We start from the raw sequence: 56,072 nt of genomic DNA, 5'->3' as shown, positions 1-56,072 counted from the left end.
GGCCCCGAGGGTTCGCCCGGCTCGGTGCGCATCGCGCCCCTGGACGGCGTGCCGTTGACCGTCCGCGCCTCGGCGATCGTCCAGGACCTGCATGTCGAGGGCCAGGACTCCGCCGCGCCCGCGCTCCTTGTCGAGGACGGCGCACCGGAGTTGACGGACCTCCGGATCGTCACCCGCTCCGCGTCCGGCATCGAGGTCCGCGGCGGCGCCCGCCCCACCGTGCGGCGGTGCACGGTCGACAACCCGGCCGGTATCGGGATCGCCGTACTCGACGGCGGTGGCGGGGTGTTCGAGGAGTGCGAGGTCGTCTCGGCCGGCCAGGCGGGCGTGGCGGTCCGCGGCGGCGGTCACCCGCGCCTCGAGCGTTGCCGTGTCCACCACGCCTCAGGTGTGGGTCTGTCCGCGACGGGCGAGAACTCCGCGCTGGAGGCGGTGGGTTGTGAGGTCTACGAGACGCGGGGCAGCGGCGTCCAGATCACCGGCCGGGCCACCGCGCACCTCACCGACTGCGATGTGCACCGTACGACCGCGGACGGCGTGACGCTCGACACGGACGCGGTGCTGACGCTGGCCGACTGCCGTATCCACGACATCCCGGAGAACGCGGTGGACCTGCGCTCCCGTTCGGTGCTCACGCTGACCCGGACGACGGTGCGCAAGTTCGGGCGCAACGGACTGTCGGTGTGGGACCCGGGCACGCGCGTGGACGCCAACCAGTGCGAGATCTTCGACAGCACCGGCGACTATCCGGCGGTGTGGGTCAGCGACGGCGCGACGGCGGTCCTGGACTCCTGCCGGGTGCACGACGTACCGGACGCGCTGTTCGTGCTCGACCGCGGCTCCCGCGCGGACGTCGTCGACAGCGACATCTCCCAAGTGCGCAACACGGCCGTGTCGGTGAGCGACGGCGCGACCGCCCAGCTCGACGACTGCCGTATCCGGGACGCGGCCACGGGCGCGTGGTTCCGCGACCACGGCAGCGGCGGCACGCTCAACAACTGCACCGTGGACGCCACCCAGACGGGCGTGATCGTCACCAAGGGCGCCGACCCCACCATCGAGCGCTGCACGGTCGACTCCCCCGCCGAGGCCGGCTTCTACGTCTCCGCTGGCGGCCGGGGCACCTTCCTCGGCTGTCGTGTGACGGGCAGCGGCGGCTACGGCTTCCATGTGATCGACGGTTGTCGTACGACGCTCAAGAAGTGCCGTACGGAGCGGTGCGCGCGCGGCGGTTACGAGTTCGCCGACGCCGGACCGGACGCGGCGCCCGGCACGGGACCAGTCGTCGAGGACTGCACCAGCGACGAGAGCGGTCTCAAGCCGCCCGCCGTCCATGAGACAGCGGTGGAGACGGCGAGCCAGTCGACCAGCGTGCTGGGCGCGATCCCCAGCCAGCGCACGGCCGAGCAGGACCCGCTGATCACCCCGCCGGAACCGGAGAAGGAGTCCCGCTCCTCCAAGGCCGTCCTCGGTGAACTCGACGCACTGGTCGGCCTGGACAGCGTCAAGCGCGAGGTGCGCGCCCTCACCGACATGATCGAGGTGGGCCGCCGCCGCCAGCAGGCCGGCCTCAAGGCGGCCTCGGTCAAACGGCACCTGGTCTTCACCGGCTCCCCCGGCACCGGCAAGACGACGGTCGCCCGGCTCTACGGCGAGATCCTCGCCTCGCTCGGTGTCCTGGAGAAGGGCCATCTCGTCGAGGTGTCCCGTGTCGACCTGGTCGGCGAGCACATCGGCTCCACCGCGATCCGCACCCAGGAGGCCTTCGACAAGGCACGCGGCGGGGTCCTGTTCATCGACGAGGCGTACGCCCTCTCTCCGGAGGACTCGGGACGCGACTTCGGTAAAGAAGCCATCGATACGCTCGTGAAGCTGATGGAGGACCACCGGGACGCGGTCGTGGTGATCGTCGCGGGGTACACCGCGGAGATGGAGCGGTTCCTGTCCGTCAACCCCGGTGTGGCGTCCCGTTTTTCGCGGACCATCACCTTCAGCGACTACAACCCCGGGGAACTGCTCAGAATCGTCGAGCAGCAGGCGGAGGAGCACGAGTACCGGCTCGCCGAGGGCGCGTCCGAGGCACTGAAGAAGTACTTCACGGCGATCCCCAAGGGTGCCGCGTTCGGCAACGGCCGTACCGCGCGGCAGACGTTCGAGGCGATGGTCGAGCGGCACGCGAGCCGGGTCGCCCAGTTCGAGGAGCCGAGCACGGACGACCTGACACTGCTCTACGCGGAGGATCTGCCCGAGCTGCCCTGAGGCGGCACCTCGGGCCGCAGCCGGGCCAGCAGCCGCTCGCGTTCCTCGGCGAACGCCGGGTCGGCCTGGTAGTCGGAGTGGCCGAGGATCGGCGCGGGCAGCGGGTGCTGTGCCGTACGGCCGTACTCCAGTGGGTCCTTGAGGGGTGGTTCGTGGTCCACCCCGGGGCCGCAGTCGCCGGACACGTGGACCGGGCCGCCGATGGGGTCGGTGAGCCGGTACAGATTGCGCCAGCAGTCGACCTCGCGGTGCAGCCGGGTCAGCGCGGCCGGTCCGAAGTGGGCGGGGAACCACCGGCCGTAGAGGCGCTCCAGGGGTGAGCCGTAGGTGAGCAGGGCGACGCGTCTGCGCTGGGCGGGCTTGAGTTGCCAGGCCGCTGCCGCGGCGAGGACGCTGCCCTGGGAGTGGCCCGAGATGACCAGGCGGCCGCCGGTGGCGCGGGTCCAGGTGGCCATGCGCCAGGTCAGGTCGGGGACCGCGCGCTCCGCGTAGCAGGGCGGGGCGAAGGGGTGGGCGGCGCGCGGCCAGAACGTGCCGACGTCCCAGAGGATGCCGATGGTGCGCCGCGCGGAGGCGTCCTTGTAGGCGCGCCTGCCCCAGGTGACGAACAGTATGAAGCCGAGCCCGATCAGCCAGGAGCCGAGCGCCTGCGAGGTCTGGGCCGTGCCGTGCACGAAGGCCTGTGCCTCCTCTCCGGCCCGTTCCGGTGTCCGGTCGGTGGTGAACGCGCCGACCAGCGCTCCGGCGCCCAGGAGCAGCGTCGCGGTGGACGTGACGGCGACCAGAAGGGGCCCGCGGTCGGTGAGCGAGGCCATGGCGCGCGTGCTCGCGATCCGCGCGGTGCGCGCCCGGTCCTTCCGCACGCCCGGGTAGTCCTGCGCCACTGCGGCCAGCTCGCCACGGCGCAGCCGCCAGGTGCGGTGGCCCAGCGCGGCGCACAGGATGAGGACGACGACGAGCAGCGGCGGGATCACCGAGGCCTGCCAGGTGAGCAGGACGGGCGGACCCGGGATGGATGTCCCGGTGCCGTCCAGCCAGTCGGAGACCCGCTGGGAGACCCCGCCGGACATCACGCCGCCGAGGGCGCAGGCCAGCATCGCGACGGCCGGTCCGCCGAGACCGCGCATCGCGGAGCGCGGGTCGGGGTGCGTGCGGTGCAGAAGGTGGGCGACGACGGCGAGGGCGATCACCAACAGGCCCTGCACCAGGGTGATGTAGCCGAAGGCCGTGTCGCCCGGCAGCCGCCCCGACGACTCCCATCCCGGGCGCGACCAGCCGCCGTAGAGGAGGGAGAGGGCGAGCAGGAGGAGGGCGCTGAGGGGGAGGCGGCGGACGAGTCGGCGGTCGAGGGCCTGGTCGAGGCGGTTCTCGCTGCGGCCCCGACGGCACACCACGTAGACGACGATGAACGCCACTCCGGCGAGGGCGGTCTCCAGGAGGGTGCCGAGCGTGGCCAGTGCCGGGGAGCCGTCCGGGCCGCGGTCGAAGCGGGCCGCGGCGACGGTGACGGCCGCGGCGACCGTCAGGAGCCCGGCGGCGGTGTGGGCGGCGCGCAGCCGGGCCACCAGGCGGCGGCCGTACCAGAAGCCGGGGCGGCCCAGGGAGCTGTGGCCGGTCTCGTCCTCGGGTTCGGGCCGGCGGTTCATCGGCTGCTGGGACTCGTAGGCACTCCAGGTGCGGCGGGAGAGGTACCAGAGGAGGACGGTGAGCGCCGTCGGCACCAGGGCGGCGAGTGCGAGGCGGCGGCCGGGGCGGCTCCACCAGCTGTCGTGCGACACGGTGGGTGACAGGAAGCCGAGCCAGGTGTGCCGGTCGGCGCACGCGCGCGTGCCGGCGCACTGCCAGGCCGCGAGGTCGAGGGCGACCTCGCAGGCCGCCGCGACGAGCAGCACCGTCAGGGTCAGTCCCGCGAGCCGCACGAGCAGGCCGTAGAAGCGCACCGTCCGTCTGCGGCCGCGGGCGGTGGGGCGCATCCAGTGGGCGAGGTTGACGACCATGAACGGCAGCAGCAGGAGCCACAGCGCGCGGGTGCCGTTGCCCGAGGTGAGGTTGCACCAGACGTAGGCCTCGCGGATCGGGCCGGTGCGCTGCTCGGCGGGGTGGGATTCGGCGTCGACGTCGGTGGCGCGGCGGAAGACGGCCGCCGTGTCGTCACCGGTGACCCGCACCGTGCGCGGATCGCCGAGCATCTCCTCGGGTGTGGTGCCGCCGACTCCGTGGACCAGGAGTTCGAGGGCGGGTTCGGTCTGATCGGGCCGTCCGGCAGGGCTGTCGGCCTCCGTGGTGACGGCATGTTCCTGTACACGCTCCACTGTTCGCACATCCCCCGTGACGCACTGTTCGCCTGTGTCCGTGTGCACATCAGGATCGTCCTTTCCGGCGCGTCGCACACGCCCCGTCACCGAATCTCCCCGATCCGGGTGACACAGGAGGGACGGGTGATGGCCGAATGACATGTGCGCGTCGGGACAGGCGGTGGCGCGGTGGGTGCGGGGGCGTGCGAGGATGGGACGTCCGCGCACCGCCGCCGCGAAGAACGACCTGGTCGGGGCGGGTGCGTCGGCAGGATGACGGGTTGCGGCGAAAGGACCGGAGCGTACGTGAGTGAGAATCAGAACCTCCTCGCGGAGCAGCGGCGCGCCCTGATCCTCGACGAGGTCCGACGCCGCGGTGGCGTCCGCGTCAACGAACTGACCCGCAAGCTCGGCGTGTCGGACATGACCGTCCGTCGCGATCTCGACGCGCTGGCCCGCCAGGGCGTCCTGGAGAAGGTGCACGGTGGAGCCGTCCCGGTGGTCGAGGCGAGCACCCACGAGCCCGGTTTCGAGGCGAAGTCGGGCCTGGAGCTGACCGCCAAGGAGGACATCGCCCGCGCCGCCGCGGAGTTGGTGGCGCCGGGCACGGCGATCGCACTCTCGGGCGGTACGACGACATACGCGCTCGCGCATCACCTGCTCGAAGTGCCCGACCTCACCGTGGTCACCAACTCGGTGCGCGTCGCCGACGTCTTCCACGCGGCGCAGCGCACGTCGGGGCAGCGGCAGGGTGCGGCGACGGTCGTGCTGACCGGCGGAGTGCGCACCCCCTCCGACTCGTTGGTGGGTCCGGTGGCCGACCAGGCCATCGCGGCGCTCCACTTCGACATGCTGTTCCTCGGTGTGCACGGGATATCGGCCGAGGCCGGCCTGTCGACACCGAACCTCGCCGAGGCCGAGACCAACCGCAGGCTCGTGCAGTCCGCTCGGCGGGTCGTGGTCGTCGCGGACCACACCAAGTGGGGGACGGTGGGCCTGAGTTCGTTCGCCTCCCTGGAACAGGTCGACACGCTGGTGACGGACGCCGGGCTGCCGGCGGAGACGCGGGCGGAGATCTCGGAACAGCTGCGGCTGGTGGTGGCGGGCGAAGTCGCCGACGGGGCAGACATCTGACGGGTCGCCAGCTATCGTGACGTCGCCCAACCCGGTCAACTTCCCCTAACCGTCAAGGGGGTTCGCGTCCATGGCCAACCAGCTGCGGCCCGTCGGGCTCGACTTCATCGATACCGCTCCGGTACGTCTGGTCTTCGCACAGGAGATGTCCGCGGCACCGGACGCGGTCTTCCACGCCCTCAACGACGATGTGCCCGGGTGGGCGGAATGGTTCTCGGCCGTCACCAGTGCGCGGTCCGTCGACGACGGGGCCGGGCGTGACATCCGGCTGACGGGTGGCGGGCACTTCCGGGAGACGGTGATCGCGGCGAAGCCGGCGGAGGTGTACGCGTACCGGGTTGACGTCACCAACGCGCCGGGCGCCCGCGCGATGGCCGAGGAGTGGCGGCTGAGTCCTGCCGGGTCCGGGACACGGGTTCAGTGGACCTTTGCCGTGGAGGGGACCGCGGTGTTCCGAGGGGTGGTGCGGATGGCTCGCCCTGGGTTGGGGCGGGCGTTCAGGGGTGCGGTGACGAAGCTGGACCGGCGGTTGGCCGACTAGGAGCCTGCGGACGCACGTCGACCGCGGGTGCGCGTCGACTGCGGCTGCGCTGTGGCGGGTCGCGCCCACGCGGCGGAGCCGCACGTCGGTGCAGCCCCGCGCCACTGAAAGGCGAGACACCACCGACGCTCATCAACTCAGCTGGGCCACACCCCCGTTGCCAATAGCGAGGTGATCGCCTTGCTGTACGGGGTGACGTCCAGGCCTTGTTCCGCGAGCCATGTGTCCGAGTAGTACTTGTCGAGGTAGCGGTCGCCCGGGTCGCACAACAGGGTTACCACGCTGCCCTGTTGGCCTGCCTCCACCATCTCGGCGATGATTTTGAGGGCGCTCCAGAGGCCGGTGCCGGTGGAGCCGCCCGCCTTGCGGCCGATGGCTTGTTCCAGGGCTCTCACGGCGGCGACGCTCGCCGCGTCCGGAACCTTCATCATGCGGTCGATCGCGCCGGGGACGAAGCTCGGCTCCATCCGGGGGCGGCCGATGCCCTCGATACGGGAACCGCAGTCGCATGTGACGTCCGGATCGCCGGTGGTCCAGCCCTCGAAGAAACAGGAGTTCTCCGGGTCGGCGACACAGACGCGGGTGTCGTGCTGCATGTAGTGGACGTAGCGCGCGAGGGTCGCCGACGTACCACCGGTGCCTGCGGTGGCGACGATCCACGCGGGCTCCGGAAAACGCTCCAACTCCAGCTGGCGGAAGATGGATTCGGCGATGTTGTTGTTCCCGCGCCAGTCCGTGGCCCGCTCCGCGTAGGTGAACTGGTCCATGTAGTGGCCGCCGGTCTCCACCGCGAGGGCTGCCGACTCCTCGTACATCGTGCGCGGGTCGTCCACGAAGTGGCACTGGCCGCCGTGGAATTGGATCAGGCGGATCTTCTCGGCGCTGGTCGTGCGCGGCATGACCGCGATGAAGGGGACGCCGATCAGCTTGGCGAAGTACGCCTCGGAGACGGCCGTGGAACCGCTCGACGCCTCGATCACCGGGCGGGCGGGCCGGATCCAGCCATTGCAGAGGCCGTAGAGGAAGAGGGAGCGGGCGAGGCGGTGTTTGAGGCTGCCGGTGGGGTGGGTCGACTCGTCCTTGAGGTACAGGTCGATGCCCCAGCTCTCCGGGAGGGGGAAGCGGAGGAGGTGCGTGTCCGCCGAGCGGTTGGCGTCGGCCTGGACCTTGCGGACGGCTTCTTTCAGCCAGCTCCGGTAGGCAGCGTCACTGCGGTCGACGTCGAGGGTCGCGCCGGTCAGGGCCTGGGGGGTGGTGCTCACGACGGGGCTCCTTACGCTTCGCGCCGACGGCGCCTCGCGCGGCCGACACCTCGATCATAAGCACCTTCCGCACGCTTCTCACCTGCATAAACACACCTTTGGGGAGGTCAAAGGCGGCCCTGGGGCAGAGCTTTGACGCCGACCCGCTGGTCTTTCGGCGGACCTCGGGCCGACGCCGGGGGCGCACTCGCGCGAGTGCTCCGGATACTCACCGTGACCGCGCCGTACGTACTGGTGCTCGACGCCCCGGGCGGGCAGACTGCATCGCAGCGGGACGAACGTCCACAACGGGGGCGCACACTGGATCACCAGATGTCCTGGAACAAGGGGGTGGGGAAGCATGGCGGAGCCGGAGTTCACGGCCACGGGCGTGCGGATCGGGAAGCGGCTGCGTTCGCTGACCCGGGCCGGACAGGTCCGGATCAATGACGGCAGGCTTGAGTTGCTCACCAGTTACGGCAGCGAGATCGACAGCGCGCCGGTACAGGCGGTGCGCGCGTCGAAGCCGTGGTTCGCACCCGAGGACCGGGCGCTCGCCGACCTCAACGGCAACAGGTACCTGCTGACCCTCGGCGAGCACGACCCCGCGCCGGGACAGCCGGGGCCACCCGCGGCCCGCCGGTTCATCGAGGCCGTGCGCAAGGCGGCGGGGCGGGGCGCGTGATCCGTGCGGGGGCGATGCCCGTGCGGTGCGAGCGGCGCGAGAAGTGCCGGTGCGGCGGGGGTCGCGGCGGTGCGCTGGCGCTGGGGACCGTGGCGGAGGCCGCGGTACGGGAGCCGCGTCGCGAAAACCCCTGTCACGGAAGTGACCCTCGCGAGGACGCCCCTCACGGAAGCAGGCGTCTCGGGAGCGGACTTCGCGGAAGCGGACTTCGCGGAAGCAGGCGTCGCGGGAGCGCCCCTCGCGGGAGCGACCCTCGCGCAAGCGGACCTCGCGGGAGCGGCAGCCTTGGGAGTCGCAGCCGTCGTGAGCCTGGCCGCCGTAGGAATCGCAGCCGTGGGAGTCGCCGATCCGTGCCGGGGAGCGGTTCGTGCGCGGCGTGGGGCGGATCGCCATCGCAGCGGAGCGGATCGACATCACGCCGGAGCGCATCGCCTTCACCGTGGAGCGGATCGACATCACGCTGGAGCGGGTCGACATCACCGTGGGGCGGATCGTCGGCACCCAGGAGCCGCTCGGCCTCGCCCTAGAGCGGGACTTCCGCGCCACGGAGCGGTTCATCCGCGCCATTGACGAGCAGTGGCCGGCCGCGAGTTGCGGGACAGCGGCCCCTGAGTCACTCTGGTCTCACGTCACTCTGGGTTTACCGGCGATAACGCTGCGAACCAGCCCGCCGGACATAACAGCAGGCGGCCTTTCCTTGACCTCCCTGCTGGATCCGAACTCCGTGTTCTTCCGGACCTCAGTCGGGGAGTCGCAGCCGTGATCAGTCACCCAAGCAGGCACTGCACGGTGGAGCTCCAAGCCCTGCCGTCGCGGATCGGCCAGGTCCGCAGAATCGTATCTGCGCAGTTGCGCTACTGGCATCTGGACCCTCTGATAGACCGGGCCGCGCTCGGTGTGACAGAGCTCCTCACCAACGTCCACCGGCACGCCCAGCCCGACAAGACGTGCGTCGTCGAGATCGAGCTGCTGCTGGACCAGCTCATGGTCTCCGTGCGCGACCACGATCCCCGGCTTCCGGTGGTGGGCGACATCGACGAGGTCTCCCCTACGGCCACCTGTGGGCGCGGGCTCGCGATGGTCGCCGCCGTCAGCGAGACCTGGGGCGTGCGGCCGGACGGGGAGTCGGGCAAGGTCGTGTGGTTCACGCTCACCGCGCCGACGCCCGCTGCCGCCACGCCGAGCCGTCCTCCGCGCCGTGCGGTCACGGAGAAACCCGCGCACCGGTTCGTCACCGAGGTCGAGCACCCGGTCGACGGTCATCGGCCTCAACACGCTCCCGCCCGGTCGGCCGTTGCCGGTTGATCGGGCGGTGATTCGTCGCGGGCTGGCTGTGGCGGGGCCGGCGTCCTGGGCGGCCGGACCGCCGGGCCGGTGCCCACGCCGGAGGGACAGGTGGGCCGGCATCCAAGACGGTGGACCAGGTGGGTCGCCTCGGACGACGACCCACCTGGTCCGTTCTTGAGATCTCACGGCACCGGACCGCATCGCAACGCCTCGCGCGCACACCTCTCTTTATTGGTCCGCTCGCCTACGGGGCGCCGGAAGCCGGTGTCCTGCTCACTCGGTGGCGATCGCCCGGAGTACGTCCAGCCGGGCCGCCCTGCGTGCCGGGCGCAGGCCCGCAAGTGCTCCCGCGGAGACGCCCACCAGGGCCACCACCATGAGTTGTACGGGTGGGATCGCGAAGGCGAAGGCGCTGTCGCTCGCGCCGTCCGAGGCCTTGACCAGCACCCAGCCCAGGAAGGCCCCCAGGGCGAGTCCGCCGAGGGTGCCGAAGGCGGCGACCAGGATCGACTCCCAGCGGACCATGGCCCGGAGTTGGGAACGGGTCTGGCCGACCGCCCTCAACAGGCCCAGTTCCCGGGTGCGTTCGTGGATCGCCAGGGTGAGGGTGTTGGCGATGCCCAGCAGGGCGATCAGGACCGCGAGGGCGAGGAGTGCGTAGACGAGGGTCAGCATCATGTCGATGCCGCCGGCCGAGGACTGGGCGTATTCGTGGCGGGTCTGGACCTGTGGGTTGCCGTATTGGGCCGCGACCTTCTCGACCGCCGTCTTGCCCTTGGCGGTGCTCACGCCGTTCTTGAAGGAGACGGCGACCAGGGTGTCCGAGTCCTGGGTGCGGTGCGGGGCCCAGGCGGCTCGGGTGATGACGTAGTCGCCGGCGAGTTCGGAGCGGCCGTAGACCGCCCGGACCGTGAAGGTCTCCTTCTTGCCGTCGGTGAAGGTGAGCCGGGTCCTGCTGCCGGTGGTGAGGTGGTGGCTGTCGGCCTCTGTTCTGGTGATGGCGATGCCGTCGGTGCCCAGAGCGCGGAGGGAGCCTTGGACCCTGCCCAGGTCGAAGGTGCGGGACAGGGCAGTGGGGTCGGTCACCGTCAACGCCCTTCCCCGGCCGTCGACTTCGGCCACTCCTCGGCCCAGGCCCACCGCCGTGTCCACCTCGGGCAACGTGGCGATGGCTCCGGCCAGTCGAGGGCTCATGCCGCTGCCGCCCGCGCCGAACGACGGGGTGCTGACCGCTACGTCACCGGCGAAGGAACGGGACACCGTCTGGTCCATCGTCGCTTTCAACGAGGCGCCGAACACGGTGAACAGGGACACCACGGCCACGCCGATCATCAGTGCGCTCGCGGTCGCGGCCGTTCGGCGGGGGCTGCGCAGGGCGTTGCGGCGGGCCAGGCCGCCGGTGACGCCACGCAGCCGGTCCAGGGGGCTGCCCAGGACACGTACCGCCGTGGAGGAGGCGACCGGGCCGAGGACCACGAAGGCCAGCAGGGCGAGGACGGCGCCAACTCCCGCCAGCAGCAGGGTCGGTGAGACCAGTACGCCGGTGAGGGTGGTCCCCAGTGCCAGGGCCGCCAGGGCCGTTCCGGTCAGCGCGCGGACGCGGGACGCGCCGGACTGGTCCACCGCCGTCTCGCGCAGGGCGGCCAGGGGCGCGGTGCGGCCCGCCCGGATGGCCGGCATGAGCGCGGAGCCCAGGCAGACGACGACGCCGACCGCGAGGGGGAGGGTCATGGAGAGCGGCCGGATCACCAAGTCGCCGCCCGGGAAGGGGAATCCGATCGCCGGGAAGAGGATCTTCAGGCCCGCGGCGATCCCGATGCCGCCCGCGAGTCCCGCGGCCGACGCCGCCAGGGCGACGATGCTCGCCTCGGTGACGGTCGCCGCGGTGACCTGGCGGCGGGATGCGCCGAGCGCTCGCAACAGGGCGTTCTCGCGGGTGCGTTGGGCGATGACGATCGCGAACGTGTTGTGGATGGAGAAGGTGGCGACCAGCAGGGCGATGCCGGAGAACACCAGCAGGAAGGTGGTGAAGACGGTCAGGAACTGGGAGGAGATCATGTCCGTGTCCTCCTGCGCCGACCGCTGACCCGTGATCGCCTCAACTCCCTTGGGGAGAATGGGAGTCAGGCGGTCGACCAAGGTCTGCTGGCTCACGCCGGGGCCCGCCCTCACCTGGATGGTCGACGCCTCCCCCGGCTTCGCGGTGAGGTACTTCTCGGCGTCGGACTGGGTCATGCCGGTGAAGGTCACCTGGGCCATGCCGTCCTCGCCGCCGAAGGTCGCGAGGCCTACGATCGTCACCTTGACGGGGTCCGGTGTGCGGAGGGTCGTCGTGTCGCCGATCTTCAGGTGACCCTTGTCGGCGGCACCCCGGTTGATGACAACCTCGCCCGGACCGGAGGGAGTTCGGCCCTCGGCGAGCCGGTACGGGTTGAGTTCCGGGTCGGTGATCCAGTTGCCGGCGAGCGTGGGCGGGCCCTTGCCGCCGATGGCCTTGCCGTCGGCGCCGACGAGTTGGCCCGCGCCCTGGATGTCCGGGACGGCTGCCGCCACGCCGGGGATTGCCTCGACGGTCCGGGCGAGGCTCGTGGGTACGGGTTGGCGGACTCCCTGGCTCTCGCCGGGTGTCGTGATGGCGTCGGCGCTGCGCACCACGGCGTCCGTGCCGCTGGTGGCGTCGCCGAACATGGTGTCGAAGTTGGCCCGCAGCGTGTCGCCCATGACAAGGGTCCCGGCGAGGAAGGCGACCCCGAGGAACACGGCGAGGAACGTACCGGCGAAGCGCCTTTTGTGGGATCGCAGGGAGGACATGCTCAGGCGCACGGACGCGTTCATGGCCTCACGTCCTCGAAGGCCTTCAGACGGTCCAGGACCTTCTCCGCCGTGGGTGATGCCATCCGGTCCACCAGGCTGCCGTCCGCGAGGAAGACGACCTCGTCCGCGTGGGCGGCGGCCACCGGGTCATGGGTCACCATCACGACCGTGCGATCGGTCTCTTCCACGGCGCGGCGGAGCAGGGCGAGGACCTCGCCGCCGGAGCGGGAGTCGAGGTTGCCGGTCGGCTCGTCGGCGAAGACCACCTCGGGCCGGCCCGCGAACGCCCTTGCCACGGCGACGCGTTGCTGCTGCCCGCCGGAGAGTTCGGACGGGCGGTGGTGGAGTCGGTCGCGCAGGCCGACGACGTCGACGAGCGCGTCGATCCAGTCCTGGTCGCCGCTGGTTCCGGAGAGGTCCAGGGGCAGGGTGATGTTCTCCGCGACGGTCAGCGTCGGCACCAGGTTGAACGCCTGGAAGACGAAGCCGACCCGGTCGCGGCGGAGCAGGGTCAGGCGTCGGTCGTCGAGGGAGCCGAGTTCCGTGTCACCGATGTAGGCGGAGCCGGAGGTGAGGGTGTCGAGACCTGCCGCGCAGTGCATCAGGGTGGACTTGCCGGAGCCCGAGGGGCCCATGATCGCGGTGAAGCGGCCGGCCGGGAAGTCGACGCTCACCCCGTCCAGGGCGCGTACGGCGGTGTCGCCGACGCCGTGGACCTTGACGGCGTCGACGACCCGGGCGGCCGTGCGGGTGGTGGTCACGGTGGTCATACGGGGCCGCCACCCTTGCCCGCGGCGCGGCCGAACTGCTCGTCCAGGACGGACAGCCGGCGCCAGTACTCGTCCTCGTCGATCTCGCCGGAGGCGAAGCGGCGGCCGAGGACGGCGAGCGGGGAGTCGCCGGTGGGGCGGGGGTCGGCCATCGCGCGCCACGGACCGCCGCGGCCGATTCCCCGACCGCGCCAGACGGTGCGGCGCAGGACGGTGACCACGCCGACCACTACGGCCGCCCAGATCAGCGGGAACAACAGGATCCACGGGCCGGGCCCGCCGCCGTGCCAGTTCGCCAGAGTCTGCATGTCGATACATCTCCAAGTAGTCCCGAGCCCCTGGAGGGGCTTCTGTTGACGTAGCCGTCGGCGGGAAGGGCTTCCGTCCGGTGTAGCCCTCGACGGGCTTCCCGCGATGTATCGAGACTCGCTCCGGGGAGGGGTCCAGGTCGTCGTACGGGCAGCGGCAGTGTGCGTACCTCCCGGGGAGTACGCACGTGCATCCCGGTTACTCCGTAGGGCCTCGACTTCTGTACCTACTAGTATGTACAGTCCACTCGTGAGCACCCCGGAGCGACTGATCGAGTCCACGCGCGAGCTGCTGTGGGAGCGCGGCTACGTCGGCACCAGCCCCAAGGCGATCCTGGAGCGGTCCGGCGCCGGGCAGGGCAGCATGTACCACCACTTCAAAGGTGGAAAGCCGGATCTGGCGCTGGCCGCGATCCGGCGGACCGCCGCTGAGCTGCGGGCGACCGCCGAGGCCGTCCTCGACGGTCCCGGCACGCCGTACGACCGGATCGAGGCGTATCTGCGGCGCGAGCGCGATGTGTTGCGCGGGTGTCCGGTCGGGCGGCTGACGATGGACCCGGACGTGATCGCCAGCGCCGAGCTGCGGGCGCCGGTCGACGAGACGCTCGACGCGATCCGTGAGCGGCTCGCCGGGATCGTCGAAGAGGGCAAGGAACAGGGGCAGTTCGGGCCGGAGCTGGACGGCGAGGAGATCGCCGCGACGATCCTCGCGACCGTGCAGGGCGGCTATGTGCTGGCCCGCGCCTCCGGCTCGCCGGCCGCCTTCGACACCGGTGTCCGGGGACTGCTCTCCCTTCTCTCGCCCCGATAGGAGCCCCGGTTCATGCACATCACCAGGCAGCGCCCCGACACCCGGCAGGGCCCGGCGGAGAACTTCACCGGCACGGTGTGGCTCGACGAACTCGCCGCGCCCGAACCGCCGTCCCGGCTACGGATGTTCAGCGTGCACTTCGCGCCGGGCGCGCACACCGCGTGGCACACCCATCCGCACGGGCAGGTGCTGCACGTCCTGGAGGGCGAGGGGCTCGTGCAGCGCAAGGGCGGTGCCGTGGAGGCGATCCGCGCGGGCGACACCGTGTGGATCGAGCCGGACGAGTGGCACTGGCACGGCGCCGCACCGCGCACCTTCATGACGCACATCGCGCTCGTCGAGGCGGCGGAGGACGGCACGACCGTCCACTGGCACGAGCACGTCGAGCCGGCGAACTACCCTGCCTGAGGGGGCACTTGATGCACGCGACGCAGTACGAACTGACCCTGCCCGCCGACTACGACATGGGCGTCATCCGGGGCCGGGTCGCACGGGTCGGGCATCTGCTCGACGACTGGGACGGGCTCGGCTTCAAGACGTATCTCCTGCGTGAGCGCGGAGTGCACGGTTCGCCGGTCAACCAGTACGCGCCGTTCTACCTGTGGAACACGGTCGAGGGCATGAACCGCTTCCTCTGGGGCGGCGCCTTCCAGGGGCTCGTCGACGACTTCGGGCGGCCCGAGGTGCTGGGGTGGTCGGGGCTCGCGTACGAGGAGGGTGGCGCGGCGGGTTCCCCGGCGGTCGTTGCCGTGCGGCGGCGTCAACCGATCGCGGAGGGTGGGGAGTTGGCCACCGTCATGGAGGACGCGGTGGGTGAGACACGGCGGTTGGCCGGTGAGGACGGCGCGGTGCTCGCGGCGGCTGCCGTCGACCCGCACCGCTGGGAGCTGGTCCACTTCTCGCTCTGGGAACACGACACGCCGAAGGCGGAGGGCGATGTGTTCCAGGTGCTGCATCTCTCGGCGCCGGGACGGGGCGTTCTTCCGCGAGGCCGGCAGTGGTAAGCACCGTCGTCCGTACGGTACTTGGAGATGTGGACCCCGGGCTGCTGGGCGTGTGCGACGCGCACGACCACCTCTTCCTCAGGAGCCCGCTCCTCCCCGGCCAGGAACTGGGCGACGCCACGGCCGCGCGGGCCGAGCTGGCCGCGTTCCGAGCCGCCGGCGGAGGTGCCGTCGTGCAGTGGACGCCGTACGGGATGGGGCGGCGGGTCGCCGATCTGCCGCTGCTGTCGCGGGAGACCGGAGTGCAGGTGGTCTGCGCGACCGGGCTGCACCAAGCGGCGCACTACAGCCCGGAGTTGCTGGAGAGCCTGCGCGGCAGGCTGGCCGAGGTCTTCGTCGGCGAACTGACCGAGGGCATCGGGCCGTCGGGCGTTCGCGCCGGACTCATCAAGGTCGCGGGCGGCTTCCACGGCCTCGACGCGCACGCCCGCTGGACGATGACCGCGGCCGCCGAGGCCCACCGGGCGACGGACGCGCCGATCGCCGTCCACCTGGAGGCGGGCACAGGCGCGCTCGACGTACTCGACCTGCTCTGCGACGAGTCGGGGGTCGCACCGCACCGGGTGATCCTCGGCCATCTCAACCGCTCCCCCGATCTCACGGTCCAGCGGCAGGCCGCCGCATCGGGTGCCTACCTGGCCTTCGACGGGCCGTCCCGCGCCCATCACGCCACGGACTGGCGGATGCCGGACGCGGTGCGGGCGCTGGCGGACGCCGGGTTCGGGGACCGGCTGCTGCTCGGCGGGGACACGGTGGTCGCCGGGGCACGGTCGGTGGACGGCGGTCCGGGGATGCCGTATCTGCTGCGGCGGGTGGGGCCTCGGCTCGCGGTGGAGGTGGGCGAGGAGCTGGTGGGGCGCATCCTCACGGAGAACCCCGCGCGGGCGTTCGCCCTGCACCACCCCTGAGAGACGTGATGTCCGCCGTGAACGACTGGTCGCTCGGGCAGGGGCTCGCGCAGTACGCGCTCTCTCCGGAGCCGGTCGTCGAGGGCTGACGCGGGACCGCTATGTTCGACGCGAACATCGAACATGTGGAGCCCGTGTGCAGACGACAGTGGAGCCGCCGAGCACGGCGGAGGCGGACGTCGCGACGACCGGCTGGCCCCGGTCCTGGCCGCTCATGCTGCTCGGCGCGGCCGTCGTCCCCGGGCTGCTGCTGTTCGCCGTCGGGCGGTGGCTGGACTCACCGGCCGTGCAGGCCTGGCGGACCGTGTGTCTCGCCATCACCACACAGGCGTTGCCCTTCCTGTTGCTCGGTACGGCGCTGTCAGGGGCGATCAACGCGTTCGTGCCGGCACGGGTGTTCACGAAGGTGCTGCCCAAGCGGGCCGGGTTCGCCGTGCCGGTCGCCGGGATGGCGGGGGTCGTGCTGCCGGGCTGCGAGTGCGCGTCGGTGCCGGTCGCGAACAGCCTGATCGGGCGCGGGGTCACCCCGGCCGCCGCGTTCGCGTTCCTGCTCTCCGCGCCCGCGATCAACCCGGTGGTGCTCACGGCCACCGCGATCGCCTTCCCGGCCAGCCCGGTCATGGTGCTGGCCCGGCTGCTCGCCTCGCTCGCGACCGCCGTGGTGATGGGCTGGCTGTGGCTCTGGCTGGGGCGCGATGAGTGGCTGCGGCCGGTCGCGCGGCACACCGGGCACCGGCCGGGACACAGCCGTTTCACGGAGTTCCGGACCGGTTTCCAGCACGACTTCCTGCACGCGGGCGGCTTCCTGGTCGTCGGCGCGATGGCGGCGGCGACCTTCAACGTGGCCGTACCGCGCTCCGTCCTGGACACCTTCGCCGGTTCGCCCTGGCTGTCGGTGCTGTTCCTGGCGGCGCTGGCGATCATCCTCGCGGTCTGCTCCGAGGCCGACGCGTTCGTGGCGTCCTCCCTCACGGGCTTCTCCCCCACGGCCCGGCTCGCCTTCATGGTCGTGGGCCCCATGGTCGACCTGAAGCTGATCGCCCTCCAGGCGGGCACGTTCGGCCGGGCGTTCGCGGTCCGCTTCTCCACCGCCACGACGGTCGTCGCGGTGCTGTCCAGCGCGCTGATCGGAGGCGTACTGCTGTGAGACGCCCACTCCAGGTGACCCTGCTCGTCCTCAGCGGCCTGGGCCTGCTCCACGCCTCCCTCTTCACCGACCTGTGCCTGCGCTACGTCAAGCCGAGCATGCGCCCGATGCTCGTCGCCTCGGGATTCCTGCTGATCCTGCTGGGCATCGCGGAGGCGTGGTCACGGGCACGGCAGCACCCGGGCGTGGATGACCACCCCATAGGCCAACACCACACCGAACACCCCGAAGAGCACGTGGGCCACAACCACTCCAAGGTCCCCCGCGTCGCCTGGCTGCTCTTCCTCCCCGCCCTCAGCCTCCTCTTCTACGCCCCACCCGCCCTCGGCGCCTACACCGCCTCCCGCGCCGCCACCAAGGCCGTCCCCGTGCGGGACGCCTTCGACCCGCTGCCCGCGACCTCGCCGCTGCCGATGACGCTCACGGACTTCACGACCCGCGTGCAGCAGGACCGCAAGCGGGCCATCAAGGGCCGGACCGTCCAGATGACCGGGTTCGTCACGCCCGACAAGGGGTCCGAGTACTGGGACCTGACCCGGATCATGATCTCGTGCTGTGCGGCGGACGCCCAGTCCATCAAGGTGCGGGTCTACGGCATCCCGGCCCTGTCCGCCAACACCTGGGTGACGATCACCGGGACCTGGCACGCGAGCGGAACCCTGGGGACGAGTTCCGCCGCCGCCGCGCTGAACGGCGTCACCGTCCAGAAGGTCGCCAAGCCGGTCAACGCCTACCAGGACGCCCTGCCGTTCGGGACCCCGCGCTGAACCGGACCACTGAGCCGGGCGACTCGGGAAGGCGGTTGAGCTAGGCCACCGAGATGTCCACGGAGGGGCGCAGTTTCGCCGCCGAGGCCAGCGCCTCGTGCAGGGGGTGAGTGTCGAAGGCCGACAACAGGGCCTCGTCCGCCGGGAGTTCGGACCCCGGGTAGGCGATCTGCTCGTAGGCCGCCTGGAAGCGCGGGCCCCAACGACGGGCTCCCAGGCGGGCCGTACGGGAGCAGTTGTCGACCATGTGGGCCACGTCCCGGGCGTGCATGTACGGCAGCAGGGAGTCGACCGCCTCGATGACGGACTCGTTGACGATCTCCGACCAGGGGTGGCCGCGCTCGGCGAACTCGTCGACCTGGGCGGTCATCGTCGCGACGAACACCCCGGCGGTGAACGGCTCGACGGGCAGGGCGCGTTCGGCCCGGCGCGCCCGCACCTCCGCCCCCGCCGCCCACATCGGTGAGCCGCCGATCCCGCTCATCTCCCGTGCGCCGAGCCGCCGTTCGGCCAGGACGACACTGCGCAGCTCGGTGCCGTCGGCGACCTCGTCGTAGATCTCGGCGACGATCTCGCGGGCGGGGCCGTAGGTCGCGCAGTAGGCGCGGTCGAAGACCTCGCGTCCGGCCGGGGTCAACTCCTCGCGGACGGCGCGGAGTCCCGCGCGGGAGATGGTGCGGGCGATGGGCCCGGTGACGTTCTCGCAGGACCGCTCGTACGCGGTCACCGCGTCGTCGCCGGTCAGACGGTAGCGCGTGAAGAGGCTCTCGACGATGCCGTGGACGGCGCCGAGGAGGATGGCGCGTTCGCCGACGATGTCGGAGCGGTACTCGCTCTCCAGGGTGGTGCGGAAGGTGTACGGCGAGCCGAGTGCGACCGACCAGCCGAGCGCGCGGTCGGTGGCCCTGCCGTCGGGGTCGGCGTGGACGGCGTAACTGCTGTTGATTCCGGCGCCGTTGATCTCGGCGCCCTGTTCGTAGAGCCTCCGTACGGAGTCGCCCATGCCCTTGGGGCAGACGGCGATGACTCCGTGTCCTGACGGGAACTCCCCGCCCGTTTCCCGGAGATGACCGAGCAGGAACCCGTGCGAGAGGCCGATGGTGGCCCCGGGCCCGAGGGCCGCGAAGATCTCCTCGTGGTGGGCGGCTAGGGCCGCGTCCGCGATGAGCAGGATCACCAGGTCGCTGTCGGCGGTGACGGCGAGCCAGTCGCCGAGCGAGCCGTCCTCCTCGGTGAAGCCGTGCGCGCGGGCGTCGGCCGCTGATGCCGAGCCGGGACGCAGGCCGACGCTCACCCGGATGTCCGTGCCGGCGAGGGAGTCGCGCAGGTTGCGGGCCTGGGCCCGGCCCTGCGGACCCCAGCCGATGACGCCGATGCGGCGGACGCCGGCGAAGGCCCGCGGGAGCAGCGGGAAGAGGTGCCGGCCACCGCGCAGGATGGTCTCCGTGCCGCCGGGCACGTCCATCGTTTCGAGGGCGAACACGGCGGAGGTGTACGTGGTCGAGGTCATGGTGGAGTTGTAGGCTCCGGGCGGGCGTTGCGGCAAGCGCAACCTGCGCAGCGGCCTGTTGCGCCAACTGAAAGGGCCAGGTCACGGCATGCGGGACAACCATCGGGAGCTTCGGCTTTTTCTGCATCTGGCGCAGACGCTGAACTTCGGGCGGACGAGTCTCGACTGCCATGTCAGCCCGGCGACGCTGACCCGGACCGTGCAGCGGCTGGAGGCGGACCTTGGACACCGGCTGTTCGACCGGGGCGCGCGCGGGGTCTCCCTGACCGCCGAGGGCCACCGCTTCCGTGAATACGCCGTCCGGTCACTGGAGTTGTGGCGTGCCTATCGCGAGGAGCATCCCGACCCGGCCGAACTCACCGGCGGACTGGCCCTGTTCGCCACGGTGACCGCCTGCCAGGCCCTGCTGCCCGACCTGTTGGCACCCTTCCGGTCCGCGCACCCTTAGGTACGGCTCGACCTGCGCACCGGCGACGCGGCGGCCGCGCTGGCGCGCCTCGACGAGGGCGAGGTCGACGTGGCGGTCGCGGGCATCCCGGCCCGGCTCCCGGAATCACTGGTGAGCCGCACGGTCGCCGTGACCGAACTCGTCCTGGTCACCGCCCTCGACCGTCCCGACCCGGAGCTGACGGGCCCGTTCGTGCTTCCCCACCGCGGTCTGGTCCGCGAGGCCGCCGACCGCTGGTTCCGCAGCCGGGGCACCGTCCCTGACGTGGCCTGCGAACCGGACGGCCACGAAGGCCTGTTGACCCTGGTCGCCCTCGGCTGCGGAACGGGCGTGGTACCCCGCCTGGTCCTGGACCACAGCGCCGTACGGGAACGGCTGGAGGTGATCACGGCGAGCCCGCCCCCGGAGCCGTTCCCGATCGGCCTGTGCGTACGAAGAACAGACCTACGCCGCCCCTTGGTGGCAGCTCTGTGGAGCCTGACGGGGCCGTAGAGCAACGCCCTCTGCTGAAGCGCCCCGAAAGGGGCGCGGGGAACTGCGCGCCCAGCCACGACGGGGCCGCACCGAACCACGACGCACACGGCCCCGAGACCCCCGCGGAGCGCCGCCGCTCAGTCCAGGTCAACCGGCCCGTCGTTCTTCTTCTCGTCCTTCTTGGACTGCAACTGGAGCAGGTTCTTGACCTCGTCACCGGGCCGACGCCCGTCCGGGTCCGCCCCACTCAGATTCCCCCGCACCGAGTCGAGGATCGTCAGCCCCTGCGAGACCAGGCCCGCGGCGATCTCGCCCAGCCCGTCCGCCCCGTTGAGGACATTGACGTTGGCCCCCGCGAGGCCCCCCGCCGCTTCCTTCACGATCTGCGGAAGCTGGTCGATGAGCATCCGGTCCAGCGCGACGCGGTCGTACGACGCCGCCGCCTCCGCCTGGATCTTCATCCGGTCCGCCTCGGCGATGGCAAGCAGCTTGATCCGCTGAGCCTCCGCCTCGGCCGGCTTCACGATCTCGGCGACAAGCTGCTGCTGGCGCAACTCGGCCTGGCGCTGGGCCAGTTCGGTCTGCGCGGCCAGCACCTCCTGCTGGGCGTGGGCCTGCGCGAGCGGCCCGGCCTGCGCGGCCTGCGCCTGCGCGCGGTCGACCTCGGCCGAGTACTCGGCCTTGACGACCGCGGTCTGCCGCGCGTACTCCGCCTGGTTGCGGGCCGCGACCTGCTCCGCCTCGACCGACGCCTGGGTGGCCTGCGCCTGGGCGATCTGGGCCTGCCGCTGGATGGCCGCCTTGTGCGGTGCGGACATGGCCTCGATGTAGCCGACCTCGCCGTCGTCGATCGACTGGATCTGGAGCGAGTCGACGATCAGGCCGATCTTGGCCATCTCGACCTTCGATGTGTCCAGCACCTCGGCGGCGAGCTTCTGCCGCTCCGTGACGATCTCCTCGACCGTCATCGAGCCGATGATGGACCGCAGGTGACCCGCGAAGATACGGCCGGTCAGCACCGACATCTGGTCCTGGTCGGAGAGGAAGCGCTGGCCCGCGTTGATGATGCTCTCGGTGTCGTTGCCGACCTTGAACGCGATCACGGCGCGGACGTGCAGCGCGATGCCCTGCCGGGTCACACAGGTCTCGGTGACCTCGGCCTCGCACATCGACAGCGTGAGGAAGCGGGTCTTGCGGAACACCGGCAGCACGAACTTTCCGTGCCCCGTCACCACTCGGAACGGCGCGCCCCCCAGTCCCCGCCTGCCACCCGAGATCAGCATCGCCTCATCGGGGGCGGGGACGCGGTAACCGAACATGTCTTGCTCCTCACTCTGCGCGGACGGGGTCGCCGTCCAGCGCGTCCAATGGATCCGCCCACTCGATGACGTGCACGGCACGCCGTCCACGGGACTCGATCACGAGCACCTTGGCCCCCGTGGGCAGGGGATCATCCGACCAGGCCAGGAAGGTTTCGGAACCGCCCCGGACCCGCACGAGGATCTCGCCGGGGCCCGCACTCCCCCGGGTCTCGATGATCACCTCTCCCGTGCATCCGATCACGGCCTCGTCCTGCGGCATCACCGGCCGCCTCCATCCTCTGGCCTTAGGTTTCCGACGATAGACCCACTCGGGTCACGGACCCAACGGGCCCGCCACACACCTTTTCCACGGCGTCCGCCGGGCGGCTCCGCGCCCGGTCAGGACAGTGCGCCCAGCGGGTCGTCGAGGACCGGCTGCCACGCCAACTCGGCTGCTCCGACCAGGCTGTTGTGGTCCAGGGTGCAGGCGAGGATCGGCACGCCGCCGCTCTGCCCCCACAGGCTCCGGTCGGCGACGACCGCGCGCAGCCGGTCCGGGTCGGCGTCCAGGAGGGTGCGGTGCAGTCCGCCGAGGATGATCCGGTCCGGGTTGAGGATGTTGACCAGCCCGGCCAGGCCCTGTCCGAGCCGGTCGATCAGTGCCTCGGCGGCCTCCCGGACGGACGGGTCGTCGTAGTGGTGGCGGATCAGTTCGTTCGACTCCTGGAGCAGGGACACCTCGGGCCCCGGCTCACGACCCGCGGCGGTGAGGAAGGCGAGCGGGTCGGCCTCGACGTCGAGACAGCCCCGGCTGCCGCAGTAGCAGGGGCGCCCCTCAGGGTTCACGGTGAGGTGCCCGACCTCGAGCGCGAGGCCCGAACTCCCGGTGTGCAGACGCCCGTCGAGCACCAGCGCGCCGCCGACACCCCGGTGTCCGGTCGCCACGCACAGCAGGTCACGGGCGCCCCGGCCCGCGCCGTGCCGGTGCTCGGCGAGCGCGGCGAGGTTGACGTCGTTGCCCGCGAACGCGGGTCCGGTGAGACCGGCCGCGCGCACGCACTCGGCGAAGATCCGCCGCACGGGCGCGCCCGCGGGCCAGGCCAGGTGCAGGGGGTTCAGTGCCAGCCCGTCGGGCTCGGCGACGGCGGACGGTACGGCGAGTCCGGCGCCCACGCAGCGCCGGCCGGTCTCGCGCAGCAGATCGGCGCCGGCCTGGACGACCGAGCCGAGCACCTTCGCCGGGTCGGCGTCCACGGCCTCGCAGCCGGGTGCGGTCGCCACGATCCGGCCGCCGAGCCCTACGAGCGCGGCGCGGAAGCCGTCGGCGTGCACCTGGGCGGCGAGGACGACGGGGCCGTCCTCCGCCAGCGCGAGCCGGTGCGAGGGGCGGCCCTGCGAACCGGCCGCGGCGCCGGGGCGGGCGTCGACCCTGATCAGGCCCAGCGCCTCCAGTTCGGCGGCCACCGCGCCTGCCGTCGCCCTGGTCACGCCGAGTTCGGCGGTGAGGACGGCGCGGGTGGGGGCGCGGCCGGTGTGCACGAGCTCCAGCGCGGGGCCGAGGGCTCCGCGGCCCCGGTCCAGTCGCGCTCTTGAGGTGGTCCCATTCCCCGCCGGCCGGGGGTCCGCCTTGCCGCTCATGAGGGCGAGTCTCCCATGATCCGCGGAGGGGGTGACCCTGAGTGCCACACGGTCCGCTCGGGTCGTGTGCACGGTGCCGGCCGGTGGGGCCGATCGCGCCCACGCGGCGGAGCCGCCTGCCGATACAGCCCCGCGCCCCTAGAACCCGCTCACCCTGAGCGTGACATTCAGCCGGCCCTTCAGTCCCAACTCCCCTGGCGCCGTGCCTTCGTAGACCCTCGGCACGCCGTGGTACGCCAGCCGTGACGCCCCGCCGAACACGAACAGGTCGCCGCTCCTCAACTCGACGTCCGTGTACGGCTTGGTGCGGGTCTCGGGGTTGCCGAAGCGGAAGACGCAGGTGTCGCCGAGGCTGAGGGAGACGACGGGGGCGTCGGAACGTTCGTCGGCGTCACGGTGCATGCCCATGCGGGCGTCGCCGTCGTAGAAATTGATCAGGGCGATGTCGTACGGCGCTGTCGGCGCCCCCAGTGCGTCGGTGACCGCTCGCTGCGCGAGGTCGTCGAGCCAGGCCGGGAAGGGTTTCACCGGGGTGCCGTCGCCGTCGGTCACCGTGCGGGCGTAGGCGTACGGGTACCAGTGCCAGCCGAGGCAGACCTGGCGGGCGGTCATCGTGCCGCCGCCGGGGGTGCGGACCGTGCGCAGGCCCGCCGGGGGTCTGGCCCACTCCCGGCAGGCGGTCAGGAGGTCGCGCTGCCGGTCCGGGTCCAGCCAGTCCGGGACGTGCACCGCGCCCGGCGCGATCTCCGTGCGGGCCCTCGGAAAAAGCTCGGCGTCCATGGCTCCATCCTGCCCCGACCGGCCGTGAGCTGGGACTCGGTTAGCCTTGGCGCACGATGGACGACCATATCGACCGAATGACGACTCCGTGGGGCGACCGCGCCCTGTCCCGCTTTCCCGAGGACCCCCGCGACCGGCTGCGCGCCTGGGACGCCTCCGACGAATACCTTCTGCGGCAGCTCGCGGAACAGGACACCCCGCTGTCCGGGACGGTCGTGATCGTCGGCGACCGCTGGGGCGCCCTGGCCACGGCGCTCGCGGAGCACCGTCCGGTGCAGATCACCGACTCGTTCCTCACCCAGGAGGCGACGAGGGCGAACCTCGCCCGCAACGACGTCGACGCGGATTCCGTACGGCTGCTCACCACCCAGGATCCGCCGCCCGAGCGCGTGGACGTGCTGCTGGTGCGGGTGCCGAAGAGCCTCGCGCTGCTGGAGGACCAGTTGCTGCGGCTGGGGCCCGCGGTGCACGCGGACACGGTGGTCATGGGCACCGGCATGGTGAAGGAGATTCACACCTCGACGCTGAAGCTGTTCGAGCGGATTCTCGGCCCGACCCGGACCTCGCTGGCCGAGAAGAAGGCCCGGCTGATCCACTGCACGCCCCGGTCGTCGGCGTCCCGTGCCGCCAACCCCTGGCCGCACAGCTACGCCCTGCCGGACGGCATCGGCACGGTCTCGGGGCGGACCGTGGTCAACCACGCGGGGGTGTTCTGTGCCGAACGCCTCGACATCGGCACCCGTTTCTTCCTCCAGCACCTGCCCGAGGGCCGCGGTCCGTGCCGGGTGGTGGACCTCGGGTGCGGCAACGGAGTCGTCGGTACGGCGGTGTCGCTGGCCGACCCGGAGGCCGAAGTCCTGTTCGTGGACGAGTCGTTCCAGGCCGTGGCCTCGGCGGAGGCGACGTACAAGGCCAACGGGGTGCCGGGGCAGGCCGAGTTCAGGGTCGGGGACGGCATGGTCGGGGTGGCGGCCGACAGTGTGGACCTGGTGCTGAACAATCCGCCGTTCCACTCCCATCAGGCGACGACGGACGCGACGGCCTGGCGGATGTTCTCCGGGGCGCGGCGCGCGCTGCGGCCCGGCGGTGAGCTGTGGGTGGTCGGCAACCGGCATCTCGCCTACCACGTGAAGCTGAAGCGGCTGTTCGGCAACAGTCAACTCGTGGCCAGCGACGCCAAGTTCGTGGTCCTGAAGGCCGTGAAGAGGTAACGGCCTCAGCTGAGCACCGCGATGATCCGGGTCACCGCCCCGGCCATCGCCTCCCGGCCCACGCTCAGGTACTTACGGGAGTCGACCGCCTCGGGGTGCGCCGCGAGAAAGGTGCGGATGGCGCCGGTCATCGCCTGGTTGAGGGCGGTGCCCACGTTGACCTTGGTGATGCCGCCGGCGACGGCCGCGGTCAGTTCGTCGTCGGGGACTCCTGAGGAGCCGTGCAGGACGAGCGGGACCTCCAGGCCGGCGGCGAGCCGCTTGAGGAGGTCGTGGTCGAGGGTGGCCGTGCGGGTGGTCATGGCGTGCGAGCTGCCGATGGCCACGGCGAGCGCGTCCACACCGGAGTCGGCGACGAAGGCGCGGGCCTGGGCGGGGTCGGTGCGGGCGCCGGGTGCGTGGGCGTCGAGGGGCGGTTCGCCGTTCTTGCCGCCGACCTCTCCCAACTCGGCCTCGATCCACAGCCCTTGGGCGTGTGCCCAGTCGGCGGCGGCACGGGTCGCGGCGAGGTTGTCGGCGTAGGGCAGGCGGGCCGCGTCGTACATGACGGAGCTGAATCCGGCTCCGGGTGCCTGGCGCAGCAGGTCGTCGCTCTGGACGTGGTCGAGGTGCAACGCGACGGGCACGGCGGCCCGTTCGGCGGCGGCGACGGCCGCGCGGGCGAGCGGGAGGAGGCGGCCGTAGCGGAACTTGACGGCGTTCTCGCTGACTTGGAGGACGACGGGGGCCTCGGCGGACTCGGCGCCCGCGATGACGGCCTCGACGTGTTCCAGCGTGATGATGTTGAAGGCGGCGACGGCGGAGCGGGTGGTGGCGGCGCGGGTGACGAGTTCGCCGGTGGTGACGAGGGGCACGGCCTGTCCTTTCCTGTCCTGGAGTGCCGGGGGTTCGGGCGTCAGGGGGCGAGGATCACCGAGCGGGTGAGGTGGCGCGGGCGGTCGGGGTCGAGGTCGCGGTGGGCGGCGACGGCGACCGCGAGGCGCTGGGCGCGGACGAGTTCGGCGAGTGGGTCGAGGCCGCCGTCGATCCACAACCCGCCGGTGGCGCCCACCTGTTGGGCGAGTCCTTCGGGTGCCTCGCCGAACATCCAGGTGGCGGTGCCACGGGTGGTGATGCTGATCGGGCCGTGCCGGTACTCCATCGCCGGGTAGGCCTCGGTCCAGGACAGCGAGGCTTCGCGCATCTTCAGCCCGGCCTCGTGGGCGAGTCCGACGGTCCAGCCGCGGCCGAGGAAGGTGAACTGGGTGCAGGCGACGAGCTGTCGGGGCAGTTCGGCGGTGAGCGCGGTGCGGGCGTCGGCGACCACGGCATCGGTGTGCAGGCCGAGGTGGGCGCGGAGCAGGGTGACGGCGGTGGTCGCGAACCGGGTCTGCACGACGGACCGTTCGTCGGCGAAGTCGAGCACGACGACCTCGTCTGCGGACGCCATGACGGGTGTGTGCGGGTCGGCGGTGATCGCGGTGGTGCGGGTGCGCCCCCTCAACTGCCGCAGGAGGTCCAGGACTTCGGTGGTGGTGCCGGAGCGGGTGAGGGCGACGACGCGGTCGTACGTCCGCCCGTGCGGGAACTCCGAGGCGGCGAAGGCGTCAGTCTCGCCCTGGCCCGCGCCCTCACGCAGGGCGGCTATCGCCTGACCCATGAAGTACGAGGTGCCGCAGCCGACGATCGCGACCCGCTCCCCCGGCGCCGGCAGCACGTCCCGGAACTCCGGCGCCCGCGCCGCGGCGCGTATCCAGCACTCGGGCTGGCTGGTCAGCTCGTCCTCGACATACGTCATGGCGTACCCCTCCCCGTACATGCTTGTTCCTGCAAGATATAGCGAGCTTTCAAGCACAATCAAGCAATTGGACCGAGGGGTCGTGCGCTAGGGTCACGGTGGATCGAGGAACGGAGGGTGCGGATGTCGCGCGACGCCCGCTGGAAGGCGCTGCTGGACCTGCTCGTCGAGCGCGGCCGGCTCGACGTCGAGGAGGCCGCGGCCGACCTCGCGGTGTCGGCGGCGACGATCCGCCGCGACTTCGACCAGCTCGCCGAGCAGCAGATGCTGGTGCGCACCCGGGGCGGCGCCGTCGTGCACGGGGTGTCGTACGAACTGCCCCTGCGCTACAAGACCGCCCGGCACGCCTCGGAGAAGCAGCGGATCGCCAAGGCGGTCGCCGAACTCGTCGCGCCCGGCGAGGCGGTGGGCCTGACCGGCGGCACGACGACCACGGAGGTGGCCCGCGCCCTGGCCCTGCGCACCGACCTCGCCTCCGGCACCCCCGCGCTCACCGTCGTGACGAACGCGCTGAACATCGCCAACGAGCTCGCCGTACGGCCCCAGTTCAAGATCGTGCTGACCGGCGGGGTCGCGCGCCCGCAGTCGTACGAACTCGTCGGACCCCTCGCGGACGGGGTGCTCTCGCAGATCACCGTCGATGTGGCGGTGCTCGGTGTGGTCGCCTTCGACGTGACGCACGGCGCGGCCGCCCACGACGAGGCGGAGGCCGCGATCAACCGGCTGCTGTGCGAGCGGGCCGAGCGGGTCGTCGTCGCGGCGGACTCCAGCAAGCTCGGGCAGCGGGCGTTCGCCCGGATCTGCTCGGCGGAGTCGGTGAACACGCTGGTGACGGACACGGCGGTGGCGCCGGAGACGGTACGGCGGTTCGAGGACGCGGGGGTGCGGGTCGTCGCCGTGTGACGGCGGGGCCTCACCGGCGCCATCCCGGACACCTCGTCAGCGCCCGGCGAGGACCTCGAAGCGCAGGTGGGTGATGTCCGGCGACTCGCGCGACCAGAGCCGGCGGAGTTCGACGGGACCGCCGAGGTGGTCGAAGAGCCGCTTGCCCGCGCCCAGCAGCACCGGGACGAGCATGATGTGCACCTCGTCCAGCAGACCGGCGTTCAGGGCCTGTTGGGCGACGGTCGCACCATGGACCCCGATGTCTCCGCCGTTGCCGATCGCCTTGGCGCGGGCCACCGCGGACTCGATGCCGTCGGTGACGAAGGTGAACACGTCGGGGGCGACGACGTCCGCCGGATCGGGGGCGCGGTGGGTGAGCACGACACAGGGGACCTTCCCCACCGGCCCCCCGTCGCCCCAGCCGCCCTCGCCTTCGCAGACGTCGTAGGAGTGGCGGCCCATGAGGACGGCACCGACGCCGTCCGCCATCTCGGCGAGGACCTCGGCGTCGGTGTCGTGCATGTCCCGCACCCACTGGTGCAGGCGTTCGCCGCCGACGCCGAGGGGGTGGGCGCGGGTGTCGTCCGGGGCGGTGATGAAGCCGTCCAGGGACATGGACATTCCGGAGATCACTTTGTCGGTCATGCCAGGTAGACCGTCCGCGCCGCCGGAACTCATCGGCCGGCGCGGTCCCGGTCGTCATCCGACGGAGAGGTGCGGGACGCCGAGGGCCGGCGCCCCGCACCCGCTGGACCGTCAGCCGAAGACCTTCACGGCCTGGTAGTACGTCCATGCCGTGCTGGTGCAGGTGGTCGCGGTGGCACCGCTGTAGCCGGCGCAGACGCGCTTGAGGTCCTCGTAGAAGGCGCTGTCGAGCCGGGACTTGTTGGCGTCGAAGGCGTTCGCGGCCTTGTAGTTGCGGTAGCCGAAGTCGTGGCGGGCGCAGGAGGTGGCGAAGGGGAAGCCGAAGGGGTTGTCGGGCGAGTCGGAGCAGTAGTCGGTGGACCAGTCGAACCCGTAGGCGGACCAGGCGGTCTGGTTGGCGCGGGCCGCGGCCCAGAGGTTGTAGCTGGACGCGCTGGTCTGCGTCCAGCTGGAGAGGACCTGGGGCTTGTCGGCGGGAGCGGCACTGGCGGCGGTCGCGGTGGCGACGACGGCTGCCAGGGCCAGGGTCGAGGCGGCGAGACCGGTGGCGAGTCTGCGGTGCATCCAACACCTCCACGAGACCGCGATCCGCCCATCGGATCGCAGGTTCATGACAAGAGGATCGGCACGTGGACCCCCTCTTCACACCGCATGTGCCCGAATGACCCGTTAACTCTCGGGCGTGCCAGGCGATCGGGACGTGAACCCGGCGGGAGAGTCCGGCGCGGGGAGCGGAGTGCAGACCGGCAGCAGGGATGTTCAACTCCCCTGCTGCCGAACGAAGTTCACCTTCACACGATTGTCTCAGGACGGCGTCAGGGGCAGGTCGTCCGTGAAGGCGTTGACCGGTTGGGCGATGTTCCGGGTGGCGTGGACGTCGAGGGCCGCCGCCGCGGTTCGCGTGCCGAGCCCGCCGTGCGGGTGCCAGGTTCCGGTGACGGCCAGCCAGGTGTTGGCGGGCGGGGCCGGGGTGCCGTACATGTGGACTTTGACGGTCTGGGCGTCCGCCGCGCAGCAGGTGAAGATGATCCGGGTCAGGTCCCAGCCGCCGCCCTTGACCGGTGTCGCGAACCCGGTCATCTCGACGCTGCGGCCCTTGATGGCCAGCTCCTTGTCCTGCTGGACCCGGGTGGTGAAGTCCGTGAGGGTCATCGGCAGCGGCGAGGTCGCGGGCAGCGCGGCGAACCCCTTCTGCTTCTTGACGGTCTGGCTGCCCGCGTGGGAGGCCGTGTAGGCGCCGAGGGCGGGCGGCGCGTAGAAGAGGAGGCTGAGGGCGGGGAGGAAGAGCAGCCAGGCGATGCGGGGAGCGCTGGAGTGGTCGTGTCCGTGGCCGTGATCGTCCGTAGGGCCGTGATCGTGGCCGTGATCGTCCGCGTGGCCGTGGTCGTGGTTTTCCGTCTTCGCGGGTCCTCGGTCGAGCATCGCGTGTGCCAGGCCGAGGAGCAGGAGGAGGACGCCGGAGATGATCAGGAGCGGGCGGAGGCCCTCCTTGACGTAGCGCAGGTAGAGGTCCGTGAAGAGGGCGGTGTGCAGGAGGCCCAGGCCGGTCAGGATCAGGAGCGGTACTTGTGCGGTGCGCTTCACAGCAGGGCGCCTCCGATCAGGACACTGGCGGCCACGGCCACGACGGTGGTCGCGGTGGAGAAGCGCACCGCGAACGCCCTGCCGAAGGTGCCCGCCTGAAGGGCGATCAGCTTGAGGTCGACCATCGGGCCTACGACCATGAAGGCCAGCCGGGCGGTCGGCGAGAAGCCGGTGAGCGAGGCGGCGACGAACGCGTCGGCCTCGGAGCAGACCGCGAGGACGACGGCGAGACCGGCCAGGAACAGCACGGACAGCCAGGGCGAGCCGGAGAAGGTGTCGAGGACCGAGCGCGGGACGGTCACGTTGAAGGTGGCCGCGGCCATGGCGCCCAGCACGAGGAAGCCGCCGGCGTGCAGGAAGTCGTGCTGGAAGCCGAGCCGGAACTCCGTGAAACGGCTGTGGCCGGACTGGTGTCCGGTGTGCCGCACGACGGGCCGCAGCCACTCCTCGCGCCCCAGCCAGAGCCAGAGCCAGCCCATGACGGCGGCGGTGGCGAGCGAGGCGAGCAGCCGGGCCAGCACCATGGCGGGGCTGCCCGGGAAGGCGACGGCGGTGGCGGTCAGCACGATCGGGTTGATGGCGGGCGCCGACAGCAGGAACGCGAACGCGGCGGCCGGGGTGACACCCCGCCGGATCAGGCTGTTGGCGACCGGCACGGACGCGCATTCGCAGCCGGGCAGGACCGCTCCCGCGACCCCGGCGACCGGCACGGCGAGCGCGGGGTGCTTGGGCAGCACCTTGGTGAACAGGTCCGCCGGGACAAAGGCGTTGATGGCCCCGGACAGGGCGGTGCCCAGCAGCAGGAAGGGCAGTGCCTGCACGGTGATGGCCAGGCAGACGGTCCGCCAGGCCGCCACGGCGGGGTCCTTCAACCAGGGCGTTCCCGACAGCACGAGGACGGCCGCGGCCAGGGCGAGCGCGCTCACGACCGCCGCGGTCGGCGGGGGCCTGCGGAGAAGGCGGCGCCGTCGCTCGGGTGGGCGGACGGCGGCCGGGAGCACCGTCTCCGTCACATCAAGCAGCTCATCCGTTTTTGGCATTTTTGCTCCGAATGTCTGATGTTGTGACCGAACATAGCGAGGAGTACGGCCGCTGCCGCGCCCACACGCCGTCAGGACCGCAGGTCGGGCCGCGGGGTTCGGGAGAGTACGGTTCCGGTGTGATCAGCCGACTGCCCGTCACGCTCGTCCGCGCGTGTCTGCGGGATGGGCGGGGCGGGAGCCCGACGGCGGTACTGGACGAGACGCCGCTGAGCGACGACGAACGGCGCCGGGTGCCGGTCCTCGCCGGGACGTCGCACGCCGTCTTCGTCGCCGGGCACGGATCGGCCGTGTCCCTGCGCTTCTTCACCGCCGAGGGCGAACTGCCCGCGTGCGGCCACGGCACGGTCGCCGCGCTGGCCTTCCTCGCGGAGCGGGCCGGAGGTACGGAGTACCGGGGCACCCTGCGGGCGGCGGGGCGCGACTTCGCCGGGTGGGCCGTGCGGGAGGAAGCGGTCTTCCGGGCCGGCTTCGAGTCGGGGCCCGTCGCACTGCGCGAGCCGACTGCTGCCGAGTGCGGGCTCGTCCTGCCCGCGCTGGGCGTCACCCCGGACACGCTCGCTCCCGGTGCCCGGGTCGCCTCGGTCGGGCGGGCGCGGCTGCTGGTACCGGTGACGACGCGAGCCGCGCTCACCGCGCTCGACCCGGACTTCGGCCGACTCGGCGCGGCCTGCGACCGGTTGGGGTTCCTCGGCTGTTACGTCTACTCGGCGGAGGCGGGCTCGGGCCGGATCGCGGCACGCATGTTCGCGCCGTCCATCGGTGTCCCGGAGGACATCGCGAACGCCAACAGCACGGCCTGCCTCGCCGCCGACCTGGCCGACCGGGGCATCACCGCGATCACCGTCGACATGGGCGACTCGCTCGGCGCTCCCGCCACGATCAGCGCGTCGGCGCGGGGCGGTTCAGCGGTGCGGCTGGGCGGTGCCGCCGAGGTCGTGGGCGTGGACGTCATCCAGCTGTCGTAGGGGGTCATCCAGCTGTCGTAGGGGTCTCCGGCCCGGCCGTCTCTCCTTGATCGGCTGAGGGTACGGAGGGTGAGCGCGGCATGATGGGCCGTATGCGCATTCGTATCGACGCCGTCGAGCTGCCCGGCCGTACCTTTCCCGCTCCTGCCGACAAGCCCGTCGCGACGTACGACAACGTCCATGTCGCCGTGCAGCGCCGGGACCGGCCGGCCGAACTCCTCGCACCGCAGCCGGGGGACGCCGCGTCCGCGACCTGGACCCTGGAGTGCGCGGCGGAGGCCACGCCGGACGGCATCGTGGTCACAGGCCCCTATGTGCAGCACCGGATGGGCCTGCGGTTCGTGTACCTGTCGTGGGGGACGGTCGACACGGCCGGGGTCTTCACCATGTTCCGGCGCGCCAAGCTCATGCTCGACTCCGTGCCGGACGAGGTGCTGGCCGCCGCCGCGCCCGACGGGCTGCTGGTGGGGCGGCTCGGGCTGACCGACGCGCACGGCGGCCCGTTGTGCGCGCGGGTCGATCCCCCGCACATCACCTGGACCGCCGAGAGCGTCGTCAGGCCGTAGCCCTCTGTCAGGCGTCCGAGTCCTTCTTGTTCGTCGCCGCCCGGTACGCCTGGGTCGGGGTCATCGGCACGCCGTTGAGACTGACCGTCTTGTAACGGCTCACCTTGGCGCAGGACTTCGACTGGTCGGCGGTCGCGGCCTGGGCGTTGGACGTGGCCGCCTTGGTGTCGGCGGGCGCCGGGGACGAGCCGCCGCCGGGGTACGTCGTGCCGCTGGGCCAGTCCGTGCCGATCACCAGGGTCAGGCCGGTGCCGGTGCCCTGCTTGAGGTGCGAGGAGGCGAGGCCGATCGCCTTGGCCACCGTCTGTGCCTCGGCCTTCTGACCTGAGCCGTAGGTGAGCGTGGTCGAGGTGGCGCTGACGGATGCGTTGCCCGTGGTGGTGCCGGAGCTGAAGCCGCCGTCTATCAACGAGGTGGCGACCGTGGAGGCGCGCCCGCTGATGCTGGTGCCGTTCTCCACGGTCACGGCGATCTGCGCGGCGGGGACGGCCGCCGCCGTGGCGGTCGCGGTGGCCGCCGCCGACTTCTTGCCGTTCGAGCTGGTCAGCGACTGGTCGTTGGCGATCGTCGCGAACAGGCTCTTCGCCGCCGCCGCGGGCACCACACGGTCGGCGTTGCTCGGATCGGCGCCGGTCTGCATCGTGGTGAACGTCATGCGCTTGGTCGGGACCTTGTCGAGGTCCGCGGCGAGCCCGATCAGCTTCTTCACGGTGCCGAGGCCCGTATCCACGGTGAGCGCCTTGGTCGCCGCGTCGGCCAGGTTGTAGACCGCCGTGGGGTCGGTGAGCGTGCCCGCGCTCTTGAACTTGCGGATCATCGCGCTCAGGAACAGGTGCTGGGAGACGGTACGGCCGAGGTCGCTGCCGTCGCCGAAGCCGTGCCGGGAGCGGACGAACTCGAGCGCCGCCTGGCCCTTGAGGGTGTGGGTGCCCTTGGCGAGCTTCAGGTGCGAGTAGGTGTCGTAGACGTCGGCGTCGACGCACACGGAGACGCCGCCGACCGCGTCGGACATCTTCACCACGCCGGAGAAGTCCATCTGGACGAAGTGGTCGATGGTGATGCCGGTGAGCTGGTGGACGGTCTTGACCTGGCACTCCTGGCCGTACTGGAGCGCGCTGTTGATCTGGCCGTAGTAGCCGGCCGTCGACTGGCTGCTGTCCGGGTCCTTGCAGGCGGGGACCTGGGTCATGGTGTCGCGCGGGATGCTCATCACGGTGGCGTTCGAGCGGTCGGCGGAGATGTGGACCACCATCTCGACGTCCGCGTTGCCGTTGCCGGTCTGGACGCCGGTCGACGAGCAGCCGCCGCCGAGCTTGCAGTCGGTGGCGCTGCTGCGGGCGTCGCTGCCCATCACGAGGAGGTTGATCGGCGTGCGGCCGAAGGCGTCGGCCTTCTCCTTGCCGCCCGCGCCGTCGTCGATCGCGATGCTGTTGATGTTGCCGTTCAGGTGCTCGTAGAACCACCAGCCGCCGCCCGCGGTCGCCAGGATCAGCGCGGACAGGGATATCGCGCTGATCTTCAGCACCCGCTTGCCCCGCGGGGTCGGCTTGGCGCGGCGGCGCGTGTCGGTGCGTCCGCGTGCGCGGGACCCGCCGCGCGGGGCCTTGCGGGCCGCGGCGCGTGCGGCGGCCCGGCCGCCGGTGGGCAGGGGCTCGTCGGTGTCACCCGCACGCGGCCTGGGCACCCCTCGTGTGCGGCTGCGCGTGGCGTGTCCCACGGGGCCGTCCCCGAGGTCGGTCATCTGGCACTCCCACAAAACGGTCGGGCCGGTCGGGCCGTCGAAGCTGCGGCCTGGGGCTCGCGGCCGTGTCGGGTCGGGCGAGGCGGGGTTCCCGTCTCTCTTGCGTGGTTGCGCAATATAACAATCTCAGATGAGAACCCCGCAGGGCCTTTCTCATTTACGGGATATCCTTTTACGTCAAACTCGGTCAACTGAGCGGAATCCGTGCGGTGGTGATGGTCATCGGGGTACCGGTGACGGCGATGAGGTAGAAGTGCGGGTCCGGTCCTCCGGGCGCCCGCCGAAGACCGCCCGGTGGCCGTACGACGTAGGTCGCGGAGGCATGCGCGGCGAGGGTGTGCGGGCCGCCGGAGGCGGTCCACCAGTTGGAGGCGCCCTGACCGAATCGGCTGGCGAAGTGTGGGGTGAGCCGGGTGCCGGTGATGTTGACCACCCGGACCGCGAGGCGGGTGATGTCCCGGTGGCCGGCCCGCTCCACGAAGCTCGGTGTGACGTTCATCCGCAGCGGCGGCGCACTGGCCGCGGCGACCGTCGCGCACAGCACGGCGGGTGTGACGAGCGCCGCCGCGAGGACGGCCTTGGCGCGGTGCCCGGTCAGGTGCGGGATGCGGGGCCGCCAGGCCGAGGTGAGCGCGGAGGCGGGGACGGTGGCCGCCGCCGCGAGCCACAGCGGGGTCATCATCAGGAAGTAGCCGTCCTGGGACCGGGTGGCGAGGTAGAAGGGCAGCCAGGGCAGCACGGTGATCGCCGGGCCGAGCCGCCGCACGAAGAGCAGGGTGGCGGCGAGCAGGCCGAGCAGGAGCAGCAGGCTGGCGTAGGAGTAGTAGTCGAGGTGCCTGCTGCCCGCGGTGAAGTAGTACGAGATCCCCATGAGGCCCTGGCCGTGCAGGATCGCCTTCTGGGTGAGCGGGAGCAGCAGACCGTGCAGCCAGGTGGGGAAGTCCTGGGTGGCGAAGTAGGCGTTGACCGCGGCCCAGGTGAGGGCGGCGGTGCCGGTGTAGCGGGCGACCACGCCGAGGGCACTCCGGGGGCCGAGTTCGCCGCGGCGGACGGCGTGGAGGCCGACGAGGAGGAACGGCGTGAGGAACCAGGCGAGCTGCTGGCCGGCGCAGGCCGCGCCGAGGCAGAGGGCCTGGACCACTCCGGGCTGTCCGAGCCGGCCGCCGGCTCCGGTGTCGGTCCAGCGGACCACCACGGGGATCAGGAGGACCAGGGCGAGGACGGCCGGGTAGCCGGAGTAGGCGTAGCCGGGCAGGAGGCCGAAGCCGAGGCACACGGCGGTGGCACCTGACCGCCAGGGCGCGGGCAGCAGCCACCACAGCAGGACGGCACCCCCGAGCAGCGCGCCGGTGGTGACGAGGGTGGCGGCGGCCGTCGAGTGGACCACGGCGTACACGGGGGCGGCGAGCAGCGCGGCCAGGGGCGGATAGCCGTACGTGTAGTCGGCGCCTCCGGACATGGTCTTGGTGATGCCGACCGCGGATCTGTCGAAGAGCCACGGCCAGGGCTGGCCGTAGATCGGGTGTCCGCGCAGGATCTCGTGGGCGGCCTGCGCGGTGAGGACGCCCTCGTCGGTGCCCGCGTGGTTGAGCCAGTAGCCGCAGAGCACGAGGACGACGGCGAGCAGCAGGACGCCCGCGTCGACCCGGGTGAGGGCGCGCCGGGTGCGGGTGGTGAGGGCGAGGACGCCCGCGACCAGTATCCCGGCGTAGCAGACGGAGATGATCCCGGCGACGGGCGGATGGGAGGTCATCGCCTTCGTCCAGGCGTCGCGGGTGCCGATGAACAGACTGATCGCGGCGATCAGTGTCATCCCCCGGTGCAGCTGCTGCGGCGCGGCGGGGTCGGGTGCGAGCGGCCTGGCTCGCGGCGGACCGGCCGTGGCGGGCGCGTCGTGCGGCTTCAGCCGCAGACCACCGCCGGCACGGGGACCGTCATCCATGGTGTCCTTCTCCTCGTTCCGCCCCCGGCGATCGGCAGTTCACGCCGGGGTCACCTCCGCTACATGTCGTAGGAGAGGTGAAAGGGAGCGGCGAGGTTCATCGGAGGGAGGGAAGAGCCGGGCAAGAAAACGGTGGATCGGCGCGGGCGGTCGCGTGGACCGGCCAGGGGACGCGACGACGAGCCCTCAGCACCAACGGCTCGTGTCCGTCGGGCCGGTCGGCCCCGTCCGGGAGTGCGGGGAGTCCGCCTGTCGGGGCGGCGGGGCGGGCGTTCTCTCGGCGCGGCTCGGGCAGTTCGCCGTGCCGCACCAAGTGGAGACACGGCCGCGTCCGGGCCATCGACTCTCGTACGACGGGCCCGGGAACACCATGCTCGGCGGCCGTCGCGCGGAGCAGCGATGCGTCGATCGATGTCATGCCGGCGATCGTGCCACGGGGCACTGACACGCGGACGGGACCGTGCGACCGGGGGGCGCGGCGCGGTACCGGGCGCCTGAACCAGGGGAGTTGGTCAGGCGCCCGGTGTGGCAGACCCGGCCGGTCAGTTCTCGATGACGGACTTCACCCAGGTGATGAAGTTCGCCGTCGGGTCGCCGGTGCGCTCGGCCATCGTGTGCGCTTCGGCCCACACGGTGGCGAAGTCGACGTCACGGATGCCGTAGTTCCGCAGCGCCAACGCGAGGTTGATCTCGGTGGTGTTGGCCGTGTCGCCCTGCATGATGCCGGTGCGGATGCGCCAGTGCCGTGCCACCTGCGACTGCCGGTAGCCGTCGAAGGCGGGTGAGAGGAAGTACAGCGGGTTGTACGCCTCGCCCCGCCAGGCCATGTCCTTGCCGACGCTGTCCTTCTTGGCGAAGTCGCTGTCGTAGGCGGCGAAGCCGTAGTCGGCGTTCCAGTCGGAGTACGTGGCGTACGTCGTCTGGTTGGCCTTGATGACGTCGCGCGTGAGGGGTGCGAAGTGCGCAGGGAGGTTGAGCCCCATCGCGAAGACGCTGTTCTCGCCCTGTCCGCGGGAGTACCCGTCGAACGCGCCGACCGGCTTGTTGGCGGTCTTCTGGCTGTTGACGAAGCCTTCGAGGCCGGACACCGCGGCCGTGTTGGTGGTGGCGTCGTAAGTGACCCACGTATCGGCGGAGTTGAGGTACGCGATGTAGTCGTCAACCGTCTCGTACGTCGTCGAGGTCCCCGTCGAACCCGATCCGGGCGGGCCGCCCATCGTCGTGATGGTGTACGGGAACGTGTTGTCCGACAGGAAATTGTTCAGCGAGGTGGTGATCACCCCGATCAGGTGGTCGTAGTAGCTGCCGGCCAGGTAGGTGCCGCTGCTGGAGGGGGTCAGTTCCAGGCGCTTGCCGTACTCGTCGCGCAGGCCCAGGCGGTTGAGGTACGTGGGCCAGGCCTTCGCGAGGTCCGCCGAGTAGGCGCTGGTCCACGTGGTCGACGCGCGCGTGCCGGTCGAGGCGAACTGGCCCATGTTCCACTCGTAGGACAGGTTGGCCTCGTGCAGGTTGGTGATCGGGCACCAGGCCATGACGCCGGCGACCGCGTCGCTGAGGGGACGGCCGTCGGCGTCCTCCATCGCGGCGCCGATCGTGCGCAGGTAGGGGAAGTACAGGGGGCTGTCGCCCGACGTGCCCGCCACGGTGTCCTGGGCGCCGCCGCCGCTCATGCCGAACAGGACGATGTCGTCCGTGCTGCCGGGCAGGACGCTGCGGTTGTACCGGAGGAACCGGACGGCGGCCTTGAGGTCGGTCACGCCCCAGGGGGCCGCGTCGGAGCGGGTGCTGGTCGAGCTGTCCCGGCCGCGCAGACCCGGCCACACGTAGATGAGCCCGGCTTCCAGGTACTCCGACACGCTGGTGTAGCTGTACGACGTGGCCGGCGCCTGCTGGGCGTAGCCGGGGGTGTTCACCGGTATCACGATCGGCGCCGTGCGTCCCGAGTACGGACCGACCGTGCCCTTCGGGTTGGCCTTCGCGGTGTACGTCGTCCCGTCACTGTTCGCGGTGGCCGTCAGATAGGCGCCCGGGACGTAGATCGACAGGTTCTCGTAGTCCGTCGCGGCCGGGTTCGCGACGTACACCTTCCCGACCTGGTAGTAGACGTCGTTGGTCGCGTCGTACGACCACGCGGTGGGGTCGAACTCCAGCGAGTACGCCGCGGACGCGCTCGCGGAGCGGCTCGACGAACCGCCCGACGACGAGGGGGCGGCGTAGGCCGTGGCCGCCGTGCCCTCGGCGATTCCGAACGTGGCCAGGGCTGCGGCGCCCGTGACGCTCCGGATGACGGTTCTGCGGTTGATCTCCACCCGTGGACCTCCTTGTGGGGGCGAGTTGCTCGGTCACAGCCGTCCTTGGGCACCACCCCGGCGACTCCGCGGGCAAGTCGGGCTGCGCGGCTCGTACGAGTCCCAGACTGTAGGCCGGGATCATGAGCCACGCCGCAGGATTGTTAACAATTTCGATGATAATTTTGTTAGAAGAATTCCGGGACCGTCGGCCGGCTTTTATTCGGTTGTCGCTCCCGGCGTCCGGCCCCCACCATGGGCGGGACACCGGGAGCTGCCCGGTGCTCCAGAGAGGAGGCACGACTGTGACCACGACTGTCATCGGCCTGCCCGCAGCCCGCCTCCCTCTCACCCCATGGAGCACCTCCAGCGATGTCTCGCGACGATCTCCCGCAGTACCCCCAGCACTCCCAACACCCGGCGTTTCCTGACGACTTCGGCACCGAGCCGTACCTCGACGGCCCGCTGTCGGACGGCATGGGTGACATCGACGACCGGTTCGTCTTCGACTTCCGCGAGTACGACGACCTCGCCGACGGCCAGCGCTGGTCGACCTGGCTCAGCGTCGAACCCCTCAGCCGCGGCCCCGAGCCCCTCCCGGACTGGGTCGTGACCTCGCAGGGCGCGGTCGACACCGAGCTGGGCGTCCTCAAGACCGGCAAGGAGGCCGACGTCCACCTCGTCGAGCGCGCCGACCCGCTCGACCCCGACGCCGGCGTGGTGATGGCGGCCAAGCGGTACCGCTCCTCCGAGCACCGGACCTTCCACCGCGCCGCGTCCTACACCGAGGGCCGCTCCATGAAGCGCTCACGCGACGAGCGCGCGGTCAAGCGCAAGAGCACGTTCGGCCGCCAGGTCGCGGCCGGTGAGTGGGCGGTCTCCGAGTGGGCCGCGCTGGTGCGGTTCTGGAAGCTCGGGCTTCCGGTCCCCTACCCGGTCCAGATCGACGGCACCGAGATCCTCATGGAGTGGATCACCGTCGTCGACGAGGACGGCACCGTCCGGACCGCACCCCGGCTCGCCCAGACCCGCCCCTCACCCGAGCTGCTCGCGTCCTACTTCGCCCAACTCACCGACGCGCTCGCGACGATGGTGCAGAACGGCATCGTGCACGGCGACCTCTCGGCGTACAACATCCTCGCCGCGGGCGACCGGCTGGTCATCATCGACCTGCCCCAGATCGTCGACCTGGTCGGCAACCTGAACGGCATGGCCTTCCTCCAGCGCGACTGCGCCAACATCTGCGGCTGGTTCCGCTCCCGGGGCCTCGACGTCGACGAGGACGCCCTGTTCGGGGAGTTGATGGCCCACGCCTTCTGAACCACCGCGTGCCGCGCCACGGCGACGGGGAGGCCCGGTGCCCGCCCCGCCGCCGTGACCGGCCCGTCAGCCGATACGTGTGCCCGCACCCCCGACACGGACGCGCGCGTCACCGGCGCGCAGCGTCACGGTGAGTTCGCCGGGGCGGCCCAGGTCCTCACCCTGGTGCAGGGTGAGGACGGCGTCCTCCGGGACGAGGCCCAACTCCCTTGCGTACGCCCCGAACGCGGCGGCAGCGGCACCGGTCGCCGGGTCCTCGACGACGCCGCCGACGGGGAACGGGTCGCGGACGTGGAAGACGGTGGCCGACTCCCGCCACACCAACTGGACCGTGGTCAGGTCGAGTTGGTGCATCAGGGCTTCGAGGCGCGCGAAGTCGTAGGCCAGATCGGCGAGTCGGGCACGGGTCGCCGCGGCAAGGACGAGATGGCGCGCACCGGCGAAGGCGATGCGCGGCGGAAAGGCGGGGTCCAGGTCGGCTGCCGACCAGTCGAGCGCGGCGAGCGCCTCCGCGAGGTCGGCGTCGGCGATCTCCTCGACATGCGGCTCCACGCTGGTGAGCGTGGCCCGGAGCGTCCCGTCCTCGTCGACCACCTCGACCGGTACGACGCCCGCGCGCGTCGCGAACACCAGCTCCCCCGGCCCGACCCGCTCGGCGAGCGCGACGGCGGTCGCGACGGTGGCATGCCCGCAGAACGGCACCTCGGCCTTGGGACTGAAGTAACGGATGCCGTACGCCCGCCCCTCCTGACCCCCGAGCCCCTCCGGCGGCGCCGTCAGGAACGCGGACTCCGAGTACCCGAGGTCGGCGGCGACGGCCAACATGGCGCTGTCGTCAAGGGCGTTGGCGTCCAGGACGACCCCCGCGGGGTTGCCGCCGTCGGGGTCGCCGGAGAAGGCGGTGTATCGCAGCACCTCGGGCCGCGGCGCGTTCGTCGTCATACCCGCCGCAACGTGGGACGACTCGCGGCCATTCCCGGAGGTGAGTGGGGCTGACGTGAGCGAAGACGGCGGCCTCTTCCGCGACCTCGCCGCCTCGCCCCAACACCCGCCGCGAGGACCGGGGTTACGACATCCGGCCGGAACTCCACGCCTCCCGCGCGAGCACCGCCACCCCGCTCGGGGACACCCGCCGCTCCGCCCCGCAAGGCCCTCCGGCACTTTCCCCCCGGAAGACCCGCACAGCTTCTCCATCAACCGCCGCACGGACACCTCTCGCCCCGAAGCCGCCACAACCTCTCTCCGTGAGCACCACACCCTCCACATCGAGGAAGTGCGACGGTGACGTTCATCCATGGATCGCGCACAGCCGAAGCGGCTCTCCCGGCGGCGGAGGCCGTACCGAGGTCTCCCGCACCGCAGGCGCAGGGGCCACCCCCCTGCCCGGCAGCCACTTCACGCCGTACGCCCCTGCCCCCGAACCCACCCTCCCCCCTCCCCCTCCCCCCGCACACTCGAAAGGCGCCCGCCTTGAGCGCTCCTGTCCTTTGTGGAATCCCCGTACGTCGTCTCGCGACAGCCCTGACCGCCTCGGCGTCCGCGCTGGCCCTCACCGCGTGCGGCGTCGTCGACGGAGTCGGCGGAAGCGACAGCTCCGCGTCTCCGGAGAAGGGCGACGACATCACGGTGGGCCTGCTCCTGCCCGACAAGGACACCGCACGCTTCGAGAGCTTCGACCATCCCGTCATCAAGAAGGAGGTCGCCGCCCTCACCCACGGCAAGGGCAAGGTCGTCTACGCCAACGCCGAGGCGAGTCAGGACAAGCAGAGTCGCCAGTTCCGGCAGATGGTGGACCAGAAGGTCGACGTCATCCTCGTGGACGCGCTGGACGCGAAGGCCATCGCGCCGGACGTGCGGAAGGCGAAGGACGCCGGCATCCCCGTCATCGCCTACGACCGCCTCGCACAGGGTCCGATCACCGCGTACATCTCGCACGACAACGAACTCGTCGGCGAGATCCAGGCCCGCGCCATCATCACGGCGCTCGGCAGCAAGGCGGCGTCCAGCAAGATCGTCATGATGAACGGCGACCCCTCCGACACGAACTACGCGAAGTTCAAGGAGGGTGCCCTCGGCGAACTCAAGGACAGGGTCCGGATAGCCCAGCAGTACGACACCGCCAAGTGGTCACCCGCGGTCGCCGAGGCCAACATGAAGCAGGCGATCAAGACCATCGGCCTCGGCAACATCGCCGCCGTGTACGCCGCCAACGACGGCCTCGCGGGCGCCGTCATCAAGGCCCTGAAGGACGCCGGCGCGACGAAGATCCCACCGGTGACCGGCCAGGACGCGAACCTGGACGCGGTGCAGCGGATCGGCTCCGGCGATCAGTACATGACCGCGTACAAGCCGTTCATCGAGGAGGCCACCCGCGCCGCGGACATGGCGGTCTACAAGGTCCAGGGCCACGACATCCAGTTCGACGCGCTGACCCGGGACACGGTCGACAGCCCCACGGAGCGGAAGATCCCCACGATGCTGGTGCCGGTCGTCGCCCTCACGAAGGACAACATCAAAGACACGGTGATCACGGACGGCGTCTACTCCGCCAAGGACATCTGCACCCCGCAGTACGCGACGGCCTGCGCGGCGATCGGCCTGAAGTAGGGGACGCCGGGCGGCTGCGGGGGGCGCGGCCGACCGGGGGACGACGGACGGCGGACGGGGTCTGCGGTTCCCCGGGGGGCTCGGGGCGGTCCCAGGAACGGCGGACGGCGGACGGGGTCTGCGGATCTCCGAGGGCTCAGGGCGGTGCCGGGAACGGCGGGCGGTGGACGGGTCCGCAGATCTCCGAGGGCTCACGGCGGTCCCGGGAACCGCGGGCGGCAGACGGGTCTGCGGATCTCCGAGGGCTCAGGACGGTCCCCCCGGCAGCCCCGGGAACGCCGGAGCCGAGAACCCGCACGCCACGGGGACCGCCTCGGTCTCCGCGTCGGCATGCATGTCAGCCCCCCAATCCCACCCGCGCCCGACACCCCCACGCAGCCCACCCCTCGGCGCCCTTGTCCCCGCCCCCGCACCCGCCTAGCCTGAGTTTGTGCCGCAAATAAACAAACCCCGAACGCACAACGTCGTGCCGGGCCCCCTCACCGACCTCACCCGACTCCGGATCACCCTCACCGCGTTCTTCGCCCTCGACGGGTTCATCTTCGCCGGGTGGGTCGTCCGCATCCCCGCCATCAAGGAACAGACCGGCGCCTCCGCCGGCACCCTCGGCCTCGCCCTGCTCGGTGTCTCCGCCGGCGCGGTCATCACCATGATGCTCACCGGCCGCCTCTGCCACCGTTATGGCAACCACCAAGTCACCGTGGTCTGCGCCGTGTTGCTCTCCCTGAGCGTCTCCCTCCCCCCGCTCACCCACTCCGCGCTCACCCTCGGCCTCGTCCTCCTGGTCTTCGGCGCGGCCTACGGCGGGATCAACGTCGCGTTCAACAGCGCGGCGGTCGACCTGGTCAGGGCCATGCGGCGGCCCATCATGCCCAGTTTCCACGCCGCGTTCAGCCTGGGCGGCATGGTCGGCGCCGGGCTCGGCGGACTGGTCGCGGGCGCCCTCACCCCGACCCAGCACCTGTTCGGCCTGACCCTGATCGGCCTGCTCGTCACCACGCTGGTCGGCCGCAGCCTGCTGCGCCAGAAGCCCCCCGCGTTCCCCGACGACGTACCGAACGACTCACCGAGGGGCCCGTCGAAGCACTCACCGACGGACTCGCGCAGGGACTCATCGCGGCACGGGCCGGAGAACGCCCCGACGGACTCGCCGGAGAACTCCCCGAAGGACTCGCCGCAGGACTCACCGAAGCCATTGCCGACGGGCTCACCGGACCAGACGCCGAGGCACTCGCCCAGCGAGCCTCCCCCACCCCGCCGCCTGAACACCCGCACCCGGGGCCTCGTCTTCACCTTCGGGCTGATCGCCCTCTGCACCGCCTTCGGCGAAGGCGCCCTCGCCGACTGGAGCGCCCTGCACCTGGAGCAGGACCTCGACGCCACCGCCGGCGCGGCGGCCATCGGCTACTCCTGCTTCGCGCTCGCCATGACCGTCGGCAGGCTCTCCGGCACCCGGCTCCTCGAACGCCTCGGCCGTACCCGCACCCTCGTGTCCGGCGGCACGACCGCCGCCGCCGGAATGCTGCTCGGCGCCCTCGCGCCCTCCCTCTGGCTCGCTGTCCTCGGCTTCGTGATCACCGGGCTCGGCCTCGCCAACCTGTTCCCCGTCGCCGTCGAACGCGCCGGTACCCTCGCGGGCCCCGACGGCGTCGCCATCGCCTCCACCCTCGGCTACGGCGGCATGCTCCTGGGCCCGCCCGCCATCGGCTTCATGGCGGACTGGTACTCCCTCCCCGCCGCCCTCACCAGCGTGGCCGTCCTGGCGGCCGTCGCGGCCGGCATCGGCTTCCTCACCCGGCACGTGGCGGAGGGCTGATTCCACGTCACCAGGGGCGGTGAACAAGCCAACGACCCTGTACCACAAGGTCAGTTGGGGCGGACGAGGCGCATGAGCCGAACCGCCGGGGTAATAACGTGGTTGTCCACGACCGAAGTTCGACGGTTCCGGAGTTCGAGGGCTCCGGAGTTCGACGGTTCCGGAGTTCGACGGTTCCGTGGCTCTCGCCGCGTACGCACAGGAGCGTCCATGACCGAAGATGCCCCCCACTCCACGCCGGACCCGCTGGCCCGGTTCGACACGACCGTGCCGCAGTCGGCCCGGATCTGGAACTACTGGCTGGGCGGCAAGGACAACTACGAGGTGGACCGCGCCGCCGGTGACGCGTTCCGCGAGATCTTCCCCGGCATCGAGACCGGCGCCCGCGCCGCCCGCTACTTCCTCGCCCGCGCCGTCCGTCACCTCGCGGGCGAGGAAGGCGTCCGGCAGTTCCTGGACATCGGCACCGGCCTGCCCAGCGTGGACAACACCCATGAGATCGCCCAGCGCGTGGCCCCCGAGTGCCGCATCGTCTACGTCGACAACGACCCGCTGGTCCTGGCCCACGCCCGCGCCCTGCTCACCAGTTCCCCGGAGGGCGTGACCCACTACGTCGACGCCGATCTCCGCGACCCGGACACCATCGTGCGCGAGGCCGCCACAACCCTCGACTTCGACCAGCCCGTCGCCCTCATGCTGATGGGCATCCTGGGCCACATCGAGGACTACGACGAGGCACGCGCGATCGTACGCCGCCTCGTGGCCGCCCTCCCCGCCGGCAGCTTCCTCGTCCAGTACGACAGCACCGACACCAGCGAGGCCTACGTCGACGCCATCCGCCAGTACAACGAGGGCGGTTCGATCCCGTACATCCTGCGCACCCCCGAACAGATCGCGGGCTTCTTCGAGAACCTGGAACTCCTTCCGCCGGGCGTGACCTCGTGCTCCCGCTGGCGCCCCGACGAGAGCGCGTGGGGCCTACCGGCGGAGGTCCACCAGTACGGCGGCGTCGCCGTCAAGCGCCGGCCCCTGCCCGGCAGTTGAGGTCACCGAACGGACTCGGCATGGGGCAAGCCCGGCCGACCACCTGGAACCCTTCACAGCGGATTTCCTCGCTGCCGCGTGTCGCAGCCTGAGCTGACATCGAAGGCCACGGACCCTCCGCGCCACCCCGATCCTTCCGCGGACGGGGAACTCACCGAGCACATCGGGGCGTTCATTAACAGGGCGGCGGCAACACCGTGATCGGCATCGCCCAGCGGGCTCCGGTCCCGTCGGAGGTCAGGAAGCGGTGCCGCAGGTCGCGGCGCCGCGGGTCGGAACAGGCCCGCGCGCCACTGCTTCAACGCCGGGGAAACACCTGGTAGTTGGGGCCGGACAGGCCCGGGTCGGGACGATCCGAGCCGCTATGCTTCGCGCCGGAAAAGGGCGCAGTCTTCGGAGGGGGCGGGATGGCGCGGTGGCGTGCCTTGCCTGCGGGGATCGACCCGGCGGTGGCCGCACTGGTGGCGCACCTGCGCAAGGCCAAGGACTTCAGCGGGTTGTCGATCAAGCAACTGGCATTGGCGACCGGGTACAGCACTTCGTCCTGGGAGCGCTATCTGAGCGGCCGTGCGCTGCCGCCTCCTGCGGCGGTGCGGTCCCTGGCGGAGGTGGTGGGCGCCGATCCGGTGCGGCTCCTGGCGCTCCTGGATGCGGCGGTGAACGCTCGGCGGTCCGGGCCCTTCGAGCCGACGTCGCCCTCCAAGCCGACCCCGCGCTCCGAGCCGACCCCGCCGTCCGAACCGGTCTCGCCGTCCAAGCCGGTGTTACCGCCCGGGCCCGCGACACCCGAGGCCACGGCAGCAGGCGACGACCGTCCGGGCACCGGCGTGCACACCGACCGTCACCACCTCACCGCATGGCGGCAGTTGGGCCTGCTCGGCTGCGGGATGGCCGTGGGCGCCGTGCTGGTCCTGCTGCTCGTACAGCCCACCCGGGTCGCCACGGCCCGCGACGTCAGCGGTACGACAGCGGTGGCGGTCCCCGCGCCGACGACCTTCACCTGCGCGTACACCCGGCGGGACGGGCGCTGGTACGCCGGGAACAGCACGACACGTACCCAGCAGCTGGTCGTCGACATGTCGGGTCCGGCGGTCGCCGAACTGCAGTGTCTGCTCCAGCGGGCGGGTGTCACCCCCGGCGGTATCGACGGGAACTTCGGGCCACTGACCGAGTCCGCGGTGATCCAGGCGCAGAAGAAGTTCCACCTGGGGGTGGACGGACAGGTGGGGCCGGCGACCTGGGCCGCCCTGCGCGGATGAGCGGGGCCCGCCCGGAGTTCGTCCTGCTGGCCACCGAACTGCGGGCACTGCGCGAGCGCGCCGCGCTCTCCATCACGGAGCTGGCCGGCAAGTCCGCGTACAGCAGGTCCTCCTGGCACCGCTACCTCGGTGGCACCGTGCTGCCGCCCTGGCTCGCCGTACGCGCCCTGTGCCAACTGGCCGACGAACCCACGCCCCGGATCAGGGCGCTGTGGGAACTGGCCGAAGCCGCCGCCAGTGGGCGCGGCGCCGTGCGGGAGGCACCGGTGACAGCGGCGCCGGCCGAGCCAACTGAGCTTGCGGACAAGGCCGTTGCTCCCGCGCCGCAGCCCGCTGCGGCGGCCGGTCCCGCACCCCGCCCTCACGAGCGGGCCCGGTGGAGTGCGCGGGCGCTGGCGTTCACCTGCGTCCTGGCGCTGTGCGTGGCTCTCGCCCTGACGGCGGTCTGGCAGCGGGTCCGGACGCCGGAAGCCGCCGCGCCGGGAGCGGCCACGCCCAGCGCGTCCGGTTTCCACGTCGGCTGCGTGGCCGCCGCCTGCACCGGCCACGATCCGGGCGTGACCCGGTGCGGGGTGGAACCGCAGACGCTGCTGCACCGGCTGACCCCGAGCGGCGCCGGACTCGAAGTCCGTTACAACCCGCTGTGCCGGGCCGTCTGGGCCCGGGTCTGGAACACGCGCCTCGGCGACACGCTCACGCTGTCCGAGCCCGGGCAGCCCACACAGAGCATCGCGGTGCACGACACACACCAGGTGAACGCGTTCGTGTACACCCCTCTGCTCGGCCTCCGCCCCGGCCGCACACCCCTGACCGCGTGTCTGGCGGAGACCTCGCACACCCCTGCCACCTGCTACCGCCTCACCGCGCACTGAGGTCACGTCAGGCACCCCGACGGCGAACACCCCACAGGCCAGGCACACCCGGGCCCGCCCACCCGGTGACCGCCCCGAGCTGTCCCGCCGAACCGTCACATCACCGCCCATCCCCGCAGGTCAGGGCCGGTGCCGTCCCGTCATCCCACCAGATCCCCACCCGCTGTGGACACGGGCCGGACCGGAGCCCAAAGATCACCTACAGCGCTGCTTCCGCTCCGGCAGGACTCCAACGCCGCGTCGCCCAGCGGCCCCCACCTTGCTCACCGCATCAGACGTCAAGGATTGGAACGTGTCATGGACCTGTTTGACAACGGCCGTCATCTGTCTCGACGCAGACTCCTGACCCTCGCCGGCGGCGCCGCGGTGGCCACCGCGACCGGCATCGGATTCGCCCGGTCGGCATCCGCCGCAACCACCGCGGCGGCGACGACCAGCTATGGGATCGACTACTCCGACGCCTCACTCACCGCCGGTTCGGTCGCCTCGGCCGGCTACGGCTTCGTGTGCCGCTACCTCAGCTGGCTGCCGAACCCGAAGGTCCTCACCCTGTCCGAGGCACAGGCCCTGACCGCCGCGGATCTGGGCATCGTCTCCAACTGGGAGTCCGACGGGCTCCAGGACTGGCAGAGCGGCGTCCCCGCGGACCCGTACTCCCAGGGGGCCGGACATGCCACCGAGGCGCAGCGGCAGGCGCTGGCCAATGGGATGCCGTCGACGCGGCCGATCTACTTCAGCGTCGACTTCGACCTCCAGTCCTCGATGTACTCCGCGCTCAACTCCTACTTCGACGGCGTCGCCTCGGTGATCGGCCGGTCCCGGACCGGTGCGTACGGCGGCTATCACGTGATCAAGGAACTCTTCGACAGCGGGAAGATAACCTGGGGCTGGCAGACGTACGCGTGGTCCGGCGGGAGCTGGGACAGCCGCGCGCAGTTGCGGCAGGTCCAGAACGGCATCTCGGTCGCCGGGCACGACGCGGACCTCGACCAGGCGATGGCCACCGACTACGGGCAGTGGGGCGGCAAGGGCGGCGGCGGAACCGGTGTCATCCTGCCGTCCTGGCCGAACATCACCGACGGCATGTCGGGCCCCAGCGTGCAGGCGGCGCAGTACCTGCTGCGCTATCACGGTGCCTCGATCACCGCCGACGGCCAGTTCGGGGCGGACACCCTCGCCGCGGCGAAGAGCTTCCAGTCCGCGCACGGCCTCGGCGTCGACGGCCAGATCGGCCCGCAGACCTGGTCGGCACTGATCGTCCAGGTACAGTCGGGCTCCAGCGGCGACGCCGTCCGAGCCGCCCAGGTGGAGTTGAACCGGTTCGGCTACGGCCTCACGGTCGACGGCAACTTCGGCTCCGGCACCGACACCGCCGCCCGCGCCTTCCAGTCCGCGCACAGCCTGGGCGTCGACGGCCAAGTAGGCCCGCAGACCTGGCAGATGCTCGTGGGCACCGGGAACGGCGCCTCGGGCGGCAGCACCGTCCCACCGCCCTGGCCGAACGTCATCGACGGCGACACCGGGAACAACGTACTGGCCGCGCAGTACCTGCTGCGCTACCACGGTGCCTCGATCAGCGCCGACGGCCAGTTCGGGTCCGGCACTCTCGCCGCGGCCAAGAGCTTCCAGTCCGCGCACGGGCTCAGCGTGGACGGCGAGATCGGCCCGAAGACCTGGTCCGCGCTGATCGTCCAGGTACAGACAGGCTCCAGCGGCGACGCCGTCCGCGCCGCCCAGGTCGAACTGAACAAGTTCGGCTACGGCCTCACCGTGGACGGCGACTTCGGCTCCGGCTCCAACAGCGCGGCCCGCGCCTTCCAGTCCGCGCACGGGCTCGGCGTGGACGGCCAAGTCGGGCCGCAGACCTGGCAGATGCTCGTCGGCAGCTGACCTCCGGGTCCCTCAGGCGGCAGGCGAGTGCGGGGCGGGACGACCACCACGGTCCGTTCCGCCCCGCACTCGCTCGGGTCGGCTCAGTCCTCCGCCGCCCGCCACGCCGTGACCCCGAGTTCTCCGGTGGTCCCGAGATCGAGGTTCGGGGTCACGATCACCGGAGCGGCACCGGCCTTGGCCTGTACCCGTACGTAGGGCACGTTCACCGCGGTGCCGAACTGGGTGGTGTTGCGCCAGACCAGGGTGGCGAGCGCCGACTGGCCGGGCTTGAGCGTGACGGGACCGGCCGGCTTGTCGTCCACGCCGCCGGGGGCGATCCCGCCACCGCCGTCGAGGATCTTGACGCCGTCGATGTGCCGGAGGTCGTCGTCGAGGAGCTCCAGCACGGGGTAGCCGTCGACGGAGTAGTCGCGCGTGCCGCAGTTGTCGAGGTGCAGGCCCACGACCCGCAGCCCCATGGCCGCGTCGCCCCGGTCCGCGCTGACCCGGATGCCGGAGGCGGGGCACGCGCCCGGCGCTGCCGGCGCCTCGCGCGAGGGGACCTTGGTCACTTCCAGCACCTTGGCCCCGGTCACCCTCGGCATGGTGGGCGGCAGCACACCGGCCCGGACCGTGCTCCGTACGGTCCTGCCGGGGCCGACGTCGCGGACGGTCACGGTCTGGTTGGCCATGGCCCCGCCGTCGGCACTCATGAAGGTGATGACGGCCGTGTACGTCAGGGTCTCGCGTCCCTTGTTGGTGGCTTCGTAGGCGGCGACGATCCCCGAGTCCTCGGGGAGGCTGTCGGCGGAGACGGAGTAACCGCGGGTGGGCGAGGGGGACGGCGACGGGAGGGTCAGCCAGGTGACCCGTACGCCGTCCTTGCCCGGATCGTCGACCCTCGTACGGCTCGGTGACTCGGCGGCGCCCGCCGCCCCGGTGTTCGCGCCGCCGTGCTCCGTACCGCAGGCCGTGAGCAGCAGGGCGGTCGCGGCGAGGGCCGACAGGAAGGGGGCGGTGCGGCCGGGGGCCGGGCGGAGTGGGGCGGATCTGCGCATCCGGTCATCCGATCAGCGCGTGCACCCCGCGCTTGTGACGGAGGCCATAATTCCGGTCACAGGGATGTCACAAGTTCCGTGAGGGCGTGGGCAGTTGGGGCTTCCGGTTGCCCCCGCATCAGGGACCCGACCGCACCACCACCGACGCGGTGTCCCGTGGGCGTCTGATATATCGCTGCTATGCGCACTGAATTCAACCCGGCCCAGATGGACCCGTTCGCGGTCTACCGGCTGCTCACCTCGACGGTCGTCCCCCGGCCCATCGCCTGGGTGTCGACGGTCTCCGCCGACGGCGTCGACAATCTCGCCCCTCACTCCTTCTTCACGGTCTCGTCGTCCAGGCCGCCGATCGTCCAGTTCACCTCGGTCGGCCGCAAGGACTCCCTGCGCAATGTCGAGGCCACCGGGCAGTTCGTGGTCAACCTCGCCCCGGAGCCGCTCATCGACGCGGTGAACAAGACCGCCACCGACTTCCCCGCGGGCGTGAGCGAGTTCGACGCGGTCGGGGTGGAGCGCGAGGCCGCGCTCCGCGTGAAGCCGTCCCGCGTCGCCGGTTCCCCCGTGGCGCTGGAGTGCGAGCTGCACAGCACGCTCCGGCTGGGCCACGACACCGTCGTCTTCGGCCGGGTGGTGCATCTCGCGATCGACGAGAGCGTCCTCGTCGACGGCCACCCGGAGATCGACCGGCTGCGTCCGCTGGCCCGTCTCGGCAAGGACGAGTGGAGCACCGTGGGGGACGTCCGCGAACTGCGCCGCATCCGGTACGCCGACTGGCCCCCGTCGAGCTGAGAGGTTCCCCTCCGGGCGTCGACGCCACCCCGTCACGTGGAGCGACGCCCATGCAAAACACTGGTCGGATGGGGCCGACGCCCCGCAGGAACCTCCGCGAAGAACAGAAGAACCTCACCCATCGCCGACCGCTCGACGCGGCCGTCACGGTCCGCGCCGAGAAGCCGTTCCTGGACGCGCGCATGGAGGACATCGCCCAGGCCGCGGGCTGACACGGCCCACGGTCCACGCCCCTTTCCCGGGCAAGGCCGAGATCGTCGACGCGCTGGTGGGGCAGGTGTACGGCGTGATGGGCGAGGCCTGCGCGGAACTGGCCGCGCTGCCGCGCTGGTCCCGGGCGGGCATCCGCGCCTGGCTGGACGAGGCGGCGGCCGACTGGCGCGAGATGGCGTCGGTCCGCCGGGTCGCCAACGCGGCGGCCCCGGCGGCGCTGCGGAGTCTCGGCGAGGGCCGGACGCAGTACGTCGAGGCGCACGAGCGCTATGTCGCGATGCCGGCCGGTCCCCCGGAGCGGTGGCGGGGCGTCGACCCAGCGGAGGCTCGTCAGCGGGCGCTGATGGCCGTCCTCCAGACGGAGTCGTTCCTCGCCGCGTGGATCGCCGTCGAGTGGCCGTTGGGGACCGCCGATCCGCTGCGTCTGCCGGCGGACTCCCTGTGTCATCTGCTCGCCCCGGCGGTGGAGAACAACAGCGCGGGAGCGGCATAGCGCAGGGGTGGTCGCCCTCCGGAGTCATGTGCGGAGGTCAACCACCCCTGGAATCGCGGGTGTTGGTCAGCCTGTCTCGCCGAGTGCGGTCGCTCCGGCGGCGGGGTGTGTCGCCGCCGTGGCCTCCGGCTCGCCGTGCGGTGCGCGGGCGCGGACGCCGATGGTGGTGAGGGCGACGGCCGCGGCGACCAGCATGCCGATGCCGCCGACGAGGGCGCAGGTGTGCAGCGCGTCGGTGAAGCTCGCTCCGTAGGCGGCGAGCGCCTGGCCGGTCGCCTCACCGGAGTCGAGGTGGAGGAAGGCGCCGGCCTGGATGCCGGCGCCGTTGACCATGCCGATGACCTGGCCCTGGTCGGCGGGGGCGAGGCCGGACGCGGCGACGTGGGCGGGCAGTGCGTCCAGGGTGCGGTTGGTGAGGATGACACCGAAGATCGCGGGGCCCAGGGCGCTGCCGATCTGCCGGAGGGCGCTGTTGGCCGCGCCCGCGGTGCTGCCCAGGCGGCGCGGCAGGCTGTTCATGGCGATGGTGGTGATCGGGGCGATCGCCAGCGCGATGCCGATCCCGAACACCGCGATGACCAGGGCCGCTTCGCCGGTTCCGGTGCCGGCGTCGAAGAGGTTGACCAGGAGCGCGCCGATGCCGCCGACGAGCAGTCCGGTCACCAGCACGAGGCCGGGCGAGAAGCGGTGCATCAGCCGGCCGACCACCGGGCCGAGGACGACGGTGAAGCCGTTGAGCGCGAGCAGCCGCACCCCGATGTCCCACGTCGAGGCGTGATGGACGAGCCCGAAGTACTCGCTGAGCGAGAAGACCAGTCCGACCTGCGCGAACAGCGTGAGCGCCATGACCAGCGCGGCCCCGGAGAACGCCGAGGACGTGAACAGCCGCATGTCCAGCATCGGGCAGGGCGAGCGCAGTTCGACCAGGACGGAGGCCGGCAGGGCGAGCGCCGCCACGACGAACGCGATCACGACCTCGGCGGAACCCCAGCCCGGGGCGCCCCCGCCCTCGATGACGCCGTAGACGAGAGCGGTGATCGCGACGACGGCGAGGAGCTGGCCGGGGATGTCGAGGTGGCGTTCGCGGTCCGAGCGGGAGTCGGTCAGGAGGAAGGCGCCGGTCAGGACCGTGACGGCGCCGATGGCGAGGGTGGGCAGGAAGATCCAGCGCCAGTCGGCGTGCTCGACGATCAGGCCGTTGAAGAGCGGGCCGAGGGTCAGGCCGAGGCCGAGGGCGGCCGTCCACAGGGCTATCGCGGCGCCGCGCCTGCGGTGGTCGGGGCAGACATGGCTGATCAGACCGAGGGTCGCGGGCAGCAGCGCGGCGGTGCCCACGCCGGTGAGCGCCTGGCCGACGCAGACCTGGACGACGCCGTGCCCGGTCAGGGCGACGAGACAGCCGAGACAGGACAGGGTCAGGCCGATCAGGTACATCTTCTTGCGGCCGTAGAGGTCACCGATGACACCGCAGGTCAGGAGCAGTGCGGCGGTCGGCAGGATGAAGGCGTCGGTGATCCACTGGAGCCCGGTGGTGGACGCGTCGAGCGCTTGCTGGATCACCGGGAGCGCGACCGACACCCCGACGACCGGCAGATAGGAGACGAAGACTCCCACGCAGGCCAGGGCGATGGTGGCGGTGACGTTCCGGGACGGGGCGTCCGGCTGAGGGGACGGAGGCGATACTTCGGGAACCAAGGTCGGCATGGCACCTCTAGACGTCGTCGTACGGGGGTGGGTTGACCGGGTGTGCGGTGCGCGAGGCGTTCCGTGCGTGGCTACGGCGAGGGTGACGGTGCCGACTCCGTCGGTCGCGTTCCGCGGCATGGAAGGTGACGTGGCTGTTCGGCTTGAATCTCCATTGACGTAAGCCATTTCTTTTCGGGAAATCGCTTCGGACCGTATACGGGGACTCGGTCCTGGAGATGCCGTCGGGCCTGCAAACTAAGCTGAACAGCGGCGACGACACGCTGCCCCGCGGCGCGGAAAGGCGCAGGTGGCGGGTGGTTCAGCCGGCGCTGACGTTGGCGGTGATCAGCCGGAGGAGCTGCTTGGCCTGAGCGTCCTGAGCGGGCGTCAGGCCCATGGCGTCCCCGATGGCGACGGGCACGGAGCCGGCCTGCTCACGCATCCGCTCCCCCGTGTCGGTGAGCCGGATGGCGACCGACCGCTCGTCGTCCCGCCGCCGTTCCCGGCGCAGCAGGCCGCCCGCCTCCAGCCGCTTCAGCAGCGGGGACAGGGTGCTGGACTCCAGTTGCAGCGCGGTGCCGAGATCCCGCACGGAGATCGAGTCCTGCTCCCAGAGCACGAGCATGACGAGGTACTGCGGGTAGGTCAGCCCCAACGCGTCCAGCAGCGGCCGGTACCGCGCGGTCACCGCACGCGAGGCCGCGTACAGCGCGAAGCACAACTGGTCGTCGAGCAGCAGCGACCCCTCGGCCGGTCCCTCGGCGGCTGGGCTCATGGCGCGACTCCTCGCTCCGGCATGCACGACACCCGCGGCTTCTACGACGTCCACGGCACCCGATGGGGGGCGATCCACCCCACTTTACCCTTCAGGTCCGGTCGATTCAATAGAGAACGCTTTAGTTGTGCACGACTTAATCGCACGCTACTGTCATCCCCGTGCCGCACCACCGGCCCGACCCCGGCCGGAATCACCCGCGGCACCCGATCCGAGGAGATCGCCATGAGCGACAGCACCGCCCCCCGCCCGGTCCTTGAACCCGCCGCCCAGGCCTTCGTCGAGGCGACCGCCAACCCGCCCTATCTCTTCGACCTCGCCCCCGCCGAGGGCCGCAAGGCCGTCGACGAGGTCCAGTCCGGCGAGATCGCCAAGCCCGCCGTCGACGAGGAGTGGATCACCGTGCCCGGCGGCCCGACCGGCCAGGTCAGGACCCGCATCGTCCGCCCCGCCGGGGTCACCGGCACCCTCCCCGTGATCATCTACATCCACGGCGCGGGCTGGGTCTTCGGCAACGCCCACACCCATGACCGCCTGGTGCGCGAACTCGCCGTCGGCGCGCACGCCGCCGTGGTCTTCCCGGAGTACGACCTCTCCCCCGAGGCCCGCTACCCGGTCGCCATCGAGCAGAACTACACCGTCGCCCGGTGGGTCGTGGAGCAGGGCGCGTCCAAGGACCTGGACCCGGCGCGCATAGCGGCGGCCGGCGACTCGGTGGGCGGCAACATGACCGCGGCGCTGACGCTGATGGCCAAGGAGCGGGGCGATGTCCCCCTGGTCCAGCAGGTGTTGTTCTACCCGGTCACCGACGCGAACTTCGACACCGGCTCCTACGAGCAGTTCGCCACCGGCTACTTCCTGCGCCGCGACGGCATGCAGTGGTTCTGGGACCAGTACACGACCGACGAGGCCGAGCGCGCGCAGATCACCGCGTCCCCGCTGCGCGCCACCACCGAGCAACTCACCGGCCTGCCCCCGGCGTTGGTCATCACCGGCGAGGCGGACGTGCTGCGTGACGAGGGCGAGGCGTACGCCGACAAGCTGCGCGAGGCGGGGGTTGCCGTGACGGCCGTCCGCTTCCAGGGGATCATCCACGACTTCGTGATGCTCAACGCCCTGCGCGAGACCCATGCCGCCGAGGCCGCGATCACCATGGCCGTCGACACCCTGCGCAAGGCGCTCGCCGCCAACTGACCTATGGACGACCGGATCTGACGACCCCTCAGCCGGTCAGCATCTTCGTCAGCACCGCACGCTGCACCGGGAGTACCTCGCCGTGCAGCGTGCGGCCTTTTTCGGTGAGGGTCACACGGACGCCCCGCCGGTCCTCCGCGCACATGCCGCGCTCGACGAGACCGTCCTTCTCCAGCCGGGCGATCAGCCGGGACAGGGCACTCTGACTGAGGTGGACCCGCTCGGAGATCTCCTGCACGCGGAACGCGCAGGACTCGGCGGACAGCACGTCCAGCACCTCGAAGTCGCTGCCGCACAGGCCGTGTT

The 56,072-nt window shown here is 71.5% G+C and carries 51 protein-coding genes and 1 pseudogene (2 of these 52 running past the window's edge); 28 read left to right on the top strand and 24 right to left on the bottom strand.

From position 1 onward, the window contains the following. Window positions 1-2,259 carry the 3' portion of a right-handed parallel beta-helix repeat-containing protein gene (locus tag ACIRB1_RS27270; RefSeq protein WP_403467320.1) on the top strand. Its footprint begins 177 nt before the window's first position, so 2,259 of the gene's 2,436 nt are visible here — the last part of the coding sequence; its start codon lies beyond the left edge, outside the window; it ends in the stop codon at window positions 2,257-2,259. Here the strand turns inward: ACIRB1_RS27270 and ACIRB1_RS27265 are convergent. After that, the gene (locus tag ACIRB1_RS27265; RefSeq protein ID WP_403467319.1) at window positions 2,229-4,571 is read right to left on the bottom strand and encodes a hypothetical protein; all 2,343 of its coding nucleotides are present in this window, start codon (window positions 4,569-4,571) and stop codon (window positions 2,229-2,231) included. The genes ACIRB1_RS27270 and ACIRB1_RS27265 overlap by 31 nt on opposite strands. Window positions 4,572-4,859: 288 nt before the next feature. On the opposite strand from ACIRB1_RS27265, the gene ACIRB1_RS27260 reads away from it, so the two are divergent. Together ACIRB1_RS27260 and ACIRB1_RS27255 are read left to right on the top strand one after the other, a co-directional pair. Continuing rightward, on the top strand, window positions 4,860-5,687 hold the full coding sequence (locus tag ACIRB1_RS27260; protein WP_352179191.1) for a DeoR/GlpR family DNA-binding transcription regulator: 828 nt from the start codon (window positions 4,860-4,862) through the stop codon (window positions 5,685-5,687). A 70-nt stretch (window positions 5,688-5,757) separates the two neighbouring features. Further along, a complete protein-coding gene (locus ACIRB1_RS27255; RefSeq protein WP_403467318.1) occupies window positions 5,758-6,228 on the top strand; it encodes an SRPBCC family protein in 471 nt (156 codons plus the stop codon). A 137-nt stretch (window positions 6,229-6,365) separates the two neighbouring features. On the opposite strand, the gene ACIRB1_RS27250 is transcribed toward ACIRB1_RS27255, so the two are convergent. Then, a complete protein-coding gene (locus ACIRB1_RS27250; RefSeq protein ID WP_352179193.1) occupies window positions 6,366-7,490 on the bottom strand; it encodes a PLP-dependent cysteine synthase family protein in 1,125 nt (374 codons plus the stop codon). A gap of 340 nt (window positions 7,491-7,830) precedes the next feature. On the opposite strand from ACIRB1_RS27250, the gene ACIRB1_RS27245 reads away from it, so the two are divergent. The 3 genes from ACIRB1_RS27245 to ACIRB1_RS27235 all read left to right on the top strand — a co-directional run bounded on the left by ACIRB1_RS27245 (window position 7,831) and on the right by ACIRB1_RS27235 (window position 9,459). Next, window positions 7,831-8,154 carry a hypothetical protein gene (locus ACIRB1_RS27245; RefSeq protein WP_266774568.1) on the top strand — a complete coding sequence of 108 codons (324 nt, stop codon included), beginning with the start codon at window positions 7,831-7,833 and terminating at the stop codon, window positions 8,152-8,154. A 367-nt stretch (window positions 8,155-8,521) separates the two neighbouring features. Further along, window positions 8,522-8,917: a hypothetical protein gene (locus tag ACIRB1_RS27240; RefSeq protein WP_403467317.1), complete on the top strand. Its 396-nt coding sequence runs from the start codon at window positions 8,522-8,524 to the stop codon at window positions 8,915-8,917. Next, complete coding sequence (locus ACIRB1_RS27235; protein ID WP_352179195.1) at window positions 8,914-9,459, top strand: ATP-binding protein; 546 nt, start codon at window positions 8,914-8,916, stop codon at window positions 9,457-9,459. The genes ACIRB1_RS27240 and ACIRB1_RS27235 overlap by 4 nt, the downstream gene beginning before the upstream one ends. A 255-nt stretch (window positions 9,460-9,714) precedes the next feature. Here the strand turns inward: ACIRB1_RS27235 and ACIRB1_RS27230 are convergent, their stop codons facing one another. From ACIRB1_RS27230 to ACIRB1_RS27220, 3 genes are read right to left on the bottom strand one after another with little or no spacing between them, the layout of a single operon-like run. After that, window positions 9,715-12,276 (bottom strand): ABC transporter permease, encoded by a 2,562-nt coding sequence (locus ACIRB1_RS27230; protein ID WP_403467316.1) that lies wholly within the window; start codon window positions 12,274-12,276, stop codon window positions 9,715-9,717. Then, complete coding sequence (locus ACIRB1_RS27225) at window positions 12,273-13,025, bottom strand: ABC transporter ATP-binding protein (RefSeq protein ID WP_403467315.1); 753 nt, start codon at window positions 13,023-13,025, stop codon at window positions 12,273-12,275. The genes ACIRB1_RS27230 and ACIRB1_RS27225 overlap by 4 nt, the downstream gene beginning before the upstream one ends. After that, complete coding sequence (locus ACIRB1_RS27220; protein WP_403467314.1) at window positions 13,022-13,333, bottom strand: SHOCT domain-containing protein; 312 nt, start codon at window positions 13,331-13,333, stop codon at window positions 13,022-13,024. Before ACIRB1_RS27220 ends, ACIRB1_RS27225 begins: the two co-directional genes overlap by 4 nt. Before the next feature lie 235 nt (window positions 13,334-13,568). On the opposite strand from ACIRB1_RS27220, the gene ACIRB1_RS27215 reads away from it, so the two are divergent. The 6 genes from ACIRB1_RS27215 (at window position 13,569) to ACIRB1_RS27190 (ending at window position 17,970) form a co-directional block, all read left to right on the top strand. Further along, the gene (locus tag ACIRB1_RS27215) at window positions 13,569-14,144 is read left to right on the top strand and encodes a TetR/AcrR family transcriptional regulator (protein WP_403467313.1); all 576 of its coding nucleotides are present in this window, start codon (window positions 13,569-13,571) and stop codon (window positions 14,142-14,144) included. A 12-nt stretch (window positions 14,145-14,156) separates the two neighbouring features. After that, complete coding sequence (locus ACIRB1_RS27210; RefSeq protein WP_403467312.1) at window positions 14,157-14,552, top strand: cupin domain-containing protein; 396 nt, start codon at window positions 14,157-14,159, stop codon at window positions 14,550-14,552. An 11-nt stretch (window positions 14,553-14,563) separates the two neighbouring features. Then, a complete protein-coding gene (locus ACIRB1_RS27205) occupies window positions 14,564-15,148 on the top strand; it encodes a DUF4865 family protein (RefSeq protein ID WP_403467311.1) in 585 nt (194 codons plus the stop codon). After that, window positions 15,142-16,056: a phosphotriesterase gene (locus ACIRB1_RS27200; RefSeq protein WP_403467310.1), complete on the top strand. Its 915-nt coding sequence runs from the start codon at window positions 15,142-15,144 to the stop codon at window positions 16,054-16,056. Before ACIRB1_RS27205 ends, ACIRB1_RS27200 begins: the two co-directional genes overlap by 7 nt. Before the next feature lie 136 nt (window positions 16,057-16,192). Beyond that, window positions 16,193-17,203 (top strand): permease, encoded by a 1,011-nt coding sequence (locus ACIRB1_RS27195; protein WP_352179203.1) that lies wholly within the window; start codon window positions 16,193-16,195, stop codon window positions 17,201-17,203. Then, on the top strand, window positions 17,200-17,970 hold the full coding sequence (locus ACIRB1_RS27190) for a TIGR03943 family putative permease subunit (RefSeq protein ID WP_403467309.1): 771 nt from the start codon (window positions 17,200-17,202) through the stop codon (window positions 17,968-17,970). The genes ACIRB1_RS27195 and ACIRB1_RS27190 overlap by 4 nt, the downstream gene beginning before the upstream one ends. 40 nt (window positions 17,971-18,010) lie before the next feature. On the opposite strand, the gene ACIRB1_RS27185 is transcribed toward ACIRB1_RS27190, so the two are convergent. After that, window positions 18,011-19,480 carry a ketol-acid reductoisomerase gene (locus tag ACIRB1_RS27185; RefSeq protein ID WP_403467308.1) on the bottom strand — a complete coding sequence of 490 codons (1,470 nt, stop codon included), beginning with the start codon at window positions 19,478-19,480 and terminating at the stop codon, window positions 18,011-18,013. Between the two features lie 88 nt (window positions 19,481-19,568). Between ACIRB1_RS27185 and ilvY the strand changes: the two are divergent. Further along, window positions 19,569-20,420: pseudogene (gene ilvY, locus ACIRB1_RS27180) on the top strand (HTH-type transcriptional activator IlvY). A gap of 119 nt (window positions 20,421-20,539) precedes the next feature. On the opposite strand, the gene ACIRB1_RS27175 reads toward ilvY, so the two are convergent. From ACIRB1_RS27175 to ACIRB1_RS27160, 4 genes are all read right to left on the bottom strand, one after another. Continuing rightward, on the bottom strand, window positions 20,540-21,721 hold the full coding sequence (locus tag ACIRB1_RS27175) for an SPFH domain-containing protein (protein WP_352179207.1): 1,182 nt from the start codon (window positions 21,719-21,721) through the stop codon (window positions 20,540-20,542). A 10-nt stretch (window positions 21,722-21,731) separates the two neighbouring features. After that, the gene (locus tag ACIRB1_RS27170; RefSeq protein WP_352179208.1) at window positions 21,732-21,983 is read right to left on the bottom strand and encodes a hypothetical protein; all 252 of its coding nucleotides are present in this window, start codon (window positions 21,981-21,983) and stop codon (window positions 21,732-21,734) included. A 119-nt stretch (window positions 21,984-22,102) separates the two neighbouring features. Further along, complete coding sequence (locus tag ACIRB1_RS27165) at window positions 22,103-23,341, bottom strand: ROK family protein (RefSeq protein WP_403467307.1); 1,239 nt, start codon at window positions 23,339-23,341, stop codon at window positions 22,103-22,105. Window positions 23,342-23,479: 138 nt separating this feature from the next. Then, a complete protein-coding gene (locus tag ACIRB1_RS27160) occupies window positions 23,480-24,121 on the bottom strand; it encodes an alpha-ketoglutarate-dependent dioxygenase AlkB (protein WP_352179210.1) in 642 nt (213 codons plus the stop codon). 77 nt (window positions 24,122-24,198) lie between these two features. On the opposite strand from ACIRB1_RS27160, the gene ACIRB1_RS27155 reads away from it, so the two are divergent. After that, window positions 24,199-25,332 carry a methyltransferase gene (locus ACIRB1_RS27155; protein ID WP_403467396.1) on the top strand — a complete coding sequence of 378 codons (1,134 nt, stop codon included), beginning with the start codon at window positions 24,199-24,201 and terminating at the stop codon, window positions 25,330-25,332. A gap of 5 nt (window positions 25,333-25,337) precedes the next feature. Here ACIRB1_RS27155 and ACIRB1_RS27150 read toward each other — a convergent pair whose 3' ends face one another. Both ACIRB1_RS27150 and ACIRB1_RS27145 read right to left on the bottom strand, forming a co-directional pair. Beyond that, window positions 25,338-26,186 carry a ketose-bisphosphate aldolase gene (locus tag ACIRB1_RS27150; RefSeq protein WP_403467306.1) on the bottom strand — a complete coding sequence of 283 codons (849 nt, stop codon included), beginning with the start codon at window positions 26,184-26,186 and terminating at the stop codon, window positions 25,338-25,340. A gap of 41 nt (window positions 26,187-26,227) precedes the next feature. Next, window positions 26,228-27,109, bottom strand: a complete 882-nt coding sequence (locus tag ACIRB1_RS27145) for an SIS domain-containing protein (protein WP_403467395.1) — start codon at window positions 27,107-27,109, stop codon at window positions 26,228-26,230. 123 nt (window positions 27,110-27,232) lie between these two features. Between ACIRB1_RS27145 and ACIRB1_RS27140 the strand changes: the two genes are divergently transcribed. Continuing rightward, the gene (locus ACIRB1_RS27140) at window positions 27,233-28,012 is read left to right on the top strand and encodes a DeoR/GlpR family DNA-binding transcription regulator (protein ID WP_352179212.1); all 780 of its coding nucleotides are present in this window, start codon (window positions 27,233-27,235) and stop codon (window positions 28,010-28,012) included. 36 nt (window positions 28,013-28,048) lie between these two features. Here ACIRB1_RS27140 and ACIRB1_RS27135 read toward each other — a convergent pair whose 3' ends face one another. The 4 genes from ACIRB1_RS27135 to ACIRB1_RS27120 form a co-directional block, all read right to left on the bottom strand. Continuing rightward, on the bottom strand, window positions 28,049-28,639 hold the full coding sequence (locus tag ACIRB1_RS27135; protein ID WP_352179213.1) for a dihydrofolate reductase family protein: 591 nt from the start codon (window positions 28,637-28,639) through the stop codon (window positions 28,049-28,051). Window positions 28,640-28,750: 111 nt separating this feature from the next. Further along, window positions 28,751-29,203, bottom strand: a complete 453-nt coding sequence (locus ACIRB1_RS27130; RefSeq protein WP_352179214.1) for a phospholipase — start codon at window positions 29,201-29,203, stop codon at window positions 28,751-28,753. Window positions 29,204-29,443: 240 nt separating this feature from the next. Further along, a complete protein-coding gene (locus ACIRB1_RS27125; RefSeq protein WP_403467305.1) occupies window positions 29,444-30,223 on the bottom strand; it encodes a TIGR03943 family putative permease subunit in 780 nt (259 codons plus the stop codon). After that, window positions 30,220-31,263 carry a permease gene (locus tag ACIRB1_RS27120; protein WP_403467304.1) on the bottom strand — a complete coding sequence of 348 codons (1,044 nt, stop codon included), beginning with the start codon at window positions 31,261-31,263 and terminating at the stop codon, window positions 30,220-30,222. Before ACIRB1_RS27120 ends, ACIRB1_RS27125 begins: the two co-directional genes overlap by 4 nt. A gap of 119 nt (window positions 31,264-31,382) precedes the next feature. Here ACIRB1_RS27120 and ACIRB1_RS27115 point away from each other — a divergent pair, with 119 nt between their 5' ends. After that, window positions 31,383-32,231, top strand: coding sequence for a PhzF family phenazine biosynthesis protein (locus ACIRB1_RS27115; protein WP_403467303.1), 849 nt, complete (start codon window positions 31,383-31,385; stop codon window positions 32,229-32,231). A 92-nt stretch (window positions 32,232-32,323) separates the two neighbouring features. Then, entirely contained in the window at window positions 32,324-32,797 is a 474-nt protein-coding gene (locus ACIRB1_RS27110) for a DUF5990 family protein (protein ID WP_403467302.1), read from the top strand. Between the two features lie 7 nt (window positions 32,798-32,804). Here ACIRB1_RS27110 and ACIRB1_RS27105 read toward each other — a convergent pair whose 3' ends face one another. From ACIRB1_RS27105 to ACIRB1_RS27095, 3 genes are all read right to left on the bottom strand, one after another. Next, window positions 32,805-34,538, bottom strand: coding sequence for an LCP family protein (locus ACIRB1_RS27105; protein ID WP_403467301.1), 1,734 nt, complete (start codon window positions 34,536-34,538; stop codon window positions 32,805-32,807). Window positions 34,539-34,725: 187 nt separating this feature from the next. Continuing rightward, window positions 34,726-36,480: a hypothetical protein gene (locus tag ACIRB1_RS27100; RefSeq protein ID WP_403467300.1), complete on the bottom strand. Its 1,755-nt coding sequence runs from the start codon at window positions 36,478-36,480 to the stop codon at window positions 34,726-34,728. A gap of 542 nt (window positions 36,481-37,022) precedes the next feature. Beyond that, window positions 37,023-38,789: an esterase gene (locus ACIRB1_RS27095; RefSeq protein ID WP_403467299.1), complete on the bottom strand. Its 1,767-nt coding sequence runs from the start codon at window positions 38,787-38,789 to the stop codon at window positions 37,023-37,025. Window positions 38,790-39,140: 351 nt separating this feature from the next. Between ACIRB1_RS27095 and ACIRB1_RS27090 the strand changes: the two genes are divergently transcribed. After that, on the top strand, window positions 39,141-40,088 hold the full coding sequence (locus tag ACIRB1_RS27090) for a serine protein kinase RIO (RefSeq protein ID WP_403467298.1): 948 nt from the start codon (window positions 39,141-39,143) through the stop codon (window positions 40,086-40,088). A 66-nt stretch (window positions 40,089-40,154) separates the two neighbouring features. Here the strand turns inward: ACIRB1_RS27090 and ACIRB1_RS27085 are convergent, their stop codons facing one another. Further along, on the bottom strand, window positions 40,155-41,030 hold the full coding sequence (locus ACIRB1_RS27085; RefSeq protein WP_403467297.1) for a PhzF family phenazine biosynthesis isomerase: 876 nt from the start codon (window positions 41,028-41,030) through the stop codon (window positions 40,155-40,157). Between the two features lie 528 nt (window positions 41,031-41,558). On the opposite strand from ACIRB1_RS27085, the gene ACIRB1_RS27080 reads away from it, so the two are divergent. From ACIRB1_RS27080 to ACIRB1_RS27055, 6 genes are all read left to right on the top strand, one after another. Beyond that, entirely contained in the window at window positions 41,559-42,695 is a 1,137-nt protein-coding gene (locus ACIRB1_RS27080; RefSeq protein WP_403467296.1) for a sugar ABC transporter substrate-binding protein, read from the top strand. A gap of 466 nt (window positions 42,696-43,161) precedes the next feature. Beyond that, window positions 43,162-44,511, top strand: a complete 1,350-nt coding sequence (locus tag ACIRB1_RS27075) for an MFS transporter (protein ID WP_403467295.1) — start codon at window positions 43,162-43,164, stop codon at window positions 44,509-44,511. Between the two features lie 210 nt (window positions 44,512-44,721). Then, entirely contained in the window at window positions 44,722-45,555 is an 834-nt protein-coding gene (locus ACIRB1_RS27070) for an SAM-dependent methyltransferase (RefSeq protein ID WP_352179227.1), read from the top strand. A gap of 407 nt (window positions 45,556-45,962) precedes the next feature. Next, entirely contained in the window at window positions 45,963-46,814 is an 852-nt protein-coding gene (locus ACIRB1_RS27065) for a peptidoglycan-binding protein (RefSeq protein WP_403467294.1), read from the top strand. Further along, a complete protein-coding gene (locus tag ACIRB1_RS27060) occupies window positions 46,811-47,686 on the top strand; it encodes a DUF2690 domain-containing protein (RefSeq protein WP_403467293.1) in 876 nt (291 codons plus the stop codon). The genes ACIRB1_RS27065 and ACIRB1_RS27060 overlap by 4 nt, the downstream gene beginning before the upstream one ends. A gap of 297 nt (window positions 47,687-47,983) precedes the next feature. Continuing rightward, window positions 47,984-49,576 (top strand): peptidoglycan-binding protein, encoded by a 1,593-nt coding sequence (locus ACIRB1_RS27055; protein ID WP_403467292.1) that lies wholly within the window; start codon window positions 47,984-47,986, stop codon window positions 49,574-49,576. Between the two features lie 83 nt (window positions 49,577-49,659). Here ACIRB1_RS27055 and ACIRB1_RS27050 read toward each other — a convergent pair whose 3' ends face one another. After that, the gene (locus ACIRB1_RS27050) at window positions 49,660-50,616 is read right to left on the bottom strand and encodes a DUF4232 domain-containing protein (protein WP_403467291.1); all 957 of its coding nucleotides are present in this window, start codon (window positions 50,614-50,616) and stop codon (window positions 49,660-49,662) included. A 180-nt stretch (window positions 50,617-50,796) separates the two neighbouring features. Between ACIRB1_RS27050 and ACIRB1_RS27045 the strand changes: the two genes are divergently transcribed. The 3 genes from ACIRB1_RS27045 (at window position 50,797) to ACIRB1_RS27035 (ending at window position 52,111) form a co-directional block, all read left to right on the top strand. Continuing rightward, on the top strand, window positions 50,797-51,405 hold the full coding sequence (locus ACIRB1_RS27045; RefSeq protein WP_352179232.1) for a flavin reductase family protein: 609 nt from the start codon (window positions 50,797-50,799) through the stop codon (window positions 51,403-51,405). Between the two features lie 68 nt (window positions 51,406-51,473). After that, on the top strand, window positions 51,474-51,617 hold the full coding sequence (locus tag ACIRB1_RS27040; RefSeq protein WP_403467290.1) for a hypothetical protein: 144 nt from the start codon (window positions 51,474-51,476) through the stop codon (window positions 51,615-51,617). Window positions 51,618-51,673: 56 nt separating this feature from the next. Next, window positions 51,674-52,111, top strand: coding sequence for a hypothetical protein (locus ACIRB1_RS27035; protein WP_403467289.1), 438 nt, complete (start codon window positions 51,674-51,676; stop codon window positions 52,109-52,111). A 66-nt stretch (window positions 52,112-52,177) separates the two neighbouring features. Here ACIRB1_RS27035 and ACIRB1_RS27030 read toward each other — a convergent pair whose 3' ends face one another. Both ACIRB1_RS27030 and ACIRB1_RS27025 read right to left on the bottom strand, forming a co-directional pair. Further along, window positions 52,178-53,815, bottom strand: coding sequence for an MFS transporter (locus tag ACIRB1_RS27030; RefSeq protein WP_352179235.1), 1,638 nt, complete (start codon window positions 53,813-53,815; stop codon window positions 52,178-52,180). 301 nt (window positions 53,816-54,116) lie between these two features. Continuing rightward, entirely contained in the window at window positions 54,117-54,572 is a 456-nt protein-coding gene (locus ACIRB1_RS27025; RefSeq protein ID WP_352179236.1) for a MarR family transcriptional regulator, read from the bottom strand. Window positions 54,573-54,797: 225 nt separating this feature from the next. Between ACIRB1_RS27025 and ACIRB1_RS27020 the strand changes: the two genes are divergently transcribed. Further along, entirely contained in the window at window positions 54,798-55,766 is a 969-nt protein-coding gene (locus ACIRB1_RS27020; RefSeq protein ID WP_403467288.1) for an alpha/beta hydrolase, read from the top strand. Between the two features lie 28 nt (window positions 55,767-55,794). Here ACIRB1_RS27020 and ACIRB1_RS27015 read toward each other — a convergent pair whose 3' ends face one another. Further along, window positions 55,795-56,072 carry the 3' portion of a MarR family transcriptional regulator gene (locus ACIRB1_RS27015; RefSeq protein ID WP_352179238.1) on the bottom strand. Its footprint extends 100 nt past the window's final position, so 278 of the gene's 378 nt are visible here — the last part of the coding sequence; its start codon lies off the right edge, out of view; its stop codon occupies window positions 55,795-55,797.

This window comes from Streptomyces sp. NPDC096013 (assembly GCF_044763565.1).
Classification (GTDB): domain Bacteria; phylum Actinomycetota; class Actinomycetes; order Streptomycetales; family Streptomycetaceae; genus Streptomyces.
Note: the sequence above shows the minus strand (reverse complement) of the source record. Positions and strands in the feature narration are given on the sequence as shown.

Coding starts and splice junctions, on each gene's coding strand:
- ACIRB1_RS27165 (WP_403467307.1), bottom strand. CDS start 23,341: ATGAGCGGCAAGGCGGACCCCCGGCCGGCGGGGAATGGGACCACCTCA.
- ACIRB1_RS27110 (WP_403467302.1), top strand. CDS start 32,324: ATGCGCATTCGTATCGACGCCGTCGAGCTGCCCGGCCGTACCTTTCCC.
- ACIRB1_RS27020 (WP_403467288.1), top strand. CDS start 54,798: ATGAGCGACAGCACCGCCCCCCGCCCGGTCCTTGAACCCGCCGCCCAG.
- ACIRB1_RS27210 (WP_403467312.1), top strand. CDS start 14,157: ATGCACATCACCAGGCAGCGCCCCGACACCCGGCAGGGCCCGGCGGAG.
- ACIRB1_RS27255 (WP_403467318.1), top strand. CDS start 5,758: ATGGCCAACCAGCTGCGGCCCGTCGGGCTCGACTTCATCGATACCGCT.
- ACIRB1_RS27175 (WP_352179207.1), bottom strand. CDS start 21,721: ATGTTCGGTTACCGCGTCCCCGCCCCCGATGAGGCGATGCTGATCTCG.
- ACIRB1_RS27065 (WP_403467294.1), top strand. CDS start 45,963: ATGGCGCGGTGGCGTGCCTTGCCTGCGGGGATCGACCCGGCGGTGGCC.
- ACIRB1_RS27245 (WP_266774568.1), top strand. CDS start 7,831: ATGGCGGAGCCGGAGTTCACGGCCACGGGCGTGCGGATCGGGAAGCGG.
- ACIRB1_RS27120 (WP_403467304.1), bottom strand. CDS start 31,263: ATGCCAAAAACGGATGAGCTGCTTGATGTGACGGAGACGGTGCTCCCG.
- ACIRB1_RS27050 (WP_403467291.1), bottom strand. CDS start 50,616: ATGCGCAGATCCGCCCCACTCCGCCCGGCCCCCGGCCGCACCGCCCCC.
- ACIRB1_RS27085 (WP_403467297.1), bottom strand. CDS start 41,030: ATGACGACGAACGCGCCGCGGCCCGAGGTGCTGCGATACACCGCCTTC.
- ACIRB1_RS27045 (WP_352179232.1), top strand. CDS start 50,797: ATGCGCACTGAATTCAACCCGGCCCAGATGGACCCGTTCGCGGTCTAC.
- ACIRB1_RS27135 (WP_352179213.1), bottom strand. CDS start 28,639: ATGACCGACAAAGTGATCTCCGGAATGTCCATGTCCCTGGACGGCTTC.
- ACIRB1_RS27160 (WP_352179210.1), bottom strand. CDS start 24,121: ATGGACGCCGAGCTTTTTCCGAGGGCCCGCACGGAGATCGCGCCGGGC.
- ACIRB1_RS27220 (WP_403467314.1), bottom strand. CDS start 13,333: ATGCAGACTCTGGCGAACTGGCACGGCGGCGGGCCCGGCCCGTGGATC.
- ACIRB1_RS27215 (WP_403467313.1), top strand. CDS start 13,569: ATGTACAGTCCACTCGTGAGCACCCCGGAGCGACTGATCGAGTCCACG.
- ACIRB1_RS27205 (WP_403467311.1), top strand. CDS start 14,564: ATGCACGCGACGCAGTACGAACTGACCCTGCCCGCCGACTACGACATG.
- ACIRB1_RS27130 (WP_352179214.1), bottom strand. CDS start 29,203: ATGCACCGCAGACTCGCCACCGGTCTCGCCGCCTCGACCCTGGCCCTG.
- ACIRB1_RS27025 (WP_352179236.1), bottom strand. CDS start 54,572: ATGAGCCCAGCCGCCGAGGGACCGGCCGAGGGGTCGCTGCTGCTCGAC.
- ACIRB1_RS27030 (WP_352179235.1), bottom strand. CDS start 53,815: ATGCCGACCTTGGTTCCCGAAGTATCGCCTCCGTCCCCTCAGCCGGAC.
- ACIRB1_RS27155 (WP_403467396.1), top strand. CDS start 24,199: ATGACGACTCCGTGGGGCGACCGCGCCCTGTCCCGCTTTCCCGAGGAC.
- ACIRB1_RS27090 (WP_403467298.1), top strand. CDS start 39,141: ATGTCTCGCGACGATCTCCCGCAGTACCCCCAGCACTCCCAACACCCG.
- ACIRB1_RS27105 (WP_403467301.1), bottom strand. CDS start 34,538: ATGACCGACCTCGGGGACGGCCCCGTGGGACACGCCACGCGCAGCCGC.
- ACIRB1_RS27140 (WP_352179212.1), top strand. CDS start 27,233: ATGTCGCGCGACGCCCGCTGGAAGGCGCTGCTGGACCTGCTCGTCGAG.
- ACIRB1_RS27100 (WP_403467300.1), bottom strand. CDS start 36,480: ATGGATGACGGTCCCCGTGCCGGCGGTGGTCTGCGGCTGAAGCCGCAC.
- ACIRB1_RS27060 (WP_403467293.1), top strand. CDS start 46,811: ATGAGCGGGGCCCGCCCGGAGTTCGTCCTGCTGGCCACCGAACTGCGG.
- ACIRB1_RS27145 (WP_403467395.1), bottom strand. CDS start 27,109: ATGACGTATGTCGAGGACGAGCTGACCAGCCAGCCCGAGTGCTGGATA.
- ACIRB1_RS27225 (WP_403467315.1), bottom strand. CDS start 13,025: ATGACCACCGTGACCACCACCCGCACGGCCGCCCGGGTCGTCGACGCC.
- ACIRB1_RS27070 (WP_352179227.1), top strand. CDS start 44,722: ATGACCGAAGATGCCCCCCACTCCACGCCGGACCCGCTGGCCCGGTTC.
- ACIRB1_RS27185 (WP_403467308.1), bottom strand. CDS start 19,480: ATGACCTCGACCACGTACACCTCCGCCGTGTTCGCCCTCGAAACGATG.
- ACIRB1_RS27230 (WP_403467316.1), bottom strand. CDS start 12,276: ATGAACGCGTCCGTGCGCCTGAGCATGTCCTCCCTGCGATCCCACAAA.
- ACIRB1_RS27055 (WP_403467292.1), top strand. CDS start 47,984: ATGGACCTGTTTGACAACGGCCGTCATCTGTCTCGACGCAGACTCCTG.
- ACIRB1_RS27040 (WP_403467290.1), top strand. CDS start 51,474: ATGGGGCCGACGCCCCGCAGGAACCTCCGCGAAGAACAGAAGAACCTC.
- ACIRB1_RS27170 (WP_352179208.1), bottom strand. CDS start 21,983: ATGCCGCAGGACGAGGCCGTGATCGGATGCACGGGAGAGGTGATCATC.